Annotated in this window: 46 protein-coding genes, 1 tRNA gene and 1 pseudogene (2 of these 48 cut by a window edge); 18 read left to right on the top strand and 30 right to left on the bottom strand. The window is 60.5% G+C overall.

Going from position 1 to position 57,671, the window contains the following annotated elements; genetic code table 11:
- The 4 genes in view from cydC to IY73_RS05825 are tightly spaced (at most 25 nt apart) and all read right to left on the bottom strand, a layout consistent with a single transcriptional unit that may run on beyond the window.
- Nucleotides 1–467 carry the 5' end (the start) of a thiol reductant ABC exporter subunit CydC gene (cydC, locus tag IY73_RS05840; protein WP_082346605.1) on the bottom strand. It extends 1,243 nt beyond the left edge of the window, so 467 of the gene's 1,710 nt are visible here — the first part of the coding sequence; the start codon lies at nucleotides 465–467; the stop codon falls past the left edge of the window.
- Nucleotides 467–2,284, bottom strand: coding sequence for a thiol reductant ABC exporter subunit CydD (gene cydD, locus IY73_RS05835; RefSeq protein ID WP_053962262.1), 1,818 nt, complete (start codon nucleotides 2,282–2,284; stop codon nucleotides 467–469). The genes cydC and cydD overlap by 1 nt, the downstream gene beginning before the upstream one ends.
- A gap of 25 nt (nucleotides 2,285–2,309) precedes the next feature.
- A complete protein-coding gene (gene cydB / locus IY73_RS05830; RefSeq protein ID WP_053962261.1) occupies nucleotides 2,310–3,347 on the bottom strand; it encodes a cytochrome d ubiquinol oxidase subunit II in 1,038 nt (345 codons plus the stop codon).
- A gap of 15 nt (nucleotides 3,348–3,362) precedes the next feature.
- Complete coding sequence (locus IY73_RS05825) at nucleotides 3,363–4,898, bottom strand: cytochrome ubiquinol oxidase subunit I (protein ID WP_063665776.1); 1,536 nt, start codon at nucleotides 4,896–4,898, stop codon at nucleotides 3,363–3,365.
- A gap of 383 nt (nucleotides 4,899–5,281) precedes the next feature.
- Here IY73_RS05825 and ygfZ point away from each other — a divergent pair, with 383 nt between their 5' ends.
- Entirely contained in the window at nucleotides 5,282–6,541 is a 1,260-nt protein-coding gene (ygfZ, locus tag IY73_RS05820; protein WP_053979068.1) for a CAF17-like 4Fe-4S cluster assembly/insertion protein YgfZ, read from the top strand.
- A 113-nt stretch (nucleotides 6,542–6,654) separates the two neighbouring features.
- Nucleotides 6,655–6,864, top strand: coding sequence for a DUF3073 domain-containing protein (locus IY73_RS05815; protein WP_053962259.1), 210 nt, complete (start codon nucleotides 6,655–6,657; stop codon nucleotides 6,862–6,864).
- A gap of 269 nt (nucleotides 6,865–7,133) precedes the next feature.
- Here the strand turns inward: IY73_RS05815 and purM are convergent, their stop codons facing one another.
- The 12 genes from purM to purD all read right to left on the bottom strand — a co-directional run bounded on the left by purM (nucleotide 7,134) and on the right by purD (nucleotide 22,054).
- Complete coding sequence (gene purM, locus IY73_RS05810) at nucleotides 7,134–8,213, bottom strand: phosphoribosylformylglycinamidine cyclo-ligase (RefSeq protein ID WP_053962258.1); 1,080 nt, start codon at nucleotides 8,211–8,213, stop codon at nucleotides 7,134–7,136.
- A gap of 15 nt (nucleotides 8,214–8,228) precedes the next feature.
- Nucleotides 8,229–9,791 carry an amidophosphoribosyltransferase gene (gene purF / locus IY73_RS05805; RefSeq protein WP_053962257.1) on the bottom strand — a complete coding sequence of 521 codons (1,563 nt, stop codon included), beginning with the start codon at nucleotides 9,789–9,791 and terminating at the stop codon, nucleotides 8,229–8,231.
- 29 nt (nucleotides 9,792–9,820) lie between these two features.
- Complete coding sequence (locus IY73_RS05800) at nucleotides 9,821–10,219, bottom strand: sterol carrier family protein (RefSeq protein ID WP_192839641.1); 399 nt, start codon at nucleotides 10,217–10,219, stop codon at nucleotides 9,821–9,823.
- Nucleotides 10,220–10,227: 8 nt separating this feature from the next.
- Nucleotides 10,228–12,528, bottom strand: coding sequence for a phosphoribosylformylglycinamidine synthase subunit PurL (purL, locus tag IY73_RS05795; RefSeq protein ID WP_053979067.1), 2,301 nt, complete (start codon nucleotides 12,526–12,528; stop codon nucleotides 10,228–10,230).
- A 28-nt stretch (nucleotides 12,529–12,556) separates the two neighbouring features.
- Nucleotides 12,557–13,234: a phosphoribosylformylglycinamidine synthase subunit PurQ gene (gene purQ / locus IY73_RS05790; RefSeq protein ID WP_053962255.1), complete on the bottom strand. Its 678-nt coding sequence runs from the start codon at nucleotides 13,232–13,234 to the stop codon at nucleotides 12,557–12,559.
- Between the two features lie 3 nt (nucleotides 13,235–13,237).
- Nucleotides 13,238–13,486 carry a phosphoribosylformylglycinamidine synthase subunit PurS gene (gene purS, locus IY73_RS05785; protein WP_053962254.1) on the bottom strand — a complete coding sequence of 83 codons (249 nt, stop codon included), beginning with the start codon at nucleotides 13,484–13,486 and terminating at the stop codon, nucleotides 13,238–13,240.
- A 94-nt stretch (nucleotides 13,487–13,580) separates the two neighbouring features.
- Entirely contained in the window at nucleotides 13,581–15,803 is a 2,223-nt protein-coding gene (locus IY73_RS05780) for a S9 family peptidase (protein ID WP_053962253.1), read from the bottom strand.
- Nucleotides 15,804–15,931: 128 nt separating this feature from the next.
- Nucleotides 15,932–16,825, bottom strand: a complete 894-nt coding sequence (locus IY73_RS05775; RefSeq protein WP_053979066.1) for a phosphoribosylaminoimidazolesuccinocarboxamide synthase — start codon at nucleotides 16,823–16,825, stop codon at nucleotides 15,932–15,934.
- Nucleotides 16,826–16,864: 39 nt separating this feature from the next.
- Nucleotides 16,865–18,310 (bottom strand): adenylosuccinate lyase, encoded by a 1,446-nt coding sequence (gene purB, locus IY73_RS05770; RefSeq protein WP_096334772.1) that lies wholly within the window; start codon nucleotides 18,308–18,310, stop codon nucleotides 16,865–16,867.
- 128 nt (nucleotides 18,311–18,438) lie between these two features.
- Nucleotides 18,439–19,428: a glycerophosphodiester phosphodiesterase family protein gene (locus IY73_RS05765; RefSeq protein ID WP_053962251.1), complete on the bottom strand. Its 990-nt coding sequence runs from the start codon at nucleotides 19,426–19,428 to the stop codon at nucleotides 18,439–18,441.
- A 53-nt stretch (nucleotides 19,429–19,481) separates the two neighbouring features.
- Nucleotides 19,482–20,618 (bottom strand): glycerophosphodiester phosphodiesterase family protein, encoded by a 1,137-nt coding sequence (locus IY73_RS05760; protein ID WP_053979065.1) that lies wholly within the window; start codon nucleotides 20,616–20,618, stop codon nucleotides 19,482–19,484.
- Nucleotides 20,619–20,728: 110 nt separating this feature from the next.
- On the bottom strand, nucleotides 20,729–22,054 hold the full coding sequence (purD, locus tag IY73_RS05755; protein WP_053962249.1) for a phosphoribosylamine--glycine ligase: 1,326 nt from the start codon (nucleotides 22,052–22,054) through the stop codon (nucleotides 20,729–20,731).
- 102 nt (nucleotides 22,055–22,156) lie between these two features.
- Between purD and IY73_RS05750 the strand changes: the two genes are divergently transcribed.
- Complete coding sequence (locus IY73_RS05750) at nucleotides 22,157–22,588, top strand: HIT family protein (RefSeq protein ID WP_053962248.1); 432 nt, start codon at nucleotides 22,157–22,159, stop codon at nucleotides 22,586–22,588.
- A 64-nt stretch (nucleotides 22,589–22,652) separates the two neighbouring features.
- Here the strand turns inward: IY73_RS05750 and IY73_RS05745 are convergent, their stop codons facing one another.
- Both IY73_RS05745 and IY73_RS05740 read right to left on the bottom strand, forming a co-directional pair.
- Nucleotides 22,653–24,254 (bottom strand): sensor histidine kinase, encoded by a 1,602-nt coding sequence (locus IY73_RS05745; protein ID WP_053979064.1) that lies wholly within the window; start codon nucleotides 24,252–24,254, stop codon nucleotides 22,653–22,655.
- Nucleotides 24,229–24,957 carry a response regulator transcription factor gene (locus IY73_RS05740; RefSeq protein ID WP_053962246.1) on the bottom strand — a complete coding sequence of 243 codons (729 nt, stop codon included), beginning with the start codon at nucleotides 24,955–24,957 and terminating at the stop codon, nucleotides 24,229–24,231. Before IY73_RS05740 ends, IY73_RS05745 begins: the two co-directional genes overlap by 26 nt.
- A gap of 299 nt (nucleotides 24,958–25,256) precedes the next feature.
- Here IY73_RS05740 and IY73_RS05735 point away from each other — a divergent pair, with 299 nt between their 5' ends.
- From IY73_RS05735 to IY73_RS05725, 3 genes are read left to right on the top strand one after another with little or no spacing between them, the layout of a single operon-like run.
- The gene (locus IY73_RS05735; protein ID WP_053962245.1) at nucleotides 25,257–26,612 is read left to right on the top strand and encodes a family 1 glycosylhydrolase; all 1,356 of its coding nucleotides are present in this window, start codon (nucleotides 25,257–25,259) and stop codon (nucleotides 26,610–26,612) included.
- 14 nt (nucleotides 26,613–26,626) lie between these two features.
- Nucleotides 26,627–26,959: a hypothetical protein gene (locus IY73_RS05730; RefSeq protein WP_053962244.1), complete on the top strand. Its 333-nt coding sequence runs from the start codon at nucleotides 26,627–26,629 to the stop codon at nucleotides 26,957–26,959.
- 60 nt (nucleotides 26,960–27,019) lie between these two features.
- Entirely contained in the window at nucleotides 27,020–27,835 is an 816-nt protein-coding gene (locus IY73_RS05725) for a hypothetical protein (protein WP_053962243.1), read from the top strand.
- Nucleotides 27,836–27,923: 88 nt separating this feature from the next.
- Here IY73_RS05725 and IY73_RS05720 read toward each other — a convergent pair.
- A tRNA-Thr gene (locus IY73_RS05720) sits at nucleotides 27,924–27,999 on the bottom strand.
- Nucleotides 28,000–28,129: 130 nt separating this feature from the next.
- Between IY73_RS05720 and IY73_RS08475 the strand changes: the two genes are divergently transcribed.
- The 5 genes from IY73_RS08475 (at nucleotide 28,130) to otsB (ending at nucleotide 34,170) form a co-directional block, all read left to right on the top strand.
- Nucleotides 28,130–28,303, top strand: a complete 174-nt coding sequence (locus tag IY73_RS08475) for a hypothetical protein (RefSeq protein ID WP_172621863.1) — start codon at nucleotides 28,130–28,132, stop codon at nucleotides 28,301–28,303.
- A gap of 2 nt (nucleotides 28,304–28,305) precedes the next feature.
- Nucleotides 28,306–29,850 carry an alpha,alpha-trehalose-phosphate synthase (UDP-forming) gene (locus IY73_RS05715; protein WP_082345487.1) on the top strand — a complete coding sequence of 515 codons (1,545 nt, stop codon included), beginning with the start codon at nucleotides 28,306–28,308 and terminating at the stop codon, nucleotides 29,848–29,850.
- A 3-nt stretch (nucleotides 29,851–29,853) separates the two neighbouring features.
- Nucleotides 29,854–30,555, top strand: coding sequence for a helix-turn-helix transcriptional regulator (locus IY73_RS05710; protein ID WP_053962242.1), 702 nt, complete (start codon nucleotides 29,854–29,856; stop codon nucleotides 30,553–30,555).
- 134 nt (nucleotides 30,556–30,689) lie between these two features.
- Nucleotides 30,690–31,475 carry a hypothetical protein gene (locus IY73_RS05705; protein WP_053979063.1) on the top strand — a complete coding sequence of 262 codons (786 nt, stop codon included), beginning with the start codon at nucleotides 30,690–30,692 and terminating at the stop codon, nucleotides 31,473–31,475.
- An 88-nt stretch (nucleotides 31,476–31,563) separates the two neighbouring features.
- Nucleotides 31,564–34,170 carry a trehalose-phosphatase gene (gene otsB, locus IY73_RS05700; RefSeq protein WP_053962240.1) on the top strand — a complete coding sequence of 869 codons (2,607 nt, stop codon included), beginning with the start codon at nucleotides 31,564–31,566 and terminating at the stop codon, nucleotides 34,168–34,170.
- Between the two features lie 90 nt (nucleotides 34,171–34,260).
- On the opposite strand, the gene IY73_RS05695 is transcribed toward otsB, so the two are convergent.
- Nucleotides 34,261–35,340, bottom strand: coding sequence for a LacI family DNA-binding transcriptional regulator (locus IY73_RS05695; protein WP_053962239.1), 1,080 nt, complete (start codon nucleotides 35,338–35,340; stop codon nucleotides 34,261–34,263).
- Nucleotides 35,341–35,669: 329 nt separating this feature from the next.
- On the opposite strand from IY73_RS05695, the gene IY73_RS05690 reads away from it, so the two are divergent.
- Genes IY73_RS05690 through IY73_RS05680 form a run of 3 tightly spaced genes read left to right on the top strand, consistent with a single transcriptional unit; the run spans nucleotide 35,670 to nucleotide 38,417 of the window.
- On the top strand, nucleotides 35,670–36,713 hold the full coding sequence (locus tag IY73_RS05690) for a metal ABC transporter solute-binding protein, Zn/Mn family (RefSeq protein ID WP_053979062.1): 1,044 nt from the start codon (nucleotides 35,670–35,672) through the stop codon (nucleotides 36,711–36,713).
- A 47-nt stretch (nucleotides 36,714–36,760) separates the two neighbouring features.
- Nucleotides 36,761–37,579 (top strand): metal ABC transporter ATP-binding protein, encoded by an 819-nt coding sequence (locus IY73_RS05685; protein WP_053979061.1) that lies wholly within the window; start codon nucleotides 36,761–36,763, stop codon nucleotides 37,577–37,579.
- A gap of 37 nt (nucleotides 37,580–37,616) precedes the next feature.
- Entirely contained in the window at nucleotides 37,617–38,417 is an 801-nt protein-coding gene (locus IY73_RS05680) for a metal ABC transporter permease (protein ID WP_053979216.1), read from the top strand.
- On the opposite strand, the gene rlmB is transcribed toward IY73_RS05680, so the two are convergent.
- From rlmB to IY73_RS05650, 6 genes and pseudogenes are all read right to left on the bottom strand, one after another.
- A complete protein-coding gene (rlmB, locus tag IY73_RS05675) occupies nucleotides 38,398–39,363 on the bottom strand; it encodes a 23S rRNA (guanosine(2251)-2'-O)-methyltransferase RlmB (protein WP_053962236.1) in 966 nt (321 codons plus the stop codon). The two genes, IY73_RS05680 and rlmB, sit on opposite strands and share 20 nt — an antisense overlap.
- Nucleotides 39,364–40,779 (bottom strand): cysteine--tRNA ligase, encoded by a 1,416-nt coding sequence (cysS, locus tag IY73_RS05670; protein ID WP_053962235.1) that lies wholly within the window; start codon nucleotides 40,777–40,779, stop codon nucleotides 39,364–39,366.
- A 161-nt stretch (nucleotides 40,780–40,940) separates the two neighbouring features.
- A pseudogene (gene ispF, locus IY73_RS05665) lies at nucleotides 40,941–41,423 on the bottom strand (2-C-methyl-D-erythritol 2,4-cyclodiphosphate synthase); the annotation flags it as partial.
- A gap of 6 nt (nucleotides 41,424–41,429) precedes the next feature.
- A complete protein-coding gene (gene ispD / locus IY73_RS05660) occupies nucleotides 41,430–42,185 on the bottom strand; it encodes a 2-C-methyl-D-erythritol 4-phosphate cytidylyltransferase (protein WP_053962234.1) in 756 nt (251 codons plus the stop codon).
- 171 nt (nucleotides 42,186–42,356) lie between these two features.
- Nucleotides 42,357–42,896, bottom strand: coding sequence for a CarD family transcriptional regulator (locus IY73_RS05655; RefSeq protein ID WP_053962233.1), 540 nt, complete (start codon nucleotides 42,894–42,896; stop codon nucleotides 42,357–42,359).
- Nucleotides 42,897–43,020: 124 nt separating this feature from the next.
- The gene (locus IY73_RS05650) at nucleotides 43,021–43,779 is read right to left on the bottom strand and encodes a hypothetical protein (protein WP_053979060.1); all 759 of its coding nucleotides are present in this window, start codon (nucleotides 43,777–43,779) and stop codon (nucleotides 43,021–43,023) included.
- A gap of 73 nt (nucleotides 43,780–43,852) precedes the next feature.
- Between IY73_RS05650 and IY73_RS05645 the strand changes: the two genes are divergently transcribed.
- Complete coding sequence (locus tag IY73_RS05645; RefSeq protein ID WP_237023724.1) at nucleotides 43,853–44,764, top strand: HhH-GPD family protein; 912 nt, start codon at nucleotides 43,853–43,855, stop codon at nucleotides 44,762–44,764.
- 93 nt (nucleotides 44,765–44,857) lie between these two features.
- Here the strand turns inward: IY73_RS05645 and IY73_RS05640 are convergent, their stop codons facing one another.
- Nucleotides 44,858–45,823 carry an ADP-ribosylglycohydrolase family protein gene (locus IY73_RS05640; protein WP_063665775.1) on the bottom strand — a complete coding sequence of 322 codons (966 nt, stop codon included), beginning with the start codon at nucleotides 45,821–45,823 and terminating at the stop codon, nucleotides 44,858–44,860.
- Nucleotides 45,824–45,975: 152 nt separating this feature from the next.
- Here IY73_RS05640 and IY73_RS05635 point away from each other — a divergent pair, with 152 nt between their 5' ends.
- A complete protein-coding gene (locus tag IY73_RS05635) occupies nucleotides 45,976–47,916 on the top strand; it encodes an alpha/beta fold hydrolase (protein ID WP_053979059.1) in 1,941 nt (646 codons plus the stop codon).
- 158 nt (nucleotides 47,917–48,074) lie between these two features.
- Here the strand turns inward: IY73_RS05635 and IY73_RS05630 are convergent, their stop codons facing one another.
- On the bottom strand, nucleotides 48,075–50,765 hold the full coding sequence (locus tag IY73_RS05630) for an ATP-dependent Clp protease ATP-binding subunit (RefSeq protein ID WP_082346603.1): 2,691 nt from the start codon (nucleotides 50,763–50,765) through the stop codon (nucleotides 48,075–48,077).
- Nucleotides 50,766–51,010: 245 nt separating this feature from the next.
- Here IY73_RS05630 and IY73_RS05625 point away from each other — a divergent pair, with 245 nt between their 5' ends.
- On the top strand, nucleotides 51,011–53,281 hold the full coding sequence (locus IY73_RS05625; RefSeq protein ID WP_053979058.1) for an oxidoreductase: 2,271 nt from the start codon (nucleotides 51,011–51,013) through the stop codon (nucleotides 53,279–53,281).
- Between the two features lie 54 nt (nucleotides 53,282–53,335).
- Here the strand turns inward: IY73_RS05625 and lysS are convergent, their stop codons facing one another.
- Complete coding sequence (gene lysS / locus IY73_RS05620; protein WP_082346602.1) at nucleotides 53,336–54,982, bottom strand: lysine--tRNA ligase; 1,647 nt, start codon at nucleotides 54,980–54,982, stop codon at nucleotides 53,336–53,338.
- A gap of 199 nt (nucleotides 54,983–55,181) precedes the next feature.
- Between lysS and IY73_RS05615 the strand changes: the two genes are divergently transcribed.
- Entirely contained in the window at nucleotides 55,182–56,630 is a 1,449-nt protein-coding gene (locus IY73_RS05615; RefSeq protein WP_053962718.1) for an MFS transporter, read from the top strand.
- Nucleotides 56,631–56,794: 164 nt separating this feature from the next.
- On the opposite strand, the gene IY73_RS05610 is transcribed toward IY73_RS05615, so the two are convergent.
- Nucleotides 56,795–57,671: the 3' portion of an alpha/beta hydrolase gene (locus tag IY73_RS05610; RefSeq protein WP_053962229.1), read on the bottom strand. Its footprint extends 209 nt past the window's final position; 877 of the gene's 1,086 nt are visible here — the last part of the coding sequence; its start codon lies off the right edge, out of view; it ends in the stop codon at nucleotides 56,795–56,797.

Raw genomic sequence — 57,671 nt, 5'->3', positions numbered from 1 at the left:
GGGGAAAGGATGCTCATCCACACCACAGCGACGACATCCAGCACGAGGGCCACGCAGGCGGGAATGATCGCGCGGACGATGAGGTCTCCCACGTCATCTACATCGGAGCCGAGGCGGGCAAGGAAGTCGCCCTTGCGCATCCGTAGCACCACGGTAGGGTCGCCGGCGGCGAGCCGCTGGTAGATCGTTTCGCGGGCGTTGACCAACCCGCCTAATGCCACTTTGTGGGAGGAAAGGCGATCCAGGTAGCGGAAAAGACCGCGGGAGACGCCTAGTGCCCGCACACAAGTCACCGAAACAGTGATAGCGGCAACCAATGGTTTCTGCCACGTGCGCGCAATGAGCCAGGCAGACAGCCCGGCTAGGCTGAGAGCCGCCAAGAGGGTAATGCTGCCCATGATAACGGCGAGGGCTACCCGCCACTTATTCATGCGGAGCAGATCAAAGGCAAAGCGCAGCTCGTTCACTAGCCGACCTCCTCAGCCGTGGGGGCGAGAGTGGGGATGAGTGATGTTTCTTCACTCACCTCGGTATCCTTGTCCAGCCGTGCGACCGGCACGACCTTGTCTGCCGCCTGAAGAAGTTTGTCCCGGTGGCCCACAATGAGGATAGTGTCCCCGGTGGAGGCTCGCTGGCGGAGGCGGGCAATCACCCGGTCTTCTGCTTCCCCATCGAGGTGGGCGGTGGGTTCGTCGAGTAGTAGCACGTGGCGCGTGGTATCGGCGAGGGTGCGGGTGAGAGCGAGGCGCTGACGCTGCCCCAGGCTGAGGCCAAGGCCTCCGGAACCGAGCCAGGTGTCGTAGCCGTCAGGGAGCTGGTCGAGCACGAGGTCGAAGCCCGTTTGCTGGGCTGCTTCGGCGATAGCTGCCATATCGAGCTGTTGGGGCGACTTGGTTTTTCCGGCAGTAGTGTCTCCGGCGGTAGTGGGGACGCCAAGGTTGTCGCGCACAGTGCCGGCGATAAGGGCAGCGCGTTGCGGTAGCCAGCTGACGTGGTCCCACAGGTGTGCGGTGGGGATGTCAGTGACGAGGTGGCCATCGACGGTGATACTGCCGTAGACGCCGGGGTCTCCGGGGAGCATGCCGGACATTCCGAGGATGCTGAGGAAGCTTGTGGATTTGCCGACGCCATTCGCACCGGTGAGGACAGTAATCTGCCCTGGTTCGGCGGTGAAGGAGAGCTGGTAGGGGGCGTAGGCGCCGCGCGAGCTAATGGTGAGGTCGGTGACGGTGATGCGGCTCGCTGGAGCGAGGGTGCCGAAGGTGTCCGTCTCCGGCTGGTGGTGGGAGCGTTCGTCGGCCAGGGCAATGGCCGTGAAGGCGCGGTCGGCGGCATGTTGGCCGTCTTCAGAATCGTGGAATTTCGATCCGACGGTGCGGAGTGGTTTGTAGACGTCCGCCACCAGAATGAGGACGAAGACGGCGTTGAAGAGGGGGACTTGGCCGGTGTAGCCCATGAGTCGGAAGCCCAATTCGACGGCGACGAGAGCGACACAGAGGGTGGAGAGGAGTTCCAGCACCGCGCTGGAGAGGAAGGCGATGCGCAGTGAGGACATGCTGGCGGCGAAGTGGTCTTCCCCGACTTTGCGGACGGTATGAGCGGGGCCTTTTTCACGGCCGAGGGAGATCAGGGTGGGGAGGCCGGCCACCAAGTCGAGGAGGGTGCTGGAGAGCGTCTTCATAGAGTTGAGGTGACGGCGGGTGCGTTCTTCGGTGAGCATGCCAACGAGGATCATGAAGAGGGGGATGAGCGGGATAGTGATGGCGATGATGATGGCGGAAAGCCGGTCCGCCCAGAGAATTGCCAGCCAGGTGAGGGGGCTGACGGTGGCTGCCAGCATGAGCGCGGGGACGTAACTGATGAGGTAGGCGGGGAGCCCGTCCAATCCCGAGGTGGCGATGGTGCGGAGTTCATCGCGGTGGGCGGCCAGTACGCGCGGGTTAGTGCGGCGGGCGGCGCGGAGAAGGGCGAGGCGCAGGTCGAGGACGACACGGCCGGCTGACCGGTGGGCGAAGCGGTCTTGTACCCAGCCGGTGAGGGCACGCAGCACGATCATGCCGGCGAGGAGGCTGAGTTCCAGTGTCCAGGCGTTGAGGTGGCGAGTGCTGGGCGTGGTGATGATGCCGCTGGTGATGGTGGCGATGCACCAGGCAACGACGATCATTTGGGTGGCGATGAGAACGCCGACAACTACCGAGAGAACCAGGTAACTGCGGGCACTTCGAGAAGCTTTCCACAGTCGTGGATCAATTGGCGGTTGTCGGCGTTCTTTGTTGTTCTTCACGAACTAAAGGCTACCTAGTTTTGTCTTAGGAAGCCGGCTCCAGGCCGATTCCATCGGGGATGAGGGCCGTGGTCAGTCGCTTACGGAAGACCCAGAAGGTCCAGGCTTGGTAAGCGATGACGATCGGCGTCATCACACCTGCGGCGATGGTCATCACCGTCAGAGTGTATTGGGTGGACGAGGAGTTGAAGATGGTCAGTGAGTAGCCACCTTCCAGGGTGCTCGGCATGAGGTACGGGTAGAGGGCACCGAACAGCAGCACGACCACACCGGCAATGGTGAGGCACATGAGGCCGAAAGCAGCTGCTTCTTTTCCGAGCCATGCCAGGGCGACGGCGGCAATCAGGGCGAGTGCGGCGATAACGAGGGCAGCCCAGGTCCAGCCCTTTCCGTGTGCCAGTTGGGTCCACAGGCCGAAGGCTGCCACCACGATGATCGTAGGGATGGCGATGTAGCGAACTGCCTTGAGGGCAGATTCACGAACGATACCGTCGGTCTTGAGGGCCATGAAGATGCCACCGTGGAGGGTGAACAGCAGCAGGGTGGCTAGGCCACCGAGCAGGCCGTAGGGGTTCAGCAGACCCCACAGCGGGGTGAGGATGTTCTTGTTGGCGTCAATGTCGACACCCTGGACGATGTTGGCGAAGGCCACACCCCAGAGAAGTGCCGGTAGCAGGGAGCCGACGAAGAATCCGATATCCCAGGCCTTGCGCCATCCCTTGGCCTCAATCTTGCCGCGGAACTCGATGGAGACGTTGCGCCAGATGAGGGCAAGGAGGATGAGGAACAGGGCGAGGTAGAAGCCGCTGAACATGGTGGCGTACCACTGCGGGAAGGAGGCGAAGAGGGCGCCACCACCGGTGAGGAGCCACACTTCGTTGCCGTCCCAGTGGGGGCCGATGGTGTTCAGGACAACGCGGCGCTTCTTCTCTTCCACATCAGGGTTGTCGTGGCGAGAGACGAAGGGGGACAGAATGCCGACACCGAAGTCGAAGCCTTCCAGCACAAAGTAGCCGAGGAAGAGGACTGCGACCAGAACAAACCAGGTGATTTGCAATTCCATGTCAGTAACCTCCTCTTAGTAAGCGAAGGAGAGCGGAGTGGAGTCCCCGTTCTCGTCTTGAGCGTGGTCAGGGTAGCCGTCCTTGTCCTCATCCTTGAATTCGGGCAAGGGTTCCTTGTCATGCTCCAGCAGACCTTCCACGGTGTAGCGACGCATGAGGTAGAACCAGACGACGGCGAGGATGAGGTAGACCAGGGTGAAGCCAATCACCGAGATCCACACCTCGTAGGTCTCCAGCGGCGAGACGGCTTCTGCGACCGTCAGGTGGATGCGTGGGTCACCCGAGGGGTTCGGGTGCACGATCCAGGGCTGGCGGCCCATCTCCGTCATGATCCAGCCGAAGGAGTGGCCGAGGAACGGGAAGGGCAGGCAGAAGAGTGCAAAGCGACCGAAGTGCTTGCTGGTGGGGATCTTGCCCTTGCGGGTGACGACCAGGCCGATGATGGCGAGAATGGCGCTGAGGAGGCCCATCGCGATCATAAGGCGGAAAGTCCAGTAGGTAACGAGGAGGTTCGGGCGGTAATCACCGGGGCCGTAGATGTCTTCGTACTGCTGTTGGAGGTTTTCTACACCTTCCACCTTGACACCAGTCGGCTTCATTTCGAGAAGCAGGGACAGCACGTGCGGAACACCAATGACTTCCTTGGCGTTTTCACAGTTGTTGCCCGGGGCCACAGTGAGGGCAGAGAAGTTCGGGTCCATTTCGGTCTTGCAGACCAGCTCAGCGGCAGCACCCTTCATCGGCTGATCCTTAAAGACCCACTGCATCTGCAGGTGGCCAGTGCCCATGACGAGCAAGCCAGAGATGATCATCGCTAGGAGGCCGAGGCGGAAGACCGGACGGAAGACATTTTCGGCGTCGTCCACAGTGTGCTCGCCGATTTCTTCCTTCTCGAAGCCACCCGGCAGGGAGCGGTTACGCACGATGCGGGACATCCACCAGCCGGCGATGCCAGCGATAAAGGTGGCGGAGAGGAGGAAGGAGGCGGAGATGACGTGGCTGAAGGCTAGCAGACCGGCAGGGTTGCTGAGCAGGGCACCAAAGTCAACGAGTTCTGCGCGGCCAGTTTCCGGATTGAACTTGGCACCGACAGGGTGCTGCATGAATCCGTTGGCGGTGATAATCCAGAAGGCTGAGATGTTGGTTGCTAGTGCGAATGCCCAGGCAGATGCAAGGTGAGCCTTGCGCGGCAGACGACCCCAGCCGAAGATCCAGAGTCCCAGGAAGGTGGACTCGAGGAAGAAAGCCATAAGGCCTTCGAAGGCGAGCGGTGCGCCGAAGACGTCACCGACGTAGGCAGAGTATCCAGACCAGTTCATACCGAACTGGAACTCCTGCACGATGCCGGTTGCGACACCGAGGGCGAAGTTGATGATCATCAACTTGCCGAAGAACTTGGTAGCGCGGTACCACCCCTCCTTCTTCGTGCCCATCCACATAGACTGCATGATGGCAACGAGGACCGTGAGGCCCAGCGTCAATGGCACGAAGATGAAGTGATAGACCGTGGTGATCCCGAATTGCCACCGGGAAAGGTCTAAAACATCCATTGAAGCGACTCCGTTTGCTAGGCATTAAAGCCATTGCGGCGATCCCGAAACATTTCGGGCCTAGGCTAAATTTAACAGGCCTGCCAGCTGAAATGAACCTGAATGCGACAGACTGTCTCATTATTTGTCATTAAGTGTTCTTTTTGAAACGGATTTCTTTTTCCGAACTGTTACAGCAGCTTCGTGACCGGCATTTATAGTGACGTGCGTCACAATTGATAACTCAGGCTGATCGAATTTTTGGCACTATTGTAGACGGAATTCCTCACCCCTAAACGGGGGTACTACTGTTTTTACTCCTTATTTATCCTGAATTCCTTGACTTTTGACGGCAGTTAACCCACACTCCTGACACATACCGGCAGTCTCGCTAGACTTTCCCTATGACTACCAGCTACCAGTTCCCCCATGCGGTTCCTGGCCCTGCTTCCGTTCAGAGCCCCACCTGGCACTGCGGTGACCCCTTCGCCGAGCAGCGTTCCGCCCACCACAACGGTGCCCTCATCGACTTCCGCCACCTCGCCGTTCTCAGCATCAGTGGAGAAGACTCCCCCAGCTGGTTACACTCCCTCCTCTCCCAAAAAGTCGTCGACATGCCCGCCGACTCCATTACCCGCAGCGAACTGCGCCGCGCCCACGTCCTCGACGCCCACGGACACATTCTCGAAGAATGCTGGGTAGCCCGCACCAGTGATGGATACCTCCTCGCCACTCCGCAGAGCCACCAGCACAGCCTGCTCGACTACCTCACCAGTATGATGTTCTGGTCGCGCGTCACCGTCACCGCAACTGACCACACCGTCACCGCCATCCTTGGCCCCATCGCACCGGAAGACGCAGCAGACGTAGCACAGAGCACCTCCGAAGCGCCTGAGAACACAACGGCTAGCCCTGCTGCGACAGCCATAGAGAACAACGGTCTACCCCTTCCCCAGCATCCACTCACCCCTCCCGCCCCTGCTCCCCGGCCGCCACTCTCCGCGCCAATTGCCGACATAATCGAGAACAACAACCTCGTCGCAGCTGGCGGATATCCCCGTGGACTTCCCCTCACTCTGCTCTTCGTCCCGCCCACTGCAGATCTCCCAGCAGTTGTTGACGCACTGCTAGCCACCGATCTCACCGCTGCCGGCAGCTGGACCTGGGATGCACTACGCTGCGCTACAGGGCTACCGGAAATCACCACTGATGTGGATGAACGGTCTCTCCCCCACGAATATGACGCCGTCGGTGACCCCGCCACCGGTGCCGCTGCATCCGTCACCAAAGGCTGCTACCGAGGGCAGGAAACTGTCGCCAAGATTCACAATGTGGGCCTCCCGCCGCGACGCCAGGTCGTCCTTCTCCTCGATGGATCCTCCGAATTGCGCCCCACACCCGGCACAGCGCTCTACGCGGATCCCGAGCAGAAAAAAGTCGCCGGGCGCATTGGCACAGTCGCAGACCACTGGGAATACGGCCCCATGGCCCTGGCGCTTATCCGCCGCACGGTGGACGACGCCACCGAACTCACCTGGAAAACAGACGAAGGTACAGGTAGCGCTGCAATCGTCAGCGAGCTTTCGGTTCATCCCGCCGAACACCGTGCGGGCCGAGACGCAGTTCAAAACTTCCGATCTTCGGCACGGCAAAGGAACTTGTAACGCGAAAAAGGAATTTTGGAGGGAAAACCGGTATCCTAGTTGCCAGGAACATACTTAAAGCATTCGGTGACTCACACAAGTGAGAGCCATCCACATTTCAAGGGGGTCAGGCCATGGGCCGCGGCCGTGCCAAGGCGAAGCAGGCCAAAGTTGCTCGCCAGTTGAAGTACAACTCTCCTGAGACAGATTTTGAAAGCCTCCAGCGTGAGCTGTCAGGCTCCTCCGGGGATGACGATCTCTACGTCGATAAGTGGGCGGACGAGTACGACGACGCCGATGACGGTGACGACGATCAGTACAAGAAATACGCAGATTGGCAATGACCAGCCCGCACGCTGAATGTTTTTCCACCCCATCCTTTTTCGGTGACGAGTAGCCTCACCGTGCCCTCACCCTGCTAGACAGGTGACGGTAGCTTTTACCCTTTTTCAGGCGTACGCCCCCAGTCATACGTCCCCCCAACGCACTACAACATAAAGGAGCTCCGTCCAAACAAACGGAGCTCCTTCACGTTCGCGCCTGCAACCACCCCCAGCAGCCCCAACCGAACCCGTCACCCTCTCAAATGACCAGTAGCCGGCGGCGGGCGCACCTAGAAGCGCGGATGGTTACCACGCAGAGTGGCGCGGGGCGCACTGGCATCCTCAGCCACACGGACCTCGCCCAGCACCCACGAATCAATATGGCGGGCAGTCAGCACAGCCATGGCCCGGTCCACATCCTCCGAGGCCACCACAGCAACCATACCCACACCCATATTGAAGGTCTGCTCCATGTCGGCACGCTCCACGCGGCCTTCCTTCTGGATGACACGGAACACCGCACCCGGGTTCCAGGTAGCGCGGTCCAGATCGGCGGTAAGTCCATCCGGAATAACGCGTGCCAGGTTGCCGACCAGACCGCCACCAGTGACGTGACAGAACGTGTGAACCTGCGCTTCTGCCATCACCGCCAGGCAGTCCTTGGCGTAAATGTGGGTGGGCTCCAACAGCTCTTCGCCCACCGTCCGGCCGAACTCTTCCACCTGGGCATCCAGGGGCAGACCGGCCATATCCAGCAACACCTTCCGGGCCAGCGAGTAGCCATTCGAGTGCAGACCCGAGGACGCCATAGCGATGCAGACATCGCCGGCCTTCACCTGCTCCGGGCCCAACACGTCAGCGGCTTCCACCACACCCACGCCAGTAGCCGCCAAGTCGAACTCATCGGGGGCCATCAGCCCGGGGTGCTCAGCGGTTTCCCCACCCAACAGGGCGCAACCAGACCGCACACAGCCCTCCGCAATGCCCTCCACCAGCTTGGCGACTGTCTCCGGCACCACATGGCCAATGGAGATGTAGTCTTGCAGGAAGAGCGGCTCCGCACCGCACACCACCAGGTCGTCCACGACCATAGCGACCAGGTCAAGACCCACCGTATTGTAGATCTCCATCTGGCGGGCAATGTCAATCTTGGTACCAACACCGTCGGAGGAGGCTGCCAACAGCGGCTCCTTGTAGTGGGTGCCGAGGGCGAAAAGGCCGGCGAAGCCGCCTAGCCCACCGCGTACCTCGGGCCGGGTGGCCTTCTTGGCGAGCGGTGCGAAAAGCTCAACTGCTTTATCGCCTGCTTCAATATCGACACCAGCTTGGGCGTAGGACATCCCTTGCGACTGGGGGTTTTCCACACTCATGAGACACTCACTTCTTTACTGCAGGGTGTTGGTGATCTGTTCTTCAGGTTCTACTAGGTCCAGCAGATCGTCTGGCACCTGGGTATCGGAGGCCACCACACAGTTGGCACCCTTCATGTGCAGAAGGGGCTTCACCAGCGGATTCTCCGGGGGAAGTTTAATGGGGTACTGACCATCAAAGCAGGCACAGCACATTTCGTTGGCCGGCTGACAGGTGGAGTTGACCATCGACTCCTGGGAGACGAAGCCCAGCGAATCGGCACCGATCGCCCGCCGCACACCTTCCAGAATGTCATCGGCATCATCCACGCCGTTGGCAATGAGCTCTGCCGGGGAGGCGAAGTCAATGCCGTAGAAGCAGGGCCACTTCACCGGCGGGGAGGCAATACGGACATGGACCTCCGCCGCGCCGGCTTCCCGCAGCATACTCACCAGGGCACGCTGGGTATTGCCACGCACAATGGAATCATCCACGACCACCAGCCGCTTCCCGCGGATCACTTCGCGCAGTGGGTTAAGCTTAAGACGTATACCCAGTTGGCGGATGGTCTGAGAGGGCTGAATGAAGGTACGGCCAACATAGGAGTTCTTGGTGAGACCCTGTGCGAAAGGAATACCAGATTCTTGCGCGTAACCTACCGCAGCAGGGGTACCGGACTCCGGAACCGGAATGACGAGATCGCCATCGCAGGGGTGCTCGCGGGCGAGGCTGCGACCAATCTCCACCCGGGCCGCATTGACCGAGCGCCCGTTCAGGAAGGAGTCGGGGCGGGCCAGGTAGACATGCTCGAAGATACAGCGGGCATGGCGCGGCTCGGCAAAGCGACGCGAGTGCACGCCGGTGGCATTAATGGTGACGAACTCGCCGGGTTCAATATCGCGCACGTAAGAGGCACCCACGATATCGAGGGCGCAGGTTTCGGACGCGACCACCCAGCCGCGCTCCAGCCGGCCCAGGCTGAGGGGACGCACCCCGTAGGGGTCGCGCGCAGCATAGATGGTGTCGGTGTCGCACATGACGAAGCAGAAGGCGCCCTCAACTTTGGGAAGAAGATGCAGGGCGGCTTCTTCCAGCCCTTGGTTGACAGCGGTATGGGCCAGCAGTGAGGCCACAACGTCGGTGTCGGAGGCACAGCCGGCCAGTTTATTTTCCGGCATGATGCCGAGTTGGACAGCGCGCCGCTTAAGTGCGGTGGTGTTGACGAGGTTGCCATTATGGGCCAGCGCCACGCCAGTACCTTCGCCGGTGGACCGGAACATGGGCTGGGCGTTTTCCCAGCTGGAAGCACCGGTGGTGGAGTAGCGAGTGTGGCCGATCGCAACATTGCCGCGCATGGCCTGGAGGGTTTGCTCGTCGAAGACCTGGTTTACCAGGCCAAGGTCTTTAAAGACGATCGTTTGGTGGCCGTCACCGACGGCGATACCGGCGGCTTCCTGGCCGCGGTGTTGCAGTGCAAACAGGCCATAGAAGGTCAGCTTTGCGACATCTTCCTCGGGAGCCCAGACTGCGAAGACGCCACATTCTTCGCGGGGCTTCTGCTCTCCCAGGTCGTCCAGGGGGCTGGTCATGGTACTCATCGTACCTTTCTTGGTAGTCGTCTCGTTAGTCAGTTCGCTGGCACTATGGGCAGCCAGTGGGCGATCTCTCCGGCACGACTTCCGGAGGCGCTCAGGCGGGATGGGGCAACGTCCTCCCACCGTTCTTGGCCGGTAACGAGGCGCAGCCAGGTGTGGGGGTCGGTTTGCACCACATTGGGTGGAGTACCGCGGGTGTGCCGCGGCCCTTCCACGCATTGCACCGCGACGAAAGGCGGGATACGGACTTCCACACAGTGGCCGGGGGCAAGCTCGGCGAGAGTATGTGCGGATCCACGCACCGCCTCTGCGATGGTGCGGTAGTGGGGGGCGGTGCGTGGGGGCACGGCAGCGCCGTCATCCTCAATCCAGGGCAGGATACTGAGGATGACGGCGCGAAGATCCGTCGGGGACGGTGCCGTGCGGGGCACGCTACGGGTTATGCGTTCGCGAACAGGGCGGGGAGAGTACCCTCCCAGGCCTGACGCAGGTCTTCCAGCCTCTCTGCGAGCTGACCCTGCACGGTGACGGTGGCGGATTCTTCCACCACACCGATGCGGGTGCAAGGCAGACCGTACTCCTCCACCTGTGCGGTGAAGGCTGTTTCCTGATCGCGGGGAACAGCAACGAGGATACGGCCTGCAGATTCGGAGAACAGCTGGACGAACGGGTCGGAGCCTTCCGGCAGGGTGATGGTGACACCGACGTTGCCGCTGAGCGCCGACTCGACGACAGCCTGGGCGAGGCCGCCTTCGGAGAGATCGTGGGCGGCGGAGACTGTGCCGGCCTTGGCAGCTTCCACCATGAATTCGGCGAGCTTCTTCTCGTGGGCGAGATCGACCCGCGGCGGCACCCCACCGAGGTGCTGGTGCACAGTCTTGGCCCAGATGGAGCCGTCGAATTCATCCTTGGTTTCGCCCAGCAGGAAGATGCTTTCCATGGGGGCGGAGCCGAAGGCAGTCCCGATGGCGTCGTCAACATTGTCTATAACACCCAGCACGCCGGCCAGCGGGGTTGGCAGGATGGAGGTGTCGCCGGTCTTGTTGTAGAAGGAGACGTTGCCGCCGGTGACGGGGATGGCGCAGTAGGCACAGGCGTCGGCGAGTCCGTGTACGGCTTCCTTGAACTGCCACATGATGGCGGGTTCTTCGGGGTTGCCGAAGTTGAGACAGTTGGTGACAGCGACGGGGCGGGCACCAGTGGCGGCGACGTTGCGGTAGGCCTCGGCGAAAGCCAGCTGGGCGCCGGTGTAGGGGTCCAGGTAGGTGTAGCGGCCCGAGGCGTCGGTGGCCAGGGCGATGCCGCGGCCGGTCTTTTCGTCGATACGGAGCACGCCGGCGTCGGCGTTTTCTGCCTCGATGGTGTTACCGCGCACGTAGCGGTCGTACTGCTCTACTACGAAGCGGCGCGAGCAAAGGTCCTCGCAGGCCAGCATCTGGTAGAGGGTGTCGCGCAGTTCGTCGGCGTCGGCGGGGCGGGCCAGCTGGGCGGTGGTGTCGGCCTTGAGGGCGTCCTGCCATGCGGGGTATTCGATGGGGCGGTTGTAGACCGGTCCTTCGTGGGCGATGGTGTGGGCGACGGCGTCGACCACGGTTTCGCCGTACCAGTCGATGACAAGGTGGTCACCGTCGGTCACTTCACCGATGACGGTGGCTTGCACATCCCACTTGTCGCAGATGGCCATGAAGGCATCGACGTTTTCGGGGGCAACGACGGCACACATGCGTTCCTGGGATTCGGAGGAGAGCACTTCTGCCGGGGTCATGCCCTTGGCACGCATGGGGACTTTGTCAAGATCCACATGCATGCCGCCATCACCGGCGGCAGCGAGCTCAGAGGTGGCGCAGGAGAGACCGGCGCCACCCAGGTCCTGAATACCGACGACCACACCGGCGTGGTAGAGGTCGAGGCAGCATTCGATGAGGACCTTCTCGGCGAAGGGGTCGCCCACCTGTACCGACGGGAGCTTCTTGTGCGGCTTAGCACCGGTCTCGTCGGGGGTGTCGTCGAAGGTTTCGGAGGCCAGCACGGAGACGCCGCCGATACCGTCGAGGCCGGTGGCGGATCCGAAGAGGATAACCTTGTTGCCCTTGCCGGAGGCGAAGGCCAGGTGTAGGTCGTCTACTCGCATGGTGCCCACACAGAGGGCGTTGACGAGCGGGTTACCGGCGTAGGTGTCGTCGAAGACGGTTTCGCCGCCAATGTTGGGGAGGCCCAAGCAGTTGCCGTAGCCACCAACGCCGGCAACCACGCCGGGGAGGACACGCTTGGTGTCGGTGGCATCGGAGGTGCCGAAGCGGAGCTGGTCCATGACGGCAACGGGGCGGGCACCCATGGCCATGATGTCACGGACGATACCGCCGACACCGGTGGCGGCACCTTGATAGGGCTCCACGTAGGACGGGTGGTTATGGGATTCGACCTTGAAGGTGACGGCCCAGTCATCGCCGATGGAGACGACGCCGGCGTTTTCACCGATACCGGCAAGGAGGTTCTGGCGCATCTCGTCGGTCATGGTCTCACCGAAGTAGCCCAGATGCACCTTGGAGGACTTGTAGGAGCAGTGTTCGGACCACATGATGGAGTACATGGCGAGTTCTGCGTCGGTGGGGCGACGGCCGAGGATTTCGCGGATGCGTAGGTACTCGTCTTCTTTGAGGCCGAGTTCCTTCCAGGGCTGTTCCATGTCGGGGGTGGCTGCCGCGTAGGCAACGGTATCAAGCTGCTGCTGTTCAGACATCTCTCATCAATCCTTTCCGGTGGGAACGCTAGACCGAAAGGACGGCGTCAAGGGCGGACTTAAACATGGTGAGGCCGTCCGTGGTGGGGCCGGTCATCGTGTCGATGGCGTGCTCAGGGTGCGGCATGAGGCCGACGACGCGACCATTTTCAGAACACACACCGGCAATGTCGTTGGCGGAGCCGTTGAGGGTTTCATCGGCGTAGCGGAAGACCACGCGGCCCTCTTCTTCCAGCATCTTCAGGGTGTCGGGTTCGGCGACGTAGCGACCTTCCCCAGACTTCAGGATGACGGTCATAATGTCGCCCTTGTTGAAACGGCTGGTCCAGGCAGTATCGGCAGTGCACACTTCGAGGGGCTGCACACGGCAGATGAAGCGGCGGTCCTGGTTACGGGTGAGGGCACCAGGCAGCAGGCCAGATTCGGTGAGGATCTGGAAGCCGTTGCAGATACCCAGGACGGGCATGCCTTTCTTGGCGGCCTCAACCACTTCCCGCATGACGGGGGCGTGGGAGGCGATAGCGCCACAGCGCAGGTAGTCGCCGTAGGAGAAACCTCCGGGGACAACTACTGCTTCAACGTTCTTGAGGTCAGAGTCGGCGTGCCACAGGGACACAGCTTCAGCTCCGGCGTACTCCACGGCACGGGCAGCATCGACATCGTCGAGGGTGCCCGGGAAAGTAATTACACCAACTCGGGTCGCCATAGGTTATTCCGCCTCGTTCTCCACGCGACGGACGACGTACTCCTCAATCACCGTGTTGGTGAGCAGGCTCTCGGCAATCTCCTCGAGCTGGGCGTCGGTGACACTATCGGCCACCTCCAGCTCAAAGTGCTTGCCCTGGCGAACATCGTCAAAGCCTTCGTATCCCAGGCGCTTAATTGCGCCCAAAATGGCTTTGCCCTGGGGGTCCAGGATTACCGGCTTGATCGTCACATCGACTACTACGCGAGCCACGCTCTTCTCCTCTTACATGGACGTCACGGTGGAACCTTGAAAAAACAAGGATTTCACCCACAGTTTACTCTGCAGGAGCTCGTTTCTATAATGCTCAGAGGCCTGTTTGTGAGAGCATCCAGGCCAGCTCAAAGGCCGTCTGCTGCCACCGTGCATAACGTCCGGAGACGCCACCATGTCCAGCATTCATTTCTGTCTTTAACAGAATCTCATGCTCGGTGACGGGGCCCGCTACCGCTCGCAGTCGCGCCACCCATTTGGCAGGTTCCACATACAGCACGCGAGTATCGTTGAGACTGGTGGTGGCGAGGATCGCCGGATACTGCTGAGCAGTGACATTCTCGTAAGGGGAATAGCTCGCCATCAGGTCATAGATGGCGGGGTCGTGCAGCGGGTCTCCCCACTCATCCCACTCGATGACGGTGAGCGGCAACTCCGGCATCAACATGCTGGTGAGAGGGTCAACAAAGGGGACATCTGCTTCGATAGCGACAAAACGATCTGGTGCCATATTGGCGACTGCGCCCATCAACAGGCCACCAGCAGACCCACCATTGGCCACCATCTGTTGGGACGTAGTGTAGCCCTCCGCAATGAGGTAATCAGCGGAGGCGATGAAATCTGTGAAGGTGTTGACCTTCTTGTCCAGCTTGCCGTCGTCATACCAGCGTCGCCCCATTTCTCCCCCACCACGCACATGGGCGATAGCTAACGCCATCCCGCGGTCCAAGTAGCTGAGGCGTGACACCGAGAACCCCGGGTCTCGTGAATCCTCATAGGAGCCGTAACCGTAAAGCAGTAGCGGAGCTGGTTCGGGACGGTACGGATCCGTACCGTGTGTACCCTTCTTGGAAATCAGCGAAATGGGGATCCGTTCTCCATCAGAAGCTGTGGCCCACAGTCGTTTTTGCTCGTACTGGGAGGCATCGTAGCCACCCTGCACTTCCGCCTGCTTACGGATAATGAGGGCACCATCAGCGAGCCGATAATCAGCCACCGTCGGCGGGGTGATGAAGGAACCATAGGAGAGACGCAGCAGTGGTGCCGTCGGCTCTGGATTGGCATGAATACCGATGTTGGGAAGCTCCTCCCCCACTTCGATATCCTGCATCTCCCCACAGAGGTCAAGCAGGCTCGTCTCCTGTCCCACTGCTGGAGCGCGGTCGAAGAAAATGAGGCCGAGGCGCGGCAGCGCGTCCTTGCGGTAGGAGACGGCCAGGTAGCCGGTGAAAGCATCCACGTCCTCGATCCGCACGGCATCGTCATGCGGAAGGAGTTGCGGCAGGTCGTTAAGGGATGCCAGCTCACTCAACTGCCAGGTATCGGAGAGAGCTACGCAGGAGTTTGGGCCACTGGCGTTGTGGACCACCACGAAGCCGTCTCGCGCGGGCTGGGTGTCGGTGGCGGGGAGGCTGAAGTGGTCCACTCCATACTCGACCCCTTCTTCACGCGGGCGTACACACTGGAAGTCACCCGCGGGGGTGGCGGCGTCAAGGAACCACAGTTCGGTAGTGATCTTCGAAGAGACTGCGATGGTGAAGTACTTCTCGTCGCGGGTAGAGCCCATACCCACCCAGTAGCGTTCATCCGGCTCGTGGAAGATCCTCACATCCTCGACCGGGTCGGTGCCACGCTTGTGCCGCCATACCGAGTCGGGCCGCCAGGCTTCATCGACGCGCTGGTAGAAAAGATAGGTGCCGTCGTTGGACCACTCTGCACCGGGGGCAATATTGGTGATGACCTCGGGGAGGTGTTCACCCGTCACCAGATCGCGCAGGTAGAGGTTGTAGCGTTCGTCGCCGACCGTATCGGTGAGGTAGGCCAGGTAGCGCCCGTCAAGGGTGACGCTGGCACCTCCCAGTGCGAAGAAGTCAGTGCCCTCCGCCAACTCATTGCAGTCGAGGAGAACTTCTTCTCCTTCCACAGGCTGGCCGGGGATGAGCTGTGGAGGTTCCCACGCATCGGGGGCATCGGCAGGGCCCGCGGGGAGACGGCACACCACACTGTAGGCTTTGCCCTCCTGGGTACGGGCGTAGTGCCACCAGCCTTTATGCCGGGTGGGGACTGACAAGTCAGTTTCCTTAATACGCCCCCGAATTTCTTGGAAGATCTTTTCCTGCAAGGGTTTCAGGTGAGCAGTCTGCTGTTCTGTATAGGCGTTTTCTGCCTCCAGGTAGTGGATAGTCTCGGGGTTAGCCTTGTCCCGTAACCATTCGTAATCGTCGACGAAGCGACGGCCATGCACTTCCCGCACTTGGGGGTGGCGGGCAGCACGAGGAGGGGTTAGCGGGGTGTTGGGAGTCTGAAAAGTGCTCACAGTGGTCTTTCAAAGGGGGTGAGTGCGCACCAGCCGGTCCGTCCCCGGATGGGGCAGACCGGCTGGGAGGCTAGGCGGGACACATGGCGGCGCTCCACACTTGTGGAAAATGGAAGAATACCAACGGTTCAGAAAGCGCTACCGGGCCAATCGGTGAAGCTCTTACCGGAGATCTTTTCATAGGCTTCGATGTAGCGGGCGCGGGTAGCGGCAATGACATCCTCCGGTAGTGCCGGCGGCTGGGTATCGCTTGCACGGTCCCATCCGGAGGCGGGGCTGGTCAGCCAGTCACGCACATACTGCTTGTCGAAACTCGGTTGCACCTGGCCTTCCTGGTAGCTCTCTGCCGGCCAGTAGCGGGAAGAGTCCGGGGTAAGGACCTCGTCACCAATAACCAGTGTGCCGTCCTTGTCATGGCCGAACTCGAACTTGGTATCGGCCAGGATAATGCCACGTTCCTTCGCAGCCGTAGCAGCCTGGGTGTAGATCTGCAGGGTGGCGTCCTTGAGCTTTTCGGCCAGCTCCTCCCCCACCATGGTGGCTACCTGCTTGAGGGTGACGTTTTCGTCATGCTGGCCCAGCTCGGCTTTGGCAGCAGGGGTGAAGATGGGGGTGGGCAGCTGGCTGGACTCCACTAGTCCGGTGGGCAACGGCACACCGCACACATGCTGGGTGGCGTTGTAGTCGACCAGGCCAGAACCCGTCAGGTAGCCACGGGCTACGCATTCCACTGGAACCATGTCCAGTTTCTTGCAGACCATAGCGCGGCCGAGGACCTCTTCGGGGATGCGCTCGTCTTCCGGGCCACCGGCTAGGTGGTTGGGGAAGTCGAGCATATCGAAGAAGTGGAAGCTCATGGCGGTGAGCACACGCCCCTTATCGGGGACCGGGGTACTGAGAATCCAGTCATAAGCGGAGATGCGGTCGGTGGCGACCATCAGCAGAGTGTTGCCATCGATTTCGTAGAGCTCGCGGACTTTACCGGCGGAAAGATGCTTGTAATCGGAAAGTTGAGGACGCATAGTGTCAGCCTAGTCTTCGGGATACGGGGCAGAAAGGGGTTAGAGGATCTCGCCAGGCTGGTAGGTGGCTTCCGCAGGAAAGCGACTCACCCACTCGTCAACCTTGGCGATAACACGCTGCACCTGGCTGGGGGCAGCACCAATGAAGGCTTCTTTGTCTTCCAGAGCTTCTTCCAGCTCTTCCTTGGTCAGCGGAATGCGCTCATCGTCAGCAAGACGGTCCAGCAGGTCCTGGTCGCCACCGTTCTCACGCATGTTGAGGGCAACCGCCACCGCATTTTCCTTAATTGCTTCGTGGGCCTGTTCGCGTCCCACACCCCGGCGCACACAAGCCATGAGCACCTTGGTTGTTGCCAGGAAGGGCAGGTAGCGCTGCAGTTCATTGTTGATGACAGCCGGGTAGGCACCAAACTCTTGCAGCACGGTGAGGAAGGTCTCAAACATGCCATCCAGCGCGAAGAAGGCGTCCGGGAGAGCAACACGGCGGATGACTGAGCAGGATACGTCACCCTCGTTCCACTGATTACCGGCCATGTCAGCAACCATCCCCGAGTAGCCGCGGAGAATAACCTGAAAACCGCAGACGCGCTCACAGGAGCGGGCATTCATCTTATGCGGCATAGCGGAGGAACCCACCTGTCCGGGCTTGAAGCCTTCGGTGACGAGTTCCTGGCCCGCCATGAGGCGGATAGTGGTGGCCAGACTGGAGGGTCCGGAACCCAGCTGGACGAGCGCGCTGAGCACGTCGTAGTCCAGGGAACGCGGGTAGATCTGGCCAACCGAGTCAAGCACCTGGGAGAATCCTAGATGGGCCGCAATACCCATTTCCAGGTCGCGCAGCTTGGCTTCATTACCGTCTAACAGATCAAGCATGTCTTGGCTGGTGCCCATAGGACCCTTGATGCCGCGTAGCGGGAAGGTCTCGATGAGGTGATCGAGACGCTCGATAGCGACGAGCATTTCGTCAGCGGCCGAGGCAAAACGCTTGCCGAGGGTGGTGGCCTGGGCGGCTACATTGTGGCTGCGCCCCGTCATGACAACATCACTGTACGTGGTGGCCATTTCAGCCAGCTGGGTGACCACTGCGATCGCGCGGCCTCGTAGAAGCTCGAGGGAACGCTTGATCTGCAGCTGTTCCACATTTTCGGTGAGGTCGCGGCTGGTCATGCCCTTATGGATCTGTTCGAACCCGGCCAAATCACAGAACTCTTCGATGCGAGCTTTCACATCGTGGCGGGTGACGGCTTCGCGGCGGGCGATGGAGGCCAGATCAACCTGGTTCTTAACAAATTCGTAGGCGGCAAGGGCTTCCTCGGCAACCTGGGGGTCGCCGACACCCAGTTCCGTCTGGGCACGCAGCACAGCCATCCAGAGCTCGCGCTCCATGATGATCTTGTGTTCGGCGCTCCACAGCTCCACCATTTCCGGGGAGGCGTAACGATTGGCTAGGACATTCGCGATTCGCGGCTTCTGCTTCTTTTCCACGGTTTCTATTATGCCTGCCGTGAGCGAAAATACGGAGTCCTCGGGATGGATCGATACTCGTCCCCCGCATATGCGTCGTGGCACCGGTACACAGAGCACCGGCGCCACGACAACGTATAAAAAGCTGCCTAGAGCTTCTTCATTTGGCGGGCCACCTTCATCCCGCGAGACGGGTAGTTGGTGATGATGCCATCAGCACCCGCCTTGATTTGATTGCGCATCGCCTCTTCCGAGTCCACCGTGTAGGGCACGACTTTCAAGCCGGCCTTGTGTGCACGGGCGCAGAATGCGGCGTTGGCGTAGAGGTCATCGGCACTGCCGTAGTCGGGGCTCAGTACTTGCGCACCAAGCTGTTTGGCAGCCTTGATGATGTCACCGCCTACCTCAAGGTAGCTCACCGGACCGCTCATCGGGGTGAAGGGCACCCATTGGATGCGCCCGAAGAGCATGACGGTGGGCACGCTGGGGGCATACTTGCGCACCATGGCAAGCGTCCGCCAGTCAAAGGATTGCAGCATGACACGGTTCAGCACCTTGTGCCGGCGGGCCATATCAACAATGGTCTTCATTGTCTGGTAGGCCTTGGCATCGCTTTCCTTGCCAGGCACCACCTTGGTCTCGATGTTGAAGTGCACCGGATAGGTGGCCTTCTTGTTCACCATTGTGAACAGCTCGTCCAAGGTGTAAATGGTGGCACCGGGTACCCGATGGAGAGTGTCCTTGTACTGTTCCTGGAACTTATCGCAGCGGACGGTGCGCAGCTGCTGCCATGTCAGCTCGGTGATGAACTTTCCCACATAGGGGTAGGCGGGATCATTCGGGAAGGCCGGAGCGGTGTCCCGGCACTTCTTTTTCTGAATGGTCATGTCGTGCCAGATCATCGGCTTGCCGTCCTTGGAGAGGGAAATATCCAACTCCAGAGTGGTGACACCCAATGTGAGGGCGTGTTCGTAGGCAGCGAGAGAACTTTCGGTGGTCTCCGCCTTGCCGCCACGGTGAGCCTGCAGATCGAACCCTTGGGGGAGGTTACGTGCCGGGTTGGGGGCGGCCATCGCGGGCGTCACAGATGCCGGAATCATGGCAGCTGCACAGAGGGCGGCGAGGAGTGTTTTCTTCATGCTGTTACTCGTTTCCGTCTGGAGGTAAGCCCCAGGAACAGCCCGGAGAGGGGCTAGTCCTGCTTGGTGACTTCCTTCGTTTTCTTCTTTACGGTGAAGGACTTGGGGAGCGGCATGCCCTTATCTTCCATGACCTTGCGGAGCATGGTCGGGTAGTCGGTGATGATGCCGTCAACACCGGCCTCGATCTGCTGGGCGAGGACATCCTTGTTGTTAATCGTCCACGGTACAACTCGGAAGCCCTCCTTGTGGGCAGCCTGCACGAACTCCTTGTCCGCGACGAGCTTGTACTCCCGCTGGCCGGGGAGAAGCCCATAGGGGTTGGTGTAGCCGGGGGACAGTACCTGCACACCCAGCTTCTTGGCAGCCTTGAGGATGTCGCCGTTAACCTCTTCGTAGCTCACATCACCGATCCAGGGGGATCCCTTCAACCAGGTGGTTTCATCCCACAGCATCACCAGCGGGATGTTCGGGGCAGCGGCCTTCACAAGGGGGAAAGTGCGCCAGTCGAAAGACTGAATCATGACGTGGTCTTGCACGCCGGCGTCCTTCACCGCGGCAAGAATGGCGTTGACGAAGACCGAGGGGGCTGCGGACCAGTCACGGTGCTCGCCTTCCACCTTGGTTTCGATGTTGTAGTAGATCTCCTTGGTGGCACCGTACTTCTTCGCAAGGGCAAAGACGTCCTTCAGCTGCAGCATGCGGTTATCCTTGGCCGCCTGCTGGGCGGGGAACTTGGCAAGCTTCTTGTCACAGCGGAGGGTCTGCAGCTGTGCCCAGGTCAGCTGGTGGAGCAGCTTACCCACATAGGGGTAGAAGTGGTCGCCGGGGGTGGCGGGGGCGGTATCGCGGCACTTCTCGGCCTGTACCTCGGGGTCATGCCAGACGACGGGCACGCCATCCTTGGACATCACGACGTCGAATTCGAGAGTGGTGACACCCAGCTCTAGCGCATGGCGGAAGGCCTGTGCGGATTCTTCGGTGTTCTCTCCACGGCCACCACGGTGAGCCTGCAGATCGAAGCCGTTCGGAAGCCCCTTCACGTGATTGGCGGCGGTAGTAGTGGTGGACGTCACGGTCGCCGTGGAGTCCTTCTTGTCACCAGAGTTATCGGAGCACGCGGCGAGCCCAAGCACTAGCGGCAAGGTGAGTGCCAGGGTCGCGCCACGACGCAGCGGAGAAGTTTTCATAGTGGGTCCTGTTCTGTCCCGGAACGCTTCTGGCGTTCCATGGCTAGCTCGCCTACCTCCGTGAGGCAGGCGCTACCACCATAATATGCAGTCATCCTATGAACGTTCACTTACTTAGGAATGAAGATCTTTCCCTCTTCAGCTTTTTGCCCAATGTCCCGACGACTGAAGCCTCCGTCGAGGTCGATTCGATCCAAGTATTTGTACGCTTGGGCACGCGCTGCGGTGAGGTCAGAACCTTTGCCTACCACGCCAAGGATACGTCCGCCATTTGACACATAGTTGCCATCTTTATCACGAGCTGTACCGGCATGCAGCACCGCTGCGGGGTGCTTCTTCTCGAGCTTCTCGATGCCCATAATGATGTCTCCCTTGCGGGGTTCCGCCGGATAGTTTTCCGCCGCCAGCACAACCACCACCGCAGAGCCGTCCTCCCACTCGAGTGGTGGCTGGTCCACCAACGTACCGGTAGCCACCGAGTAGAGTAGCTGACCCAGCGGGGTTTTCAGGAGGGAAAGTACTGCCTGCGTTTCTGGGTCGCCGAAGCGGCAGTTGAATTCCACCACGGCGGGGCCTTCCTTGCCCCAGGCGAGGCCGGCGTAAAGGAGTCCCGAGTAGGGGCAGCCACGCTTCACCATTTCCTTAGCAACGGGTTCGCACACCTCCTTCACGATGCGCTCTACACTACCTTCGGGCAGCCACGGCAGCGGGCAGTAGGCGCCCATACCCCCAGTGTTGGGGCCTTCGTCATTGTCATAGGCGCGCTTGTGATCCTGGGCGGGCAACAGCGGCACCACAGTTTCGCCGTCAACCAGACAGAAGAGGGAAATCTCGGGGCCGTCCAGGTAGCTCTCCAGGAGCACCGGGTTCCCGGCATCCAAAACTTCGTTGACATGGGCAAGGGCCTTTTTGCGATCGTCGGTGACGACAACGCCTTTGCCGGCAGCTAGCCCGTCATCCTTCACCACCCAGATGGGGCCGAAGTGGTCGAGGGCTTCGTCGATGACAGCATCTGAAGGAGCAGCCACGCCTTCCGAATCGGCAGAGATGATCTCTGCATGGGCGGTGCGCACCCCGGCTGCCTTCATGACGTCCTTGGCGAAGGCCTTAGAACCTTCAATGCGGGCAGCGTCCTTGTTGGGGCCGAAAACATTGAATCCGGCCTTGCGGAGAGCATCAGCGACACCGCGTACCAGCGGCGCTTCCGGCCCAATGATGACGAGGTCGGGTTGGATGTCCTGGGCGAGTGCCACGCAGCCACTGCGGGAGGTTTCTACCACTGAGTGGCGGGTGACTGTGGCATGGGAGCCGGCGGGGGCCGCGTCAGTTCCCGCATTGCCATTAGCAATGTGGATGTCGGTGACCTCCGAGTCGCGGGCTAGACCGAGGAGGAGGGCATGTTCACGGGCTCCAGAGCCGATTAGAAGTACTCGCATGCCCCTTACCCTAATGGGTGAACGCCCAGGATACCTAGTTCTCAGCTGGGTAATTAGGCGGGGAAAGAACCACCCGCACCCCTTTCTGAGTATGGTGGAGGCATGGCTTCTGTTTTCAGCATGATTATCAATGGCGACCTGCCTGGCCGGTTTGTCTATAAGGACGAGCAGGTCGTGGCCTTTTTGTCGATTGAACCACTTAAGCCGGGGCACACTTTGGTGGTGCCACGCCAGGAAGTAAACAAGTGGACCGATCTGCCGACCGATGTGTGGACGCATGTGGCGGAAGTCTCGCAGCTGCTCGGCCAGGCGGTCTGCCGGGCATGGGATGCACCGCGTGCTGGCAACATTATTGCCGGTTTTGACGTTCCGCATACACACGTCCACATCTTCCCCGCCTGGCACATGTCGGACTACGACTTCTCCCAGGCCGCCCACGATGTTCCCGCTGCCGATATGGACGAGGCAGCCGAGAAAATTCGGGCGGCCCTCGCAGAGCTGGGCGTGAACTGGGAAGACGGTTCCGTACTCTAGCTGGTGCACTGATGGAATGGTGCGCTGGGGCGTGTTTCCTGCCTTCCCCGGCAGTAGGCGGAGTCTAGTCGTCGCTTTCCACCGCGAGGGGCAGCGTCACCACGAATTGCGTCCCGGCACCCGGGCTGCTTGCCACGGTGACGGTGCCGCGATGCGACTCCACGAGGGACTTCACAATGGAAAGCCCGAGTCCGGAGCCGCGTCCACCGGTGCGGTCCCCAGTGTCTCTGGCGCGCGAATTGTCGCCGCGGAAGAAGCGGTCAAACACGTGGGCGGTGGTCTCGGCATCCATCCCGATGCCGTTGTCGGAGACCATAATGAGGGCGTTGTCATGGTCGTGGTCGATGCGCAATCCCACCCACACTTGAGCGTCTGTCCCAGCATGTCGGAGCGCATTGGTGATGAGGTTGTCCACTACCTGCCGGAGACGCGTCTCATCGCCCACCGCAATACCGTCTTCGGGGAGCAGTAGCGAGATTTCACGTTCTGGCCAGGACACGCGTGCCGCATCGACCGCGTTGGTGAGCAGTGTCCCGAGGTCAACTTCGGTAATGTCCGAAAGGTCGAAGGGCCGGTCGTTGTCGATACGCGCCAGCAGCAGGAGGTCCTCTACCAGCACCTGCATGCGGCTGCTTTCCTCACTAATGCGTTCCAGCGCCGTATCTGTATCGATGGCTCCCATTTGGGCAGCGTCGGCAAAGCCGCGCACGGCGGTCAGCGGGGTGCGCAGCTCATGCGAGGCATCCCCCACAAAACGGCGCATACTGCTCTCATTGAGGCGCGCGCGATTCTCTGAAGACGCCCGCTCCGCAAAGGTATTCTGCACCTGTAATGCCATACGGTTGAAGGCGTAGCCCAAAGATTCTACTTCTGTGTTGTAGCCGGTGAGGGGAACACGGCGCGAATAGTCTCCGGTGGCAATGTCGACAGCAGCATCTTCGACTTTTTGGAGGGGGGCGAGGGCACTGTTGACGAGCAGCCAGCTGAGGCCTCCGGCCAGAGTAAGGATGATGAGTCCTACCAGCACTTGAAGGGTGATGAGACGCCGCAGCGAGTTGCGGGCGGCATCCATGGGGAGAGCCAGGGTGGCGACGCCCGGGACAATGCGAGGCCCGGCGGGGCTGTCCCAGCCGACAATGAGGTCCACAGGATAGCAGATTGCTCGCCAGGTGGGCCCGGGGCCTTCGGACTTCACTTCGTGAATGGCGTTGTCCACCGGGAGGCTACTGACGTCGGGCAGGGCACGGTTGTCGTTATAGATCTCGGTGTCCCCATCTGGGAAAGTGAGGGAGAGAAAGAAGTGTGACGGCGGGGTGGTCGCTACGTTGTCGTCGACGTCGACGTCGACGTCGTCGTCGTGGTTGTGTCCGTTCCGGAGGTCGTGCATGGTGTCGCCGGCACCGTACTGTGCGAGTGCCAGTGCACCGGGGTGGGCGGCCCACCCGTAGCGGGCATCTTTAAGGTCGGTGGCGAGGGCGTTCATGCTGGTATTCCATTGGGCTGTCGCCACGAACACATTGGAGGCGACAATGCCGATAAACAGCAAGATAAGGCAGCCGATGGTGAGGGAGACGCGGAGTGGTAGGCGCGCGACGAGGGGTACCCGCTCGTGCTGCGGGTAGGCGGCAGTGTCGTAGAGGTTACTTGCGTGGTTCGCGTAGGACATAGCCAACTCCGCGCAGCGTATGGAGGTATTTCACATCTCCAGTGTCGATCTTTTTGCGCAGATAGGAGATGTAGGACTCCACGACATTCGCATCTCCGTTGAAGTCGTAGTCCCAGACGTTGTCGAGAATGCGGGCTTTGGAGAGCACCACGCCGGCGTTCACCATGAAGTAGCGCAACAGGGCGAATTCGGTGGGAGTGAGTTCGACCAGCTGGCCCGCTTTCCACACTTCATGGGTTTCGTCATCGAGCTCAATATCGGCAAAGGTGAGGTGGTTGCTGATCTGTCCAAGGGAACTGCGGTCACTACGGCGCAAGATGGTGCGGAGGCGGGCGATGACCTCTTCGAGGCTGAAGGGTTTGGTGACGTAGTCGTCAGCTCCCAGTGTGAGGCCGCGGACACGGTCCTCGACTCCGTCTTTGGCGGTGAGGAAGAGGACGGGGCCATCATGTCCGTCTTCCCGTAGCCGCGAGAGCAGGCGGAATCCATCCATCCCCGGCATCATGATGTCGAGAATGAAGGCATCGGGGTGGAACCGACGGGCCACGGCCATGGCGTCTTCGCCCGAGGATGCCGTGGCCACGTCGAACCCCTGGTACTTCAGGCTAACCATGAGGAGTTCGACGATGGAGGGTTCATCGTCGACGACGAGGATCTTAGTACCGGTGTAGTCGGGGAAACCACCATTGTCTGCAGCAGTCATACGTCCATTGTGGCGGCTGTGGCTGCACAGTTTCTAGGACATTGCTGGGAATTCACTGGATGCCACCGAAACTGGCAATCCATGGAAACAACTGCACGTAATAGTCTCTTTAACCTTAAAGTCAGCGCTAAGTTGCCAAAATTTTTTGAGACACTAGTCCACCTCTCCTCACTCTTTACACAACTGCAGTACGCCGCACTGCCACCGTCCTAGCACATAGAGTCCGTCACTGGCCCACCCCGTCCACTACCCGCAACGGACACTGTCAGGCCGCTGACACCAACATACAAAGGAACGAAATGAAGCTGCGCTCGCTTTCCACGAAGCTCGTTGCCGCCGTCGCTACCGTAGCCATGCTGGCTGCCCCCCTCGCCACTGCCGCCCCCGCCGAGGCCGCCCAAAAGGACGTCACCAAGGGCTGGGATAAGTTCTACTGGGGCTCCGCCACTGCTGGTTTCCAGGTGGAAGGCAGCAACTATGACAGCAACTGGCTGCGCTACGTCAACCGCGCATCCAAGAAAGACCCCAAGAAGGTCAACCCCGTAAAGAACGCCACGGACTTCCGTCACCGCTATAAGGAAGACCTCGGCAACGCCGCCTGGATGGGGCTCAACACCTTCCGTATCTCCATGGAATGGTCCCGTATCGAGCCAAAGAAGGGGCAGTGGAACTGGAAAGAGATCCACTACTACGACAATGTCATCACGACCATGCGCAAGCACGGCATAACCCCGATGATCACCACCGTCCATTACGTGTACCCCGGCTGGGTGCAGGACCAGGGCGGCTTCATGAACAAGAAAACCCTGCAGGATTACAAGCGCTTCGTTGACTTCCTCGCCAAGCGCTACTCCGGCAACGGCACCATGTGGATCACCTTCAACGAGCCGCTCGTTTTCTTCGGCCACGAAGTGGAAATCGGCAACATCACCAATGCCGACATGGTCCCTTTTATGAAGAACGTGCAGGCAGCCCACAAGATCGCGTACTACACCATCAAGAAGTATGACAAGCGCGCCCACATCGGCTCCAACGAAGCCTACCTACCCCTCGTCACCTCCGCTGCCGACCAATTCTTCTTCAAACCGGTAGAGAAAGAACTCGACTTCGTCGGCATCGACTACTACTACACTGTCGCCCTCTCGAACCTCTCCGCCATCTACGGCGCCACCTCCGAGTTCGACAAGATCGACCCCCAGCCGGAAGGTATCTACTTCGCCATCCAGCACTTCTCCGATGCCTTCCCCGACAAGCCCGTCTACATCGTGGAGAACGGTATCCCCAGCTACAACGGACACCGTCCCGACGGCTTCACAAAGGGCAACTGGCTGAACGACACCGTGTTCTGGATCCAGCGTGCAGTAGCTGACGGCTACCCCGTGGTGGGCTACAACTACTGGTCCATCACCGACAACTACGAGTGGGGCCAGTACGACTCCCGCTTCGGTCTCTACACCGTCGACGTGCTGAAAGACCCTACTCTCAAGCGCAAGCCCACCGACGGTCCGGCCGCCTTCCGCCAGATCACCAAGAACGGCGGTGTTCCTCAGAACTACAAGCTGAAGTCGCCGCTGCGCTTCTGCCCGCTATCCGAAGGCCTTCGCTCCTGCGTCAACCCGCCGCAGGTCTACGGTCCCCGCGCCATCTTGAAGTAGCAAGTCACCCCCACGTGGACACAACCTCCACAGGTGGGCAGTTCTCGCCCGAGAACTGCCCACCTTTTTCCTGTCCTTTCCACCACCCCACCCTGCGTCAGCGACACGGCCGCGAAGAGATTCTGGAAGCTCACCGCCAAGCCATCCAAGCCATCTCCGCCGCCCCCATCCCCAGCGCCCAGCAGGCCCACCACGTTCCTGGCCTCTACGTATCAACTCGCCAACTGAAAACCATTTATCGTGTTTATGAAGATCAACTGACGGTGGGACTCACCCACCTGGGTACAGGTTCCCCCGGCACCGCAAAGCGGATCCGCGCGCTGCAAGAATGTCGGCCTTTCCTCTAAGATAAGGGCAGCGGACACCATTATCACCCATTACTGCGTACCCACGATGACCGAGGAATCATGACAACTCCAGCACAGCCCCCCGTCCAGCCGAACCGTCCACAGCAGGACAAGCCCACCGGACGCCCCGGTGCCCCCTCCCTTACCCCGGCACAGGACGCGGCACCGCAGGAGGAATCCTCCGAATACCGCTCCGCCCGGCGCAAGAAGATCTTTGCAGGGCTCGCCTTCGGACTCGTCATCATCCTCATCCTGGCGATCACCACCTTCGTCGATAACCGTCCAGACAGCCGGGAAACCCCCGAGGCCCTGCCGGCCACCTCCATCCTCGGATTCTGGACCAGCTTCTGCCCCGTCCACAACACCATCGTGGCGGATGCCGACGCCATTAACATCAACAAAGGGGAAAACACCGAGACATATCTCGACCGGCTGAGCTCCACCCTGGAACGGCAAGCCGCCGACTTCCGCGACGCCGCCCTCACCCTCAACACCAGCTCGGTGATGATGAAGGGTTCCGAAAAACAGAAGAAGGACCTGCAGAACCTGGTGAATGTGCTGCGCGAAGGTGACAAGGTCTTTACCGAGCGCGCCAAGCAATTGCGAGCCCACCCCATCCGCACCCAGGCGGAAATGGATGAACTGGCCGCCGCACTGAAGAGCGTCTACGAGCGCTACTCCAAGGCAGTCTCCAAATCCACCTCCGCCATCGGCATGGGCAATAAGAAGACCCGCGAACGCATCGAAAACCTCTCCGAGTGCAAGCAATTACTCGTACAGCAATCGCCGCAGCCTACTACGACGGGGCCAGCCACCGGGTCCGCCTCTGACACTGCGGGTGCCACCAGCACCGCCACCGTTACCCCCGCTGCCTAATACCGACCCACCCCCGACAAAACACCGTAGTGACCATACGACTGTGGGGCGCTCCATCGCACGGAGCGCCCCACAGTGTTATTACTTCTGGAGCTAGAGACGGGACTTGAACCCGCAACCTTCCGATTACAAGTCGGGTGCGCTACCAATTGCGCCACTCTAGCAAGGCTTTCCCTATCCTAATGGATAAAGCCCGTCAGACAGGAATTTCACGAACTCTTTCTCCTCACTGGGAAAAAGCAGTTCACTCACCTACCATGTAACTAATTACACACTCATCTAAGGAAAGTGTTTATGCCTCCGAAGACTAGCGATATCACGCATACCAACCACGACAACTACGGCCCTCTGGAAGAGGAAACAGCTCGTCGTGCCCGCCGCGTCGTCGCTGGCTACGCGGAGAACCCCGAGGAAAGCCTCGAACTCATGAACATGCTTGGGGTGGGACTGCCCGACTCAGAGGAGTAACTATGACGGGCACTAACGACCAGAACGAAACCGCAGAAAGCTCCCAGAACACCGTCGACGTCGCTGACGTCAAACACGTCGACGCCACTAAGTGTGCCGACTTCCTCGTCGTTGCCAACCGGCTTCCCACCGACCTCGTCACCAATGAAGACGGCTCCCAAGAGTGGAAGCGCAGCCCCGGTGGACTCGTCACCGCTCTCGAACCCATTCTCCGCAAAAACCACGGTGCCTGGATCGGCTGGCCCGGCGTCCCCGACGCAGCCCCCGAACCCTTCGAACAGAATGGCAGTACCGTCGTCCCCCTCGCCCTCAGTGCCGACGAAGTTCAACACTATTACGAAGGCTTCTCCAACGACACCTTGTGGCCCCTCTACCACAACTGCATCGTCCCCCCGACCTACCGGGAAGACTGGTGGCAAAGCTACCAGAAAGTGAACCGACGCTTCGCCGAGCGAGCCGCCGAAGTGGCCGCCCCCAACGGCATGGTCTGGGTGAACGACTACCAACTGCAGCTGGTGCCGCAAATGCTGCGGGAGCTTCGCCCCGACGTACGCATCGGTTTCTTCCTCCACATCCCCTTCCCACCGCTGGAGCTATTCGACCAGCTGCCGTGGCGCGACGAGATCATCGACGGCCTGCTCGGTGCGGACTTGGTGGGCTTCCACCTGCCCCACGACGCCGTCAACTTCCAGCGGCTCACCTTCGTCCGCCGCAAGCACGCCATCACCCGCGGCCAAATCAACACCCCTGGCCACTACGGTGAAGTGGCTGTCCCCGATGGTGAAGGCGGACTCCGCTCTGTCCGCGTAGGCGCCTTCCCCATCTCCATCGACTCCCCCAGTTTCAACTCCACCGCCCGCAAACAGACCATCCGCCGTCGTGGTCTGGAACTGCGCCGCAGCCTCGGCAACCCTGAGAAACTTGCGTTGGGTGTAGACCGCCTGGACTACACCAAGGGCATTGAGGTGCGACTGGAAGCACTTCATCAGCTTCTCAAAGAAGGCCGGATTGATCCTGACAAGTTCGTCTTTGTGCAAATGGCCACCCCCAGCCGGGAGCGCGTAGACGCCTACCGGGAGTTGCGCTCCCGGGTGGAGGAGAAGGTAGCTCGTATTAATGGCGAGTTCGGTACTGTCGGCAAACCCGTGGTATCTTACCTGCATCAATCTGCTGTATTTGAAGAGCTGCTGGCACTGTACCGCAGTGCGGATGTCATGCTTGTGACCCCGCTGAAAGACGGCATGAACCTTGTATGCAAAGAATATGTAGCGGCTACCACCAATGGTAACGGAGCTCTGGTATTATCCGAGTTCGCAGGTGCAGCCCGTGAATTACGATCTGCATACTTATGTAATCCTTACGACATCGAAGGTGTGAAAGATGCGATTATGAGTGCGCTCACGGACCCCGACGAGGATCGCCGCCGCCGTATGCGGGCTCTCCGTCGCCAGGTTCTCACTCACGATGTCAACCGGTGGGCTCGTTCGTTCTTAGATGCTCTCCCAGAGAACTCGACGCCTAAAGTGAATACCCAATTAAAGGAATAGGTAATGGCCAAGCTTGGCGCAGTGCAGAGTCCGGGATACCCCTTCCCCCCTGCAAACCCTGCTGGAAATGAGCTCCCGCCGCGCCGCAAACTGATTCTCGACACAATCCGAGAGGCAGATGCGCCGATGCAACCCCGGGAAATCGCCAGCGAACTCCATCTTCATCTCAATACCATCAGAGACCACCTCGCCGCCCTGGTCGAGGCAGGCCTTCTGATCCGTAAAACCGTGCCGCATGCGGGGCGAGGCCGGCCAGCCATCGCCTACATGACACCGCCGGGCGACACCGACACTCCGGATCGTCGCACCTCCAACGCCCTCATCGTCATGCTGCTCGATCACCTCGACGAGACCTCCCCCCTCCCCGAAGTGGAGGCCCGCCGAATGGGAGAGAAGATGGGACGGTACCTGGCGACCACCCTCAACTCGGAACGTCCGCTCTACCTCGAGCTCCTGCGACTTGCTCAAGACTGGGGCTTCGACGCATCCTGGCACAGTTCCTCCAATACTCTCACGCTGGGTAGCTGCCCACTGGGACTGGAGGATAAAATCCGCTGCAACCTGCTCTCCGAGATTCACGCTGGTGTCCTGCGTGGCGTGGTCGAGGGAACCGGACACAGCCTGGACGATTGCAAGACCGTCAGCCGGGAGGATGGCACCAGTTGCGTGCAATTCCTTCCCAAAGCGTTCACCAACGTCGTCTAAAAAACTCTTCGCCATGGGGTCCTGCAGTTCACCTGCAGGACCCCATTTTGAAAGCTAAATTACGGACGAGACACCGCGTAGAGATACTCCCCCTCCAGTAGCATTAGGGCTAACAACCAGTTCTCAGGAGTCCCATGTTCCGCAATCGCCGCAGCCCGTTGAGTTCCGCTTCCCAGGTGCACCCCATCCCCGCAAGCCGACGCCAACGACGCTTCCGTGCACCCATCACCGCACTGGTTGCCACCGCCCTGGTCGGTACCACCATGCTGAGTGGATGCGGCTGCGACGACTCAACCAACTCCCCCGCCCCTCAGTCCTCCTCCACCGTCACCTCCACCACCCAACAGAATGGTGAAGGTGCTGCTCCTGCCACCACTCCCAACGCCTCGGACGATACTCTCTCCACCCGATCCGACGGCAGCACCATCGCGCTCACTCCCGCTCTCCCGAACGGTAGTCGGACTGTCAGTCCCGCCACTCCTCCCCAGGTGATTCCCAGCACTCCCATTCTTGCCTACCCCGCTCCCATCCAGCCTGGCAGCGTCCTGCCCCAAACCAACCTCGACAGTAAATACGCCCCGCTCGGGGTGCCTGTCATGAGTCCCGCCGGCCCCATCAAGCCTTTCATCATCGTGGTCAGCTTGACCCGTGAACAAACTGTGCAACTGCACAAAAAACAGATTGGCGAAAAGATGACCCAAGCCGGCTCAGCCGTCCCCATCCTTGGTGACCCGGTAGCGGCTATGGGAGGTGCGCTGGCCGGATCTTCCGCGTTCAGCGCCGACCACCCCCGCACCTGTGTGCGCACCTGGGTGGAAGTTCACCCCAGCGGATGGGGTACCTACGCTACCTATGTGACGGGCAATGAGTGCCCTGCCACCATGATAGTTTCCGGACAGTTACCTGGTCTAGCAGCCTAGGCCGCAACCCGTAGCCGGGTATTACATACTTCGCTAATCTGGAAACAGCTGGAAAATATCCACAATATAACACCGATAGAAGACGACTATGAAGCGCTCTCAAACTCCAGAGAAAGCTATCGCGCTCGAGGCAAAGCGCGAGAAGGCTGTCGCGAAAAAGCTTCGGTTTAAAAACCGAGAGGAACTCCGCGAACTCTACCGGATCGGGAATCCCGATAAGTACACTAGTGATGACATCTGGCTCTTCGTTGTGTCGTGTTTTGGTGTCGTCCTCGTTATGGCCGCAATGGCCTCTCTTAACACCGTCCTCCCCGATATCGCCATGGACGCCAAGGCCAGTCAATCCCAGCTCACCTGGATTGTCGACGCCTACACCCTCGCTCTCGCCGGGCTCCTCCTGCCGGCCGGTGCAATCGGTGACCGGTTCGGCCGTAAAGGCGTCTTTATCGGCGGCCTCATCGTCTTTACCATCGGCTGCCTCGTCCCTATCTGGTGGGACACCGCTAACGCCCTCATTGCCGCCCGCGCCGTCTCCGGCCTGGGTGCCGCCTTCGTCATGCCCTCCACCCTCTCCATTCTGGCCTCCCGAGTACCCAGTCGCCGGCGTCCTCTCGCCATCGCCATCTGGGGCGCCAGTGCTGGCGTCGGCGCCGTCCTCGGCCTCGTGGGCTCCGGCGTCATCCTGCTGAAGTTTGAATGGAAGGGCATCTTCGTCGCCCTCGCCGCCTTCGCCACACTCATTGCCATCTGTTCCTTCACCATCGAAGAAAGCAAGGAAAAAAACCCTCCACGCTTTGATCCGCTAGGCGCCGTCCTCTCCGCCATTGGCATTGCGCTACTGGTACTGGGCCTTATCGAAGCCCCGACAGCAGGCTGGGGCCACCCCGGCATTATCGTGTGCTTCATTGCCTCCATCGCCTTCATTAGTGGCTTCATCGCCTGGCAGCTAAAGTGTGACCACCCGCTGTTGGATGTCCGACTCTTCGCCAACCGCGGATTCGGTTCCGGTTCCCTCTCCCTCCTCGTGCAGTTCGCCGCCACCTTCGGTGTCTTCTACACGCTGGTGCAGTTCATGCAGCTCATCCAGGGATACAGCCCCATTAAATCCGCGTTTTCCATGGCACCTCTAGTCCCGCCCTGCATCATCTTCGCCCTCATCTCCATCTGGGCCACCCGTAAGATCGGCCAGAAGTGGCTGCTCGTCTTGGGTCACCTTATCCTGGCGGCTGCTCTCCTCATGATGATCGGCGTCACGCGCGATACCGGCTACTGGTACATAACCGTCCACATGCTCATCTTCGCGACGGGCCTCGGTCTCACTGCTGCCCCGGCCACCACCGCCATCATGCTACAAACCCCCGAGAAGAAGTACGGCGTAGCCTCAGCCGTCAACGATGCCGCCCGCGAGATCGGTGCCGCCCTTGGCATTGCCCTCACCGGCTCAATCCTCACTACCTTCTACAGTGACCAGGTGACGAGCATCGCCAACAAGGTACGCGACTCGCTCAACATGGCTGCACAGATGGGGGCAGGACAACCCGGTGGCGGCGCCAAGGCACACGACGCCATCACCGGTGGCCTCGCAGGCGCCCAATCCGTCGCCGAACAACTCACCCACAACCCGATGACACAGCAACTCGCTGGAAAACTGGTCAGCGACGCTCAAACCGCCTTCGTCGATGGCCAAATGTGGGCCTCTATCGTGCTGGCCATCCTGCAGATCGTTACCGCTATCATCCTTGCCTTCTGGGCTCCCGGATTCCACACCGTGAAGTCCCAGAAGGACGAAGAAGCCCTCAACAACGCCAAGCACTCCATCCCAATTCCGCTGATGGTTGCCCTCGACCAGGCCGCCACCCGCCGGCACCTACTCGTCGCCACCGACTTCGACGGCACTCTCGCCCCGCTAGTGAGTAACCCGAAGAAATCCACGCCCATCCCCGGCGTACTGGAGGCACTGGAAATTCTCGCAGATGTCCCCCACACCAAGGCCGCCATAGTCAGTGGCCGCGACCTTGCCAGCCTCCGCAAGGTGGCACCGGTAAGCCGCGAAGTCACCCTAGTGGGCTCGCACGGTGCGGAAATCTCCGATGAAGAGCAGGATCTCAGCAAAGAACAGGAAGCACTCCTCAAACACCTCACCGAGGAAGTGAAACAGGCATCCAAGCTCATCCACGGCTCCCACGTTGAGGAAAAGAAGTATGCGGTAGCCCTTCACATCCGCACTGCCAAGAAGTCCGCAAATGCGGCCAAGCAGGCTGCTGCCCTGGAAGATCGGCTTGCAGCCATCCCCGGAGTCACCGTGGCCCGAGGCAAGATGGTGTCGGAATTTGCCGTCATCAGCGCCACAAAAGATGCGGCACTGGAATCCATCGCGAAGCGTTGGGAAAAGGGCGCGGATGCTGTTCTTTACCTAGGTGATGACGTTACCGACGAGCACATCTTCACCGGCCTGCCGGCCCGCCTCGCCTGCCCCGCTACCGAGATCATCACGGTCAAGGTAGGCGAGGGCGAGACAGCCGCACAGTACCGTGTGGACAATGAACTCATTGCCGCGGCTGCCATCGACTACCTCTGCGAGGAGCGTGACCGCTTCGCCGAGGATCACTTCACTAAGAGAGACCGGAAGCAACATCGCAAGAATGTTCGCAACCGCACGGTGAAGCGCATTGTTGCCACCGTCCCCGGCCGATAGACAAAAGAATATTACCTAGTGACGAACCCCGCGGTCGTAGGACTGCGGGGTTCGTTATGACTAGATGAGGATACGCAAAGCCACAACACGTTAAGCGCGCGGTGGAGCGGACGTTTCTCCAACTTGGAAACAGCACTCCAGGCGTTCCGATTCCACCGGTCCATGCTCGCTGGCGAACAGCAGCTCACCCGCACGCAGCCCCTTCCGCTCCGATGGCTGCACAACAGTGGTGAACTTTCGCTCGATAGCCTCCTGGATACCGTCAAAGCCAGTAATGGTGAGCTCTTCAGGCACGGAAATACCCTGATCATGGGCGTATTGCATGGCCCCCATCGCCAGCACATCAGAAGTACAGAGCAGCGCCGTGGTCTCCGGGTGTGATTTCAGCACTTCCGCTGCAGCACAACCACCAGAGGAGTAGTTGTTTTCGAAGCTTTCGAAGATCACCACATCGTCCGCATCGATTCCATGCCCAGCAGCGGAGTCAAGCACCGCACTAATACGGGTGGCCTGCACGTGCATTCGCGCATTACAAGCATCCTCCGCAGACACTGGGCCGTTGTGGTGAACTGGGTTAAGACGAATACTGAGGATCGCTACCCGCGTGTGCCCAAGATCGAAGATGTGGTCTGCCAGCGTCTTCATGGCGGCATAGTCGTCGACGGAGACAGTGGGGATACCTTCCAGGTCCGCCGGCTGATCCACCACCACCATAGGCATATTGCGGGCGACAACAGCTTCCAGATACGGGTCCTCTTCTGCCACAGAATAGATGACGAATCCGTCGACGCTCGCCTGATGGACGACATTGGCGGCGCGGCTGGGGTCCCCTACTTCAGAGGCAGGAATGAGGGTGAGGCCGCTTTCCTGTGCTCCACAAGCTTCGGCAAGGCCGGAGAGGAACTGGGCGGCGGCAGGATCCCGTACGGCGAACGCAAGCTCTTCAGTAAGGAGCAGCCCAATGGCCCCGGCTTTGCGGGTGCGCAGCGATCGGGCAACTGGATCTGGGCCCGGGTAGCCCAGACGTTTGGCAGTCTCCAGGACACGCATGCGGAGTTCTTCCGACAGCTGGTCTGGCCGGTTATAGGCATTGGAGACGGTAGTGCGGGAAACGTTCAATTCCTCAGCGAGAGAGGCGAGGGTCGCACGCTTCGACCTGGACTTCGGCATGGTTACAGTATCCCTAAAATAATTCCTCGACTTGATCGATCCTTGGATCAGATTCCGACCACGGAGCGATTGTTCCCACGGAGTGGCAACAGGTGAGTAACTCACAGCACAGAGACAGGGGCCTCCATCGCCACACGCAACGCTGAGATGTCTTCATTATGGTCGGCTTGGACGGCACGGACACTGCCCCCTCTCGCAATTGTTGCCAGATAACAGACAGTTTTTTCGCTGGAGGACCGCGAAAACGGCAGATATACGCCAATACGCATTAGTTGGTGATGTTTCCAGAAACTACCATTGAAGTGCAGACTTTCTCGGAAAGGAACCACATGTCCGGTCATCTCCCCCGTTTCCGCCGTCGCCTCACCGCCAGCCTCCTCGCCCTCACCACCGCTGTAGGCATGGGTGGCCTCACCGCCTGCGATAGCTCTTCTACCTCAAAGGCTGAAGGCATCAGCATTGTTGCCAGCACCAATGTTTACGGTTCCATCGCCAAGGCTATTGCCGGCGAGCATGCGACCGTCCACTCCATCATCAAGGACCCCTCTGCGGATCCACACTCCTACGAGGCAAGCCCCACAGATATCGCCACCTTGCAGGATGCTGACATTGCCATCGTGAACGGTAGTGGCTACGACGAGTTCGCCGTGAAGGCCCTTGCCAACCAGGACCAGAAGAAAATTATCAATGCCTACAGTTTCCTGAAAGGCGATACCAAAGCCGACGGCTTGCCGGACCCCGACAATGAGCTCATTGACAACGAGGCCGACTACGTTGAGGAACATGCCGACGAGCACTCCCCTGAAGACGAGCATGCCGGGCACCATCACCACCACACCCCTGGTGCCCCCAACGAGCACGTGTTCTACAACGTGGACGTCGCCAACGATCTCGCATCTGACCTCGCCAAGAAACTAAGCGAACTCGACCCCGCCAACCAGACCACCTACCAAGACAATGAAAAGAACTTCGCCCAACGTATCGGCGAGGTGAAGGCTGTTCTGGAGAAGATCGAGAAGCAGCGTGACCACGCTCGTTTCCTGCAGACTGAGCCCCTTGCCACCCACCTAGTAGATATGGCTGACATGGTGGACGCCACCCCCCACGGCTTTGCCGAAGCCATTGAAGAAGGCGCTGACGTGTCCGCCCTACAGGTAGCCGAGATGCGCGACGCCATCATGGGAAGGAAGGTAGACGTCTTCCTCTTCAACACGCAGAATGCCAACTCTACCACCCAGGAGATGCGCAAACTGGCGGAGAAGAATGACATTCCCGTTGTCGATCTCACCGAGACCCTGCCCGAGAAAAAGGACTACACCACCTGGATGCTCGACAATGTGGAAGCTCTCGCCACTGCCCTTGGCGTGAAGTAACCACTGTCAGCACCCCATTCCACGCCACCACCTCTTGTGACTTCCCTATGCCCCCATCCCCTGTTCTCACCCTGTATGGGGCCGGCCTTGACGTCCCGCTGCGTCACCCCGGCCCTAGCGGCGTGGACACCCGCACGCTCTGGACGAACCTCAACCTGGAAGTCCACCCCGGTGAATTCATCGCTATCCTGGGCCCCAACGGCTCCGGAAAAACTAGCCTGCTGCGCGCCATCCTGGGTCTCACCTCCCTCACCCGCGGAAGCGCACTCGTGAATGGTGAACCGGTACGGCGAGGGCTACCCTCCGTCGGCTACATTCCGCAGCAACGGACCTTGGATGCCGACCTACCCATGCGGGGCCGGGATCTCATTCAGATGGGTATCGATGGCCACAAGTGGGGGTGGGCGGGACTCTCGGCTCGGCGCCGCAACCGCGAACTTGTGGACCACGCCATTGCCGAGGTGGGTGCACAAGCGTTCGCGGACCGGGCGGTGGGCACGCTGTCCGGCGGCGAGCAGCAGCGCATTCGGGCAGCCCAGGCACTCGTTTCCAACCCGACAGTAGTGCTGTGTGACGAGCCGCTCCTGAGCCTGGACCTCACCCAACAGAAGAGGGTGGTGGAACTGATCGTACGGCAGGCACGCGAACACCACACGGCGGTTCTCTTCGTCACCCACGAAATCAACCCGATCCTTCCCTTTGTGGATCGCGTTCTCTATTTAACGGATGCCGGGCATCGTATTGGCCCGGTCGACGAGGTGCTGACGTCGGAGACGCTTAGCGCGCTTTTCCGTTCCCCCATCACCGTGGCGCGCGTAGCGGGCCAGCTTGTGGTGGTAGGTACCGAGGAGGCGCCCCGTGAATGAGTCGAGCACCTTCTTTTCCGGCTTTGTCGACTGGTCGATGACGAGTCGCCTGCTTACCTATGATTTCGTGCAGCATGCCCTTATCGCGGCGGTACTGTTGGGCCTCATCTCTGGCCTTATCGGCCCGTTCATTGTGATGCGGCAAATGTCTTTCTCCGTCCACGGTACCTCCGAACTGGCCCTGACCGGCGCGGCGGCGGCACTCCTTATCGGTGCGTCCGTCGGAGTGGGTGCCATTGTGGGATCGGTTATCGCCGCCCTCATCTTCGGCATTATGGGAAAGAAGGCGCATGAGCGAGATAGCACCATTGGGGTGGTGTTGTCCTTTGGCCTCGGTCTGGCCGTCCTCTTCCTCCATCTCTACCCTGGCCGTACGGGAAGCCAGTTCTCGCTGCTCACCGGCCAGATTGTCAGTGTCTCCGACAGCCACCTGACCACACTTGGGGTGGTGACGGTGGTGGTTGTGGTGACACTGCTGGTGATTGGTCGACCGCTGCTGTTCTCGTCTGTAGACGACTATGTGGCCGAGTCCCGGGGTGTGCCGGTACGGCTGGTGAACGGAGTGTTCGCAGTCTTGGTGGGGTTGGTGGCCGCAGAGGGCGTGCAGATTGTGGGTGCCCTGCTGGTGCTCAACCTACTGGTAACACCAGGCGCAGCAGCTCTCCAAGTGACGAAGCGCCCCGGCATGGCGGTACTGCTTTCAGTAGTCTTCGCGGAGATTTCGGCGGTGGGCGGCATTCTCTTGTCGCTCGCCCCGGGAGTGCCCCTGTCGGTCTTTGTGACCTTCCTGAGCTTCCTCATCTACCTCATCTGTCGAGTTATCCCGCAAAAGGCTTAAGGCGCCGCTGCCGGGCAAACTCGGACAGCACTACACCACAGGCCACGGAGGCATTCAAACTCTCCACGTCACTGGCCATCGGAATGGACATAATGGAGTCGCAGTTCTCCGACACGAGACGGGAAATACCCTTCCCTTCGGAACCGACCACCACTACTACGGGACCGCTGCCGTCGTAGGTGTCCAGGGTCGCGTCACCACCCGCATCCAACCCCACAATCTGGCAGCCAGCCTTAGCGAAGGCCTGTACCGTACGGGTGAGGTTAGTGGCGCGTGCGACGGGCAGACGGGCGGCGGTACCCGCAGAGGTACGCCATGCCACCGCCGTCATGGAGGCACTCCGGCGCTCCGGAATCACTACACCGTGCCCACCAAAGGCGGCAGTGGAACGCACCGCCGCACCTAGGTTGCGTGGGTCGGTGATGTTGTCGAGCACCACGATGAGAGGTGCTTCCCCCCTCTCCCGGGCGATGTCGATGAGCTCGGCAGGATCAGCGTATTCGTAGGCCGGAATCTCCAGGGCAATACCCTGGTGCATGCCGTTCTCGGAGAGTCGGTCGAGTTCCTTGCGGGATACTTCCTGGATGGGTAGTCCTAGCGCCTTGGCGGTGTTGATGGCTTCGGTGAGGCGATCATCGTTGCTGGTGCCCTGTGCAATGTAGAGGGCGGTGGCGGGGACTTCTGCTCGCAGGCACTCCAGTACCGGGTTACGGCCCAGCACCATCTCCGGCAGGTCACGCATATTGACGTTGCGGCGACGCTGGCCGACTTGCCGTTTACGGGCGACGCGCTCCTGCTTATCGGCATACCAGTGCCGATCCTGCGCTTTAGGGGTGGCACCCCGGCCTTGCAGAGCCCGACGACCCTTCCCCCCAGACCCTTTTACCTGGCCTTTTTTGGTACCGGCGCGGCGGACGGCGCCACGGCGCCCAGAGTTGCCTGCCATTTACTTCTCCTCCTGCAGGGACCATTCCGGCCCAGCTGCCGTATCGGTGATGACGATACCGGCCTCGTTGAGGCGATCGCGCACCTCATCGGCGACCGCCCAGTTCTTTTCTGCGCGGGCGGCGGCACGTCGGTCAAGTTCTGCGCCCACCAGCACATCCAGCGCCTCCATGGCGCGGGTACTAGTGGACGTGCTGTTATCCCGCCACTGCTCGGACAGCGGGTCAATACCCAGCACATCTGCCATAGCACGGACGTTACCAGCGATTTCATGGGCTCGCTGCTGATCCCCGGATTCCAGGGCAGCATTTCCAGCCCGCACCTGGGTGTGAATTTCGGCAAGGGCAGCAGGCACGCCAAGGTCATCGTCGAGTGCCCGCTCGAATGCGTCAGTCCAGGTGGTTATCTGGGGTTCACTGCCGGTGCGGCTGACTACCCGCTGGAGGAAGGCTTCAATACGGCGGTAGCCGACGGCGGCTTCTTGCAAGGCTTCCTCAGAGTACTCGAGCATGCTGCGGTAGTTGGCGGAGCCCAGGTAGTAGCGCAGTTCCACGGGGCGCACCTTTTCCAGCATGTTGGGGATAGAGAGGGTGTTGCCGAGGGACTTGCTCATCTTTTCCCCGGACATAGTGACCCAGCCATTGTGCAGCCAGTAGTGGGCGAAGCCGTCACCCGCGCCGTGGGCCTGGGCAATCTCGTTCTCGTGGTGAGGGAACTGCAGGTCCAGGCCCCCACAGTGGATGTCGAATTCAGCGCCGAGGTAGGTGGTGGACATGACGGAGCACTCGATGTGCCAACCGGGGCGTCCCGGCCCCCACGGGGTGGGCCAGCTGGGTTCGCCGGGCTTGGCGGCTTTCCAGAGGGCAAAGTCAAGGTGAGAGTGTTTGCCGGTGCCGGCAGAGTCCCCTTCTTCCATGTCGTCAATTTTCTGGCCGGACAGGCAACCGTAGTCGCCCTTCGGGTCCTTGGACCATTTGGCGAGGTCAAAGTAGACGTTGCCCTCGGCGGCGTAGGCGTAGCCTTCGTCAATAATGCGCTGGATGTACTCCACCATTTGGGTGACATGCCCGGTGGCGCGTGGTTCTACGGAGGGAGGCAGCACGCCCAGCATGTTGTAGGCCTTGGTGAACTCGCGCTCAAAGGTGGACACCCATTCCCACCAGGGACGGCCGTTTTCAGCTGCCTTGGTGAGGATCTTGTCGTCAATGTCGGTGATGTTACGGACAAAGGCGACGTCGTTACCTTTCGCAAGGCACCAGCGGCGGAGAATGTCGAACGCTACGCCGGAACGCACATGGCCAATGTGCGGATAGGTTTGCGGCGTCGCTCCACACAAGTAGATGGAGACGTGCCCGGGTGTGACGGGCTCGAAGTCGCGGATGGTTCGGCTAGCAGTGTCATAAAGTCGCAAGGTCACACGGTCAATTTTAGAGGAATCCGCCGCGTAAAGACACTTTCCAGGGTGTTTACCACGGGGCGAGTCTATTCGTCGAGGGGGGCATCCACGCCGTCACCCAACTCCACTCCCAGAGTGTCGGCGATAACTTGAGAAACCGCCTGAGCATACTCGCTAGACATAACGAGTGCGGTGGCAACGGCCCCCACGCCTTCTCCACGGCCGGCAAAGCCGAGCTTGTCGGTGGAGGTAGCCAAGACGGAAACCGGGGCACCCAGGATCTCAGTGAGGACCTGTTCTGCTTCCAGCCGGCGTGGGCCCATCTTGGGGCGATTTCCCACCATCTGTACGGTGGCGTTGAGAACCACCCAGCCGTTATCGGCAAGGAGTTCGCGGGTTTCAGTGAGCAGCCGCTCCCCGGTGACGTCGTCGTATTCGGGGCGCCCGACACCGAAGATGGTACCGAGGTCCCCGATGCCGGCGGCGGAGAGGAGTGCATCGATGAGCGCATGGACGACCACGTCGGCGTCTGAGTGCCCGGCGCATCCGTCATCGTCAGGGAAGTGCAGGCCGGCCATCCAGCAGGCCCGCCCGGGTTGCACCTGGTGAGCATCGGTGCCTACCCCGACGCGGGGAAAGAAGTTGCGCCAGTTCGCGTTCTCCATAGAGAGTTATCCTTCGCATTCCTCATCTGCCAGAAGCTGGGCGAGGCGTAAATCGGTGGGGGTAGTGATTTTGAAGGCCTCTTCACTCCCCGGCACGGTGGCGACGCCCAGCTGGTACTTCTCCAGCAGGGTGGCGTCATCGGTGGTGGTGAGCTCTTCGTCCTTGGCAGCCTGGTGGACTGTCCAGAGAAGTTTAGCGTCGAAGCCTTGCGGCGTTTGCACTCGGCGGAGGCGCGTGCGGTCCGGGGTGCCCAAGACATTGTCTGCACTGTCTACCATTTTCACGGTATCGACCATGGGGAGGACGGGAATGACACCGGCGGCGATATCCTCCGCCATGAGAGCTCGAACCTTTTCCGTCACCTCTGTGAACAGTTCGGTGGGGGCGAAGCAGCGGGCGGCATCGTGAATGAGGACGATACCGACGGTCTCATCGGCATCGTCACGCATGAGGTATTTGAGACCCTCATAGATGGAGTCGGAGCGGAGTACGCCCCCGGGGAATACTCGCATGGGGGTGGACAGGGACAGCTCGCGGGCTTGTTCTTGGGCAGTGGCGCACATCTCGAAAGAGGCCATGATGATGATTTCATCAACGGCGGTACTGGCGTCTATGCGCCGCAATGTGTGCTGCAGCAAGGTGTAGTCGCCTACCCGGACGAAGGCTTTGGGACGGTCAGCACCAAGCCGATGACCTGCGCCAGCGGCGGCAACAATGGCGACAACCTTCCCATCTTTCCGGCTTGAAGCAGATTCAACCATAAGCTTCCTCTCCTCTAACTGAGGGGCTCCCTAGGAACAGTTGGTAGTGAAATAGGGTATCGAGTTATAGACGTTGATCGGTGTGATTCGAGTTATGTACTCCAGTAATAAGGGGAGTAGAGATGAGCCCAGTATCGGGACACATTTCGGACCCGTCGCCCTCCTCCTGTTTTACTTTTTATCCGCTGCTTCCTTTTCAGCTTCAGCAGCGGCCTGGCGAGCACGCTCTCCCTCAGCCAGAATGGTGTTGATCTGTTCGTCGCGCTCGGTCTCTTGTGAGCCTTCCGCTAGTGCAAGTTCACCGACCAGCACTTGGCGGGCCTTCGACAGCATGCGTTTTTCACCTGCGGACAGCCCACGATCCTGCTCGCGGCGCCAGAGGTCCCGGACCACTTCGGCCACCTTATTGACGTCACCAGAGGCCAACTTTTCCTGGTTGGCCTTGTAGCGTCGTGACCAGTTGGTGGGCTCTTCCACATGGGGGGTACGCAACACGTCAAAGACCCGCTCTAGGCCTTCCGCGTCGACGACGTCCCGAACGCCAACTTCTTCCACGTTCTTGCGGGGGACGCGAACGACGAGATCGGATTGCTGGATGTGAAGCACCAAATACTCGGTGGGCTCGCCCTTAAGAGTACGAGTTTCGATTTCGACGATTTGGGCTGCCCCGTGGTGGGGGTAGACGACGACGTCGCCGACGTTAAATTCCATGTGGTGTATTCCCCTTTCAACCGCCCCATTCTACCACGTTCCTGACCTGCGTTTTTAATGCACTGGTAGGCTCTTAGCGGGGAGCGAAAAGGAGTGCCGCTGCTACCGCTGAAAAGACTGCCCGCTACTGAGCCGGTTGCGAGCCGCTCGAGGTCTTCTGCGGGGTGCGCTTCTGTGTACTCTTCTTCGTCGTTGCAGACGTAGACGGGGCGGTGGTGTCGTCGCCGTTCTCCGTCACCGCAGTATCATCCTCGCCCGCGGGCACCACATTGAAAGTAGCCGGCTCACCCATCTGTGCGTTCAGCAAAGTGTAGAGCTTATAGGCGCCTGGACCAACCGGGGCAGCCTGCGCAGAGCAATTCCCGTCGGCGTTCTGGCGGGTGCCCTCCCAGTTCACGGTAAAGCGGCGGGTCTCCCCCGGTTCCAGCACCTCTTTGCGATTCTCGGCAGAGGTGTAGCAGATCTCCGACTTCCACACCGGGCGGTTCGCCTTCATAGTGTAGATCTCGTAGCGCTGGTGGGCAGCACCCAATTCAGCCTTACACGCCTTCTTTGACGTATTGGTGATCTTCATAATGAGTGGCAGGTTATTACCCTGCGCTACATTAGGACGACCCACCTGAGCCTCAATCTTGAGGGCCCCGGAGGCACACTCGGGGGCGTTGGAGGGTTTCTCAGTCACCATCGCGGTAGAGGACACCGTCACTGTCGAAGGACCAGTGGCAGAAGAGTTTTTGTCTCCACCCTTGTTGACGGCCTTCACAACACCCCACACGATGAGGATGAGCACGACAACAATGACAGCAATCGCCACCATACGGCGACGCCGGTAAATCTCGGGCGGCAGCTGACCTTGTTGATCGCGGTAATCGCGGTGTTCCATGCTCACACCTTCACGATAACCAAAATTGGGGGCGCTGGCTGCTCATTGCCGTCCTGTGTCTTAGACTGGCCACGTGACGACCAGCTATCTCTCCACTCCCGCAGCCCACCAGCGTATCCTCAGTTGGTTTGCGGAAGCACGCCGCCCCTTTCCCTGGCGGGACCCTCGTACCAACGCCTGGGGTGTACTGGTCTCGGAAGTCATGAGCCAACAGACCCCCATGACCCGTGTGGAGCCCCTCTGGCGGGACTGGATGGAACGCTGGCCCCACCCCAGTGACCTGGGTAAAGAGCCCACTGCGGAGGTTGTGCGGGCATGGGGCAAGCTCGGCTACCCACGCCGCGCCCTCCGCCTCCGGGAATGCGCCCAAGTAGTGGCAGCACAGTACCAGGACACGGTGCCGCGAAACGTGGAGACGCTACTCTCCCTCCCCGGGGTCGGCTCGTATACCGCGCGGGCAGTGGCCTGTTTCGCTTACGGCGATAATGTGCCCGTCGTTGACACTAATGTGCGGCGCGTCGTCGCCCGCGTGGAGCACGGCAAACCAGACCAAGGGAAGCCCCGCGAGAAAGCGGACCTGGCGGAAGTGGCAGCTCTGCTGCCGGAGGACTCAGCCACGGGGGCCAGATTCTCAGCCGCGCTGATGGAGTTCGGGGCGCTGGTGTGTACCGCCCGGACACCCCGCTGTGAGGAGTGTGTACTGTCCGATGCCTGTGCGTGGCTGGCCGCCGGGAAACCCGTGTGGGATGACGACACGCATGGCCGCCGCCCAACCCCACAGAAGTTTACGGGCACCGACCGGCAGGTGCGGGGTCTACTGCTGGATGTGGTGCGGGAGCAGCCCGGTGGAGTGAAAAAAGCGGTACTGGATATGGTGTGGCCGGATGCGATACAACGCGAACGGGCACTGCAATCCCTGCTGGCAGATGGGCTGATGGAGTGCTCCGCGGCGGGCCTCTATGGGTTAGCCGGAGAACTAAGCTAGCCGCGGCAAAAACTCGCCCACCTGCCGGCCGGTAGCGCACCGATTTACCATCGTGAACAACATGCCTGGGAGCAGTGGGCAGCAGCGTAGGACCTATTGTGCGGCGAGAGTCGCATCAACCAGACGCTCCAGGTCGGAGACCGTCCACCCCGGATAGCCGTGCAAGCACACCGTCCACTCTTCCGGGATAGCCGAAGCCCCCCAACAGGCTCCCAACAACGCGCCGGCAATGCTCGCCACCGTATCGGTGTCCTGGCCCAAGGACACCGCCTTCCGCAGTGCCGCCTGGAAGTGTTCGCTACCCCGACCCGGCGTCGTGGCAATAGCATGCCACGCACACACCAGCGCATCCACAACCCAGCCATTTGTCTCCACATGGGCGGAGACATCGGGCTGTTCCGCCACCTGGAACTGCTTCACCCAGAAACGCTGCTCCTCGGTATCGGCATAATTCTGCAGGTAAGCTGGCACACCCTGCACCGTTCCCACCAGGATGGCGTGGCGGATAGCGTTCGTCCACAGCCGGCAGGCCTGCCGGGCGCGCAGGTCGTAGTGGGTCAGATCAGAAATCGCCCCCGCCGCCTCGACAGCCTCGCCGCCTTTCCCCTCCCCCAGGTACGGCAGTGCTACCGGGGCAGTCCGCATCAACGACCCATTGCCCCCTTTACGAGTGCCCGGCAAATGTTTGGAATCCCGCAATAGTGCCTCGGCGGTACAAGCGCCGCTCGCCCCCAACACCCGCTTTGTCTGTGCGCCGATCGCGGGCGGGTTGCTCTCTGCCCAGTCCTGAAACCCTGCAGCAACACTATCCAGCGCTGTAGCAGAGCGCAGCTCATGGTGAGTAGCAGCCGTCTGCAGGATGACGGTGCTCATGGCGGTATCATCCGTCCACTCGCCTTTCTCCCGCTCCAGGCGTGTGGCCCCGGCACGCATCTCAATCTCGCCTTGATCGGCGATCTCGGTGGCGGACAGGAATTCATAGGAGGCCCCCAGTGCGTCACCCACCGCAGCTCCCAGTACGGCGCCCAAAGCCCGGTCGCGAATGGTCTCGTCCAACATGTGAACCTCCCAGATAGACAACCTGCGCCGCAGGGAAGACAAGGGTAGCAGATCTGGTGACGATAAAACTGGCCCCAGTCTACCCGACTGTGGCTCCCCTTCCTTGGGTAGGATGAAGCCATCCCCTCCGCCTCACTGTGAGGACAACACCCGTGACTATCGTTAACCACCACGGCACCACCACGCGCCGGGCAGTCCGCAGCACTGCCGCCGCCACCGCCGCCCTCGCCCTCACCACCGGGCTCCTCGCGGGCACCGCGCAGGCCGGCCCCAGCCCCGTCTACAAGGTGCTCCCCACCACCCCTTGGTACGTCAATGACGTTGCCGGCATGCCCGCTCCCTTCCGGGGACCACGGAAAATTGACGTGTCGGCTCCGCACGCAAAAACCCTGCACGCCCACCACCCCAACGCAGCTCCCCCTGGAGCTGACGACTGGAACTGCCAGCCCAGCAAAGAACACCCCAACCCCGTCATCCTTGTCCACGGCACCAGCGATCGCCCCGTGTACGCCTGGAACGCCCTCGCTCCGCTTCTCAAAAACGCTGGCTACTGCGTCTTCGCCCCCAGCTATGGCATTATCCTGGGTGGCAATGGAGACGGCGCCATGGACAAGGTCGAGAATTCCGCTCTGCAGCTGAAAGCCTGGGTGGAGCTAGTGCTGGCCAAAACCCGTGCCGAGAAGGTCGATATTGTGGGCCACTCGCAGGGCGGCATGATGCCCTTCTACTACATGAATTTCCTCGACGGGTACAAGAAGGTCAACCGTGTGGTGGCTATCTCCCCCTCCCTGCGCGGTACCGATGCCTTCGGCCTCCTCAACGACCAGGCTGCCACGGATCGGGTGACGGCATTGGGCGGCGACCTCATCTCACCTTCACAGAAGGACCAGATGAAAGGCTCTGCGTTCCTCCGCAAGCTGCACACGCGTCCGCTCACCCATCCCAGTGTGGGCTACACCGTCATCACCACCCGTTATGACGATGTCGTCACCCCCTATACCTCCCAGTTCTTGCCTCCTGCCAGGAATGTGAAAAACATTGTGGTACAGGATCTCTGCTCCACGGACTTGACAGACCACTACGCTAATATCTTTGATCCCACCACCCTCAACACCGTCCTCCGCGCCCTCGACCACCGCTACCACGGCACTGTCCCCTGCGGCGTCTCTTTCCCCTACATTGGTGGGTACGTTCCGCTCCCCCAAGAGGGGACAACCACTGCCGCAACAGCCACCAAGAAGGCTCTGCCCAAGGCTTTTTACGGCCCTCAACCGGTAGTGATGAACAAGCTCAAAGCACAGCAGGCCGGGCTGAAAGACAAAAACGCTACCCCTGCCGGCGCTAACTATTTTGACCCCGCCCTCGCTGCCCGCCATCCGCGACCCATCATCCTCGTCCACGGCACCTACGAGAACGCCAGCTCTAGCTGGATCGCCCTGGCACCCCTCCTCCGCAATGCCGGATTCAACGTCTTCACCTTCAACTACGGCCGAATGAGCGCACAATCCACCGCAGGCGGAATCGGCGACCTGCGCGACTCCGCCAAAGAACTCGCTGCTGAAGTGGCTAAAGTCCGTGCTCTCACCGGCGCCCGCCAAGTCGACCTGGTGGGCCACTCGCTGGGCGGCCTCATGCCGCACTGGTACCTCACCAAACTAGATGGATGGAAGTACGTGCGTAACGTTGTGGCTCTAGCCCCCGCCAACAAGGGCACGTTCAACTCCATCACCGCCAAGTTCTTTGGCATGGAGCTGGGGCCCTCCCTCGACCAGATGCTGCCCACGTCGGACTTTGTGAAAGAGCTATGGAGCAGCGGTACACCCACACACCCGGCGGTGCACTACACCTCCATCGCCACCATTTATGAGGACGCGGTTGTGCCCCAGTGGTCCAGCTACCTACCGAAAGCCTCCAACGTTACGAACATCACGTTGCAGAGCACATACCCGCTGGACTTCGCCGACCACTATGCGCTGCCCTATGACCCGTACGCCCTCTACGAGGTGGTGCACGCCCTCGACCCGCGTATCACGTGGACGATGCCACGCGGGGTGGTGCCGTTCTACTTTGGTGGGTTCATCCCGCTCGGTTAAGGCAGCCGCACACTAGCCATACAGGCCACATATAAGCTGCATACTGGCCACACACAGACCGCACAGACAGGCCAACAGACGCAGACAGGCCAACAGACGAGAGGTGCTTGCTTCCCTTGGGAAGCAAGCACCTTTTCACGTTCTGACATGTTCCTCAGCTAGCTGAGGAACTCCTCATCATCCGACTCGGCGACAGCAGCGCCATCCGCGGACGTCAGCTCCTCGCTATGGGAAGCAAGGGGCACAATCTGCTCCGGCTCCGCCACCAGTTCGGGGGCATCGGCACCAGTAGCGGACCCATCATCAGCATCCACGACATCGCGGGGTGCCTCAGGCTTCACAACGGTGAAAGTGAAGAGGGCGTTGTCGTGGGAGTCTTCGCCGTCCCAGCCGTCGACTCCCACCTGGATGGTGTCGCCCGGCGCGAACTCGCCGAAGATAATCATCTCGGACAGCTCGTCCTCCACGTAGCGCTGAATGGTGCGACGCAGCGGACGGGCACCCAGCACCGGGTCGAAGCCGCGCTTGGCCAGCAGACACTTGGCCAGTTCAGTGACCTCCAAGGTGAGGTCCTGGTTGCGCAGCTGCTTCTGCACACCGCCCAGCATGAGGTCGACCATCTCCAAGATTTCGTCCTCGGTGAGCTGACGGAAGACGATGACATCATCAATACGGTTGAGGAACTCGGGGCGGAAGTGCTTCTTCATACCCTCGCGCACCTTGTTCTGCATTCGCTGATAGTTGTTCTCGTCCGCATTGGCGGAATCCTGGAAGCCCATGCCGACCGGCTTGGAAATATCCTGGGTGCCAATGTTGGAGGTGAAGATGATGACGGTGTTGCGGAAGTCCACCTCGCGACCCTGTCCGTCCGTCATGCGACCTTCGTCGAGAACCTGCATGAGGGAGTCGTAGACACGCTGGTGGGCCTTTTCGATCTCGTCGAAGAGCACCACGGAGAACGGCTTGCGACGCACCTTCTCGGTGAGCTGGCCACCCTCTTCGTAGCCCACGTATCCGGGGGAGGAACCGAAGAGGCGGGAGACCTGGTAGGCGTCGTGGTATTCGCCCATATCTACCGTGATGAGGGCATCATCGTCACCAAACAGGAACTCGGCCAATGCCTTCGACAGCTCAGTCTTACCCACACCGGAGGGGCCGGCGAAGATAAAGGTACCGGCGGGACGCTTCGGGTCTTTCAGGCCGGCGCGGGTGCGGCGGATCGCGCGGGACACGGCCTGCACTGCCTCATTCTGGCCGATGATGCGTTTGTGCAGCTCATCTTCCATATGCAGCAGACGGTTGGATTCAGACTCAGTGAGCTTGGCGACGGGGATACCGGTCCAGTTGGCCAACACCTCGGCAATGTTCTCGTCGTCCACGATCGCATCGGAGGCGGATTCGCCGTCCCGCCACTGCTGCTCGCGCACTTTCCGCTCAGCAATGAGCTTCTTCTCGTCGTCGCGCAGAGCGGCGGCCTTCTCGAAGTCCTGGTTGTCGATGGCGGATTCCTTGCGGCCGCGCACCTCGGCGATCTTGTCGTCGAACTCACGCAGGTCCGGCGGCGCGGTCATACGCTTAATGCGCAGGCGGGCACCGGCCTCATCGATCAGGTCGATGGCCTTATCCGGCAAGTAGCGGTCGGTGATGTAACGGGCAGACAGGTCTACGGCGCTGGTAATAGCAGCATCGGTGATAGTGACCTTGTGATGCTGTTCGTAGCGGTCGCGCAGGCCCTTGAGAATGTCGATAGCCATTTCCTGGGTCGGCTCCGGCACCTGAATGGGCTGGAAGCGGCGCTCCAGTGCGGCATCCTTCTCAATGTGCTTGTGATACTCGTCCATGGTGGTGGCGCCAATGCACTGAATTTCACCACGGGAGAGACGCGGCTTCAGAATGTTGGCAGCGTCAATGGAGCCCTCGGCGGCACCCGCACCTACCAGGGTGTGGATCTCGTCAATGAAGATAATAATGTCACCGCGCTGGGTGATTTCCTTGAGCACCTTCTTCATACGCTCTTCGAAATCACCGCGGTAGCGGGAGCCCGCCACCATGCTGGAGAGGTCAAGGCTGTAGAGCTGCTTGTTGGCGAGGATGTCTGGCACATCGTCGTGGGCAATTGCCAACGCGAGGCCTTCCACCACGGCCGTCTTGCCGACACCCGGCTCGCCAATGAGGCAGGGGTTGTTCTTGGTGCGGCGACACAACACCTGCATGATGCGTTCGATTTCCTTCTCACGCCCGATGACGGGGTCGAGCTTGCCTTCGCGGGCAGCTGCCGTGAGGTTACGGCCGAACTGGTCAAGCACCAGAGAGGTAGAGGGGGTGCCCCCGCGGCCGCGGGACGGGGAGGAGGAGGGTACTGAAGCAGCGGCCGCTGGCTCCTGGGTAGCCTCCAGAGAGGAAGAGCTCCCCTGGTAGCCGTTGAGCAGCTGAATGACCTGCTGACGCACACGCGGCAGATCCGCACCGAGGTTGGTGAGCACCTGGGCGGCGACACCCTCACCCTCGCGGATCAGGCCGAGCAGGATGTGCTCGGTTCCGATGTAATTGTGGCCTAGCTGCAGTGCCTCGCGGAGAGAGTACTCCAGGACCTTCTTGGCACGGGGGGTGAAAGGAATGTGGCCGGAGGGGGCTTGCGTGCCCTGCCCGATAATCTCCTCGACCTGCTCGCGCACAGATTCGAGGGAGATGTCCATGGCCTCAAGGGCCTTGGCGGCAACGCCTTCACCCTCGTGGATAAGTCCTAACAGGATGTGCTCGGTTCCGATGTAATTGTGGTTGAGCATGCGAGCCTCTTCTTGGGCCAGCACAACCACGCGGCGAGCGCGATCCGTAAACCGTTCGAACATTGGTCTCCCTACTTGTCTCTACGTTCTTATTCTATAGAACGCGCGAGCGGGCTAAATTGTTGCATTCGCATCAGGGTGCTTTTAAATGCTCACCTCACAGCCTACGGGGCTGAGAAATGCGTCACAAACCACCTTAGAAATTCCTGATCATACCTAGTTTTGCGACTTACCACCCCGCCAATTCCAGGAATTGAGACACCTACGCTACTAGCGTAAAAAGCAGGTACCGACACAAGGAGCGCGTCATGCCCGCACTGCACACAGATCCCCTCATTCAAGAACTCGTCGATAGTTACGCCGACTGGTTCCTACCCGGACGATGGCCCTACTCGGGAGAGATGACACGCAACCTGTGGCCCTATACCCACCTCTTCACCCCCATCCAGGTGAACTCCGTCTTCATCAAAAACCGCATCGTCATGGCCCCCATGGGCAACATCACCATGTGCGATGAATCCGGCCGCCCCAACGAACAGATGGTGGACTACCTCGTCGAGCGCGCGAAAGGCGGAGTGGGGCTCATCACCACTGGCCTCATCCCCTTCACCTTCGGCGTCGACCCCTCTCTTATCGAACCCGGAAACCTCACCTACTTTCCCCGCATCGATAACTCCCGCACCAACTTTGCCGGCTGGCGCGACCTCGCCCAAGGAGTCCACGCATACGGCTCCACAGTGTTCATTCAGCTGACGGCAGGACTGGGACGCGTCGGCAACCCCCAATGCCTCCTCAACGACCACAAACTGCCCGTCTCCGCCTCCTGGAACCCCAACTTCTACATGGGCACCGTCCCCTGTCGCCGCCTCACGAACCGCGAAATCAGAAAGATGGTGAAACTGGGTGGGCAGGCCGCCGCCAACGCCCAAGAGTGCGGATTGGACGGCGTCTACCTCCACGGCCATGAAGGCTACCTACTGGACCAGCTCACCAGTGGTGCCTGGAACCGCCGCAAACTCGGCCGCTACCGCGATCCACAACGCTTCGGGCTGGATCTCATCAAGGAAATTCGGCGCCGGGTTGGCCCCAAGTACCCCATCATGTACCGCATCGACCTCTCCCATGCCCTCAACGAAACATACGGGCAGACCATGTTCGAGACGGACATGAAAAAGTACGTCAACGGCCGCACCATAGAACAGACCCTCGACTATATGAAGAACCTGGTGAAGGCCGGCGTCGACATGTTTGACGTGGACCTGGGCTGCTACGACAACTGGTGGCTCGCCCACATGCCCAACGCCATGCCACCAGCCTGCTTCGCCGCCGTCTCCCGCTACGTCAAAGAAGCATTCGCTCGCGACGGCGTACTCTCCAACGCTGGACTGCCCGTCCCCATTGTGGAAGTCGGAAAACTGAACTACCCCGACACCGCCGAACAAGTACTGCGGGACGGTTCCGCCGACATGGTGATGCTCGGCCGTCCCTTGCTGGCCGACGAAGAATGGGCCAACAAAGCCTACCGGGGCGACGTCGACGACATCCGACCCTGTATCGGCTGCCAGGAAGGCTGCGTACACGAATTTGTGGCGGGTGGCCACCCGCTCTGTGCCGTCAACGCACGCACCGCCTTCGAATACGACATGCCGAAGGACCCCCTCCCCGCCGAACAACCCAAGAACGTGTACGTGATTGGCGGTGGCCCGGCCGGCTGCCTCACCGCCATCACTGCGGCGAAACGCGGCCACCACGTCACCCTGATAGAAAAGACTAACCAGCTGGGTGGCCAGATTGTGCCCGGCAGCCAGCCCGCGATTAAGTTCGACATCCAGCTCTACCTGGACTGGCTGCGACGCAAGGTCGCCGAGGCAGAACGCGATAACAACCTCACCGTGCTCATGAACACCACAGCCACTAGCGAGTGGGTACTCACCCAGCAACCAGACTCCGTCGTAGTCGCCGTCGGCAGTAGCCCCGTCACCCTGCCCATTCCCGGACAGAACACCAACCGCACCATGCTGGCCACCGATCTCCTCGTCCACCCTGAAGAACTGGAGGGCGTGCGGCGCGTCATAGTGGTGGGTGGCGGTGATGTGGGCTGCGAAGTGGCCTACTGGCTGCGCATGGAGCATCAGAAAGAGGTGACGGTGATCGAGATGGCGCCTCGTTTTATGGAGCACACCGTTACATCCAACCGCGGCATGCTCATCCACTATCTGGGCCGAGCGGGCGTCCCGTTGCTCAACTGCACCAAGGCAGTGGAGATCACGCCTCGTGGGCTGCGTGTGGAACGCAATCTGCACCCCTCCGTCCCCAACCCCTATGAGACCTGGCACCCCATTCTGCCACCCAACATCGAGAATCCGCTCGCACCAAAGATCAAGGAGCAGAACGAGATTCAGGAACTGCCGGGCGACCTCATCGTGTTCGCCTCCGGCTTGGCGGCAGACCACCAGCTCTTCACGGACCTACAGAGCGCCCACCACATTCCCGAAGTGAACGTCATCGCGGACGCGGTGAAACCCGGCCGCGTCATGGAAGCGGTGCAGGCGGCCGAACGCCTAGGGCGCGCACTCTAAACTGCTGCCCGTCGCCGACTTGGGCCGCGGGGCCTAGTTGGGGCTGCTCGGCGCCTACTTGGGCTGCTGGGGTTTCACCATCGGGTAGAGCACCGTTTCACGGATACCCAGGCCGGTGAGTGCCATCAGCAAGCGGTCAATCCCCATACCGGTACCGCAGGCCGGGGGCATACCCTGCTCCATAGCCTCCAGGAAGTCCTCATCGAGCACCATGGCCTCGTCGTCACCGGCAGCGGCCAGCCGCGCCTGATCCTCGAAACGCTGCCGTTGAATAACCGGATCCACCAGCTCGGAGTAGGCGGTGGCCAGCTCAAAGCCGCGCACGTAGAGATCCCACTTCTCCGTTACACCCCGCTTAGAGCGGTGGTCGCGGGTGAGCGGAGAAGTTTCTACCGGAAAGTCCCGCACAAAAATGGGGCCCTCCAGCTGGTCCTCACACAGGTTCTCCCACATCTCTTCCACCAGCTTGCCATGCAGCCAGCCTGCATCCTTGGGTACCTCTAGGCCGATAACGTTGGCAATGTCCTGCAGCTCCTCCACAGACGTATCCACCGTCACCTCCAACCCGATCGTCTCCGGGAACTTGCGGTGCAGCGCCTCGTTCAGAGACGGGTACATCTCGATGGTCTTCCAACTGTCGCCACCAAAGTCGTATTTGCTGCCATCCGCCAGGGTGACCGTGGTGGAGCCAAACACCTCCAGAGCGATCTCCTGGATCATTTCCCGCATCATCACGGCGGCGTCATCGTAGGTGCCATAGGCCTGATAGGTCTCCAGCATGGCGAACTCGGGGCTGTGGGACGAGTCCACGCCCTCATTGCGGAAGTTACGGTTGATCTCAAACACCCGATCCAGTCCGCCCACAATGCAGCGCTTCAGATACAGTTCCGGCGCAATACGCAGGTAAAGGTCAATGTCCAGAGCATTGGAGTGGGTGACAAACGGACGGGCGGCGGCACCACCATGCAGCGTCTGTAACATCGGGGTCTCCACCTCCAGGAAGCCGCGACGCTCCAGCGCGTGGCGCAGTGCGCGCACCACCTTAATCCGCACGATGGCGTTCTTCCGGGCCTCTTCCCGCATGATGAGGTCGGTGTAACGGTGACGAATCCGGGTGTCCTCACTCATCTCTTTGTGCGCAACCGGCAGCGGGCGCAGCGCCTTCGAGGCCATCGCCCAGTGCGTCGCCATGACGGAAAGTTCACCGCGCTTCGAGCGGCACACGCGACCCGTCACATAGACGAAGTCCCCCAAGTCCACATCGGCCTTCCAGGCGGCCAGCGCATCCTCCCCAACCTCAGCCAAGGACAGCATCACCTGCAACTGGGCGGCCTCACCCAGCGCGGTGGTGGCGGCAGTGTCATTCGTGACACCTTCCTGCAGGCGAGCAAAGCAAAGCTTGCCGGTGTTGCGGACGAAGAGCACCCGGCCGGCGATCGTGACGATATCAGTGGACTCGTCACCATTACCGAGGGCGTCATAGTCAGCATTGTCGATGATCTCGCGCAAAGTATGGGTACGCGGCACCACTACCGGGTAGGGGTGGCGATCCTCATGGCCCTGGGTGGCCTCATCCAACAAACGGAGCCGCTTGTCCTTACGGATGCGGATCTGTTCGGGGGACTTGTCGTCAGCGGGAACGGAGGAAACTGCGGCGGCAGCGGCGGTTGGGTCCTGCGAGGTTTTCTTGAGATCAGTCACGTTCTCTAGGATAGTGCCTTTTTACAGCTAGATGAATCCGGAGATGTTGCGGTGGTTACCAGCTGTATAACTTGTATAAAAGCTAAGGCAATTCCTGGTAATCAGGGTTGTACCAATATGGTGCTCATACGGTAGATATAAGTGGGTGACTACTTCCGAAAGTGATAAGAACGCTGCCGTGGACGCCACCGCAGCCCAAATGAAGGGTGAGCCTAAGTCTCGGCTCCCGCGCTGGCTTCGAGCGCCCCAGCCCAAGCCACTGCTTCCCAAGGAAGAAATCGATAAGCTCTACCCGCGCCTGCGTTTCCAGGTGTTCATCGGTATCTTCATTGGCTACGCCTCCTTCTACCTGATCCGCAACAACGTCAGCCTCGTCTCCAACGTTCTGTACGAGAATGGCCTCTCCAAGACCGACATCGGCATTATCGCCAACTGCCTTCTCGTGGCCTACGGTCTTTCCAAGTTCTTTGCCGCCACCATCAGTGACCGCGCAAACGCCCGCTACTTCATGCCGCTTGGCCTCATCCTGTCGGGCCTCACCAATGTTCTCATCAGCTTCTCCGCTGGTGCCACCATCTCGGTGAGTATCTTTGCCGTCCTCATGACAGTGAACGGCATCTTCCAGGGTATGGGCTGGCCGCCTTCCGGCCGCGTCATGGTTCACTGGTTCTCCACCTCCGAACGTGGTGGAAAGATGGCTATCTGGAACGTGGCCCACAACGTTGGTGGCGCTCTCTCCGGTGTGCTCGTGGCCTTCGCCCTCGACCACTTTGGTCACAACAACTGGGCATCCGCCTTCTGGTTCCCCGCCGTCATCTGCTTCGTGCTCGCCATTATCACCTTCTTCCTGGTGCGCGACAATCCGCAGTCCATGGGCCTCTCCTCTATCGAGGAGTACCACAACGACCCCGCCCCAGTGGAGATCGACGACACCGACCGTTCCGAGTCCACCTGGCAAACCATTCGTCGCCACATCCTCCGCAATCCCACCATGGTGTTCCTGGCGCTGGCGAACGTGTTCGTTTACACCCTCCGCTACGGCATCGTGTCCTGGGCCCCGCTCTACCTCGTGCAGGTGCGCGGTGGCTCCGTGGGTGAAGGCATTGCCGGCTTCTCCATCTTCGAGATCGCCGGCATCGTCGGCACCCTGCTCTGTGGTTGGGTCTCCGACCGCGTCTTCAAGGGCCACCGCTCCATTACCGGTATTGTCTTCATGGCCGGCGTTATCCTCGCTGTCCTGCTGTACTGGCTGCCCCCCACCGACACCCCGATGTGGGTCCCCTGGACCGCCCTTGCCCTCGCCGGCGGCCTCATCTACGGCCCCGTCATGCTGATCGGCCTGCAGGCACTGGATCTTTCCCCCACCCACATTGCTGGCACCGCCGCAGGCTTCACCGGCCTCTTCGGCTACGTGTTGGGTGCCACCATGGCCTCCACCGGTGTTGGCGCCATTGCCCAGCACCTTGGGTGGCATGCTGCCTTTGTGTTCCTGGTGATCTGCGCGGTGCTGTCCATTGCTCTGCTGGCGCTGGTACACCGTAAGGAGAAGGTCATTCTGGCTAACTCCCACGCCAAGCGTGACGCTGCCCGTGCGGCCAAGCTCGAGGTTGCCATCGAAGACCTCGGTACCCCGCCGAGCAACCACTAAGAGCAACTAGTGCACACTCCGTGTCCATAACGTCATAACGGACGACAGAGGCGGCCCGCTACCAGCAGCTGATGGTAGCGGGCCGCCTCACTACTATCGTGTGGAGCAGACCAGCACTGGACGAAGAAAGAACTCTAGGCCACGGGCCCCTGACGGCCTTCCTACTAGTGGGAGAGCCCCAAACTGCGCAGCAGGAACACAAAACCACCATGGTGGTACAGGTCATTCTCCCAGAACGCCCAGTTGTGGGCCCCCTTGTTAGCGATACGGAAGGTAAAGTTCTTTCGGTTCGGCGCCTGCGCCACCATCTCCTGGAAGTCCTCCGTATCCACATGCGAGGCCACCTCCGCAACCACTGCGAAGGTGGGCGGCTTTACTCCCGTCAGAGACGTGCCATTGCCGCACGACGCACGCACCGGCATGGTGTACCGAGTGATGTTGAGGGACGGATCGTGGGCCTTCCACTGGCCATTGGGCCAGGGCCCCCAAATGTTGCGCGGCTGGTAGCCCACCATCTGGCTGCCAATCGCCATCCCCCCCGCCCGCAAAGGCCGCGACAAGGTATAGAAACCACTCATGGCATTCACCGCGGTGTAGCGCTGTGGGAAACGCTGGGCAAGGTTCAAAATTCCCACCGCCCCCATCGACAGTCCTACCAACGCCGTCGACTTACGCCGGTTCGGAACCTGGAAGTTTCGCTCCAAGTAGGCGGGTAGCTCCCGCACCAAGAAAGTCTCCCAGCGGATGATCTTCCCGCTATCCAACGGTGCCACATAATCCGTGTAGTAGGTTCCTGCCGCGTAATCCCCCGAGATCGGGGCCACCAAGGTGACGTCATAGTTCACCAACCGGGCCTGCATATTGCCGGCGATAACGAAGCCATTGTGGTTGTTATCGTCATTCAGCCCATCTAACGCCATAATAGTGCGCGGGTTACCGGCCGTCTTAGCGGGCAGAATCTCCACGGGGATGGATCGCTTCATAGCCTGCGAATACACCTGGCAGTGCTGCAGACCACGGCCAAACACATCCCACCGGCAG

It is taken from the genome of Lawsonella clevelandensis (genome assembly GCF_001293125.1).
In the GTDB taxonomy this organism is placed as follows: Bacteria; Actinomycetota; Actinomycetes; order Mycobacteriales; family Mycobacteriaceae; genus Lawsonella; species Lawsonella clevelandensis.
The sequence above is the reverse complement of the archived record's forward strand: the minus strand, read 5'-3'. Positions and strand labels throughout refer to the sequence as shown.

Coding starts and splice junctions, on each gene's coding strand:
- IY73_RS05750 (WP_053962248.1), top strand. CDS start 22,157: ATGGCTTCTGTTTTCAGCATGATTATCAATGGCGACCTGCCTGGCCGG.
- ispD (WP_053962234.1), bottom strand. CDS start 42,185: ATGGTTGAATCTGCTTCAAGCCGGAAAGATGGGAAGGTTGTCGCCATT.
- IY73_RS05685 (WP_053979061.1), top strand. CDS start 36,761: ATGCCCCCATCCCCTGTTCTCACCCTGTATGGGGCCGGCCTTGACGTC.
- cydB (WP_053962261.1), bottom strand. CDS start 3,347: ATGGAATTGCAAATCACCTGGTTTGTTCTGGTCGCAGTCCTCTTCCTC.
- IY73_RS05715 (WP_082345487.1), top strand. CDS start 28,306: ATGACGGGCACTAACGACCAGAACGAAACCGCAGAAAGCTCCCAGAAC.
- IY73_RS05765 (WP_053962251.1), bottom strand. CDS start 19,428: ATGAAGAAAACACTCCTCGCCGCCCTCTGTGCAGCTGCCATGATTCCG.
- IY73_RS05655 (WP_053962233.1), bottom strand. CDS start 42,896: ATGGAATTTAACGTCGGCGACGTCGTCGTCTACCCCCACCACGGGGCA.
- rlmB (WP_053962236.1), bottom strand. CDS start 39,363: ATGGCAGGCAACTCTGGGCGCCGTGGCGCCGTCCGCCGCGCCGGTACC.
- IY73_RS05625 (WP_053979058.1), top strand. CDS start 51,011: ATGCCCGCACTGCACACAGATCCCCTCATTCAAGAACTCGTCGATAGT.
- IY73_RS05690 (WP_053979062.1), top strand. CDS start 35,670: ATGTCCGGTCATCTCCCCCGTTTCCGCCGTCGCCTCACCGCCAGCCTC.
- ygfZ (WP_053979068.1), top strand. CDS start 5,282: ATGACTACCAGCTACCAGTTCCCCCATGCGGTTCCTGGCCCTGCTTCC.
- IY73_RS08475 (WP_172621863.1), top strand. CDS start 28,130: ATGCCTCCGAAGACTAGCGATATCACGCATACCAACCACGACAACTAC.
- IY73_RS05615 (WP_053962718.1), top strand. CDS start 55,182: ATGAAGGGTGAGCCTAAGTCTCGGCTCCCGCGCTGGCTTCGAGCGCCC.
- purF (WP_053962257.1), bottom strand. CDS start 9,791: ATGAGTACCATGACCAGCCCCCTGGACGACCTGGGAGAGCAGAAGCCC.
- purD (WP_053962249.1), bottom strand. CDS start 22,054: ATGCGAGTACTTCTAATCGGCTCTGGAGCCCGTGAACATGCCCTCCTC.
- IY73_RS05630 (WP_082346603.1), bottom strand. CDS start 50,765: ATGTTCGAACGGTTTACGGATCGCGCTCGCCGCGTGGTTGTGCTGGCC.
- IY73_RS05640 (WP_063665775.1), bottom strand. CDS start 45,823: ATGTTGGACGAGACCATTCGCGACCGGGCTTTGGGCGCCGTACTGGGA.
- IY73_RS05725 (WP_053962243.1), top strand. CDS start 27,020: ATGACAACTCCAGCACAGCCCCCCGTCCAGCCGAACCGTCCACAGCAG.
- IY73_RS05775 (WP_053979066.1), bottom strand. CDS start 16,825: ATGCGTCCTCAACTTTCCGATTACAAGCATCTTTCCGCCGGTAAAGTC.
- IY73_RS05710 (WP_053962242.1), top strand. CDS start 29,854: ATGGCCAAGCTTGGCGCAGTGCAGAGTCCGGGATACCCCTTCCCCCCT.
- IY73_RS05735 (WP_053962245.1), top strand. CDS start 25,257: ATGAAGCTGCGCTCGCTTTCCACGAAGCTCGTTGCCGCCGTCGCTACC.
- IY73_RS05760 (WP_053979065.1), bottom strand. CDS start 20,618: ATGAAAACTTCTCCGCTGCGTCGTGGCGCGACCCTGGCACTCACCTTG.
- purM (WP_053962258.1), bottom strand. CDS start 8,213: ATGAGTGTGGAAAACCCCCAGTCGCAAGGGATGTCCTACGCCCAAGCT.
- IY73_RS05740 (WP_053962246.1), bottom strand. CDS start 24,957: ATGACTGCTGCAGACAATGGTGGTTTCCCCGACTACACCGGTACTAAG.
- IY73_RS05705 (WP_053979063.1), top strand. CDS start 30,690: ATGTTCCGCAATCGCCGCAGCCCGTTGAGTTCCGCTTCCCAGGTGCAC.
- IY73_RS05745 (WP_053979064.1), bottom strand. CDS start 24,254: ATGTCCTACGCGAACCACGCAAGTAACCTCTACGACACTGCCGCCTAC.
- purQ (WP_053962255.1), bottom strand. CDS start 13,234: ATGGCGACCCGAGTTGGTGTAATTACTTTCCCGGGCACCCTCGACGAT.
- IY73_RS05650 (WP_053979060.1), bottom strand. CDS start 43,779: ATGGAACACCGCGATTACCGCGATCAACAAGGTCAGCTGCCGCCCGAG.
- purL (WP_053979067.1), bottom strand. CDS start 12,528: ATGTCTGAACAGCAGCAGCTTGATACCGTTGCCTACGCGGCAGCCACC.
- IY73_RS05680 (WP_053979216.1), top strand. CDS start 37,617: ATGACGAGTCGCCTGCTTACCTATGATTTCGTGCAGCATGCCCTTATC.
- IY73_RS05815 (WP_053962259.1), top strand. CDS start 6,655: ATGGGCCGCGGCCGTGCCAAGGCGAAGCAGGCCAAAGTTGCTCGCCAG.
- IY73_RS05695 (WP_053962239.1), bottom strand. CDS start 35,340: ATGCCGAAGTCCAGGTCGAAGCGTGCGACCCTCGCCTCTCTCGCTGAG.
- otsB (WP_053962240.1), top strand. CDS start 31,564: ATGAAGCGCTCTCAAACTCCAGAGAAAGCTATCGCGCTCGAGGCAAAG.
- IY73_RS05825 (WP_063665776.1), bottom strand. CDS start 4,898: ATGGATGTTTTAGACCTTTCCCGGTGGCAATTCGGGATCACCACGGTC.